Source organism: Belliella buryatensis (assembly GCF_900188245.1).
GTDB classification, from domain to species: domain Bacteria; phylum Bacteroidota; class Bacteroidia; order Cytophagales; family Cyclobacteriaceae; genus Belliella; species Belliella buryatensis.
Genome location: NZ_FZOK01000010.1, coordinates 1 through 57,671, shown reverse-complemented (window position 1 = coordinate 57,671; position 57,671 = coordinate 1). Strand labels below are relative to the sequence as shown.

52 protein-coding genes (1 of these 52 running past the window's edge) are annotated in these 57,671 nt (G+C 38.3%); 26 read left to right on the top strand and 26 right to left on the bottom strand.

The genetic code is table 11. The annotated features are described in order from the left end of the window. On the bottom strand, positions 1-461 hold the beginning of the coding sequence (locus CHB66_RS11260) for a protoporphyrinogen/coproporphyrinogen oxidase (protein ID WP_089240970.1). The gene continues 781 nt to the left of window position 1, outside the view; the window shows 461 of its 1,242 coding nt (coding positions 1-461); its start codon is at positions 459-461; the stop codon falls past the left edge of the window. A 187-nt stretch (positions 462-648) separates the two neighbouring features. Here CHB66_RS11260 and CHB66_RS11255 point away from each other — a divergent pair, with 187 nt between their 5' ends. Further along, a complete protein-coding gene (locus tag CHB66_RS11255) occupies positions 649-1,869 on the top strand; it encodes a serine hydrolase domain-containing protein (RefSeq protein ID WP_089240968.1) in 1,221 nt (406 codons plus the stop codon). 5 nt (positions 1,870-1,874) lie between these two features. On the opposite strand, the gene CHB66_RS11250 is transcribed toward CHB66_RS11255, so the two are convergent. Continuing rightward, the gene (locus CHB66_RS11250; RefSeq protein ID WP_089240965.1) at positions 1,875-3,017 is read right to left on the bottom strand and encodes a cysteine desulfurase family protein; all 1,143 of its coding nucleotides are present in this window, start codon (positions 3,015-3,017) and stop codon (positions 1,875-1,877) included. 87 nt (positions 3,018-3,104) lie between these two features. Here CHB66_RS11250 and CHB66_RS11245 point away from each other — a divergent pair, with 87 nt between their 5' ends. After that, on the top strand, positions 3,105-3,455 hold the full coding sequence (locus tag CHB66_RS11245; protein ID WP_089240963.1) for a hypothetical protein: 351 nt from the start codon (positions 3,105-3,107) through the stop codon (positions 3,453-3,455). A 65-nt stretch (positions 3,456-3,520) separates the two neighbouring features. Here CHB66_RS11245 and CHB66_RS11240 read toward each other — a convergent pair whose 3' ends face one another. Together CHB66_RS11240 and CHB66_RS11235 are read right to left on the bottom strand one after the other, a co-directional pair. Beyond that, positions 3,521-5,683 (bottom strand): xanthine dehydrogenase family protein molybdopterin-binding subunit, encoded by a 2,163-nt coding sequence (locus CHB66_RS11240; RefSeq protein WP_089240961.1) that lies wholly within the window; start codon positions 5,681-5,683, stop codon positions 3,521-3,523. 2 nt (positions 5,684-5,685) lie between these two features. Then, a complete protein-coding gene (locus tag CHB66_RS11235; protein ID WP_089240959.1) occupies positions 5,686-6,144 on the bottom strand; it encodes a (2Fe-2S)-binding protein in 459 nt (152 codons plus the stop codon). Positions 6,145-6,352: 208 nt separating this feature from the next. Between CHB66_RS11235 and CHB66_RS11230 the strand changes: the two genes are divergently transcribed. From CHB66_RS11230 to hrpB, 3 genes are all read left to right on the top strand, one after another. Then, positions 6,353-7,498: a Gfo/Idh/MocA family protein gene (locus CHB66_RS11230; RefSeq protein ID WP_089240957.1), complete on the top strand. Its 1,146-nt coding sequence runs from the start codon at positions 6,353-6,355 to the stop codon at positions 7,496-7,498. Positions 7,499-7,559: 61 nt separating this feature from the next. Beyond that, positions 7,560-8,060 carry a DUF2911 domain-containing protein gene (locus tag CHB66_RS11225; RefSeq protein WP_089240955.1) on the top strand — a complete coding sequence of 167 codons (501 nt, stop codon included), beginning with the start codon at positions 7,560-7,562 and terminating at the stop codon, positions 8,058-8,060. Positions 8,061-8,299: 239 nt separating this feature from the next. Next, positions 8,300-10,780 carry an ATP-dependent helicase HrpB gene (gene hrpB, locus CHB66_RS11220; RefSeq protein ID WP_089240953.1) on the top strand — a complete coding sequence of 827 codons (2,481 nt, stop codon included), beginning with the start codon at positions 8,300-8,302 and terminating at the stop codon, positions 10,778-10,780. 34 nt (positions 10,781-10,814) lie between these two features. Here the strand turns inward: hrpB and CHB66_RS11215 are convergent, their stop codons facing one another. Continuing rightward, positions 10,815-11,417, bottom strand: coding sequence for a hypothetical protein (locus tag CHB66_RS11215; protein ID WP_245812718.1), 603 nt, complete (start codon positions 11,415-11,417; stop codon positions 10,815-10,817). A 59-nt stretch (positions 11,418-11,476) separates the two neighbouring features. After that, positions 11,477-12,001: a HEAT repeat domain-containing protein gene (locus CHB66_RS11210; protein ID WP_089240949.1), complete on the bottom strand. Its 525-nt coding sequence runs from the start codon at positions 11,999-12,001 to the stop codon at positions 11,477-11,479. A 61-nt stretch (positions 12,002-12,062) separates the two neighbouring features. Here CHB66_RS11210 and CHB66_RS11205 point away from each other — a divergent pair, with 61 nt between their 5' ends. The 3 genes from CHB66_RS11205 (at position 12,063) to CHB66_RS11195 (ending at position 15,395) form a co-directional block, all read left to right on the top strand. Continuing rightward, a complete protein-coding gene (locus CHB66_RS11205; RefSeq protein ID WP_089240947.1) occupies positions 12,063-12,773 on the top strand; it encodes a hypothetical protein in 711 nt (236 codons plus the stop codon). Between the two features lie 59 nt (positions 12,774-12,832). Then, positions 12,833-13,441, top strand: coding sequence for a hypothetical protein (locus CHB66_RS11200; protein WP_245812717.1), 609 nt, complete (start codon positions 12,833-12,835; stop codon positions 13,439-13,441). A gap of 79 nt (positions 13,442-13,520) precedes the next feature. Then, positions 13,521-15,395, top strand: a complete 1,875-nt coding sequence (locus CHB66_RS11195; RefSeq protein ID WP_089240943.1) for a CocE/NonD family hydrolase — start codon at positions 13,521-13,523, stop codon at positions 15,393-15,395. Positions 15,396-15,560: 165 nt separating this feature from the next. Here the strand turns inward: CHB66_RS11195 and CHB66_RS11190 are convergent, their stop codons facing one another. The 4 genes from CHB66_RS11190 to CHB66_RS11175 are packed head-to-tail and all read right to left on the bottom strand — an operon-like array spanning position 15,561 to position 21,325. Beyond that, positions 15,561-16,286 carry a TrmH family RNA methyltransferase gene (locus CHB66_RS11190; protein WP_245812716.1) on the bottom strand — a complete coding sequence of 242 codons (726 nt, stop codon included), beginning with the start codon at positions 16,284-16,286 and terminating at the stop codon, positions 15,561-15,563. Further along, positions 16,255-18,867, bottom strand: a complete 2,613-nt coding sequence (locus CHB66_RS11185) for a DNA gyrase/topoisomerase IV subunit A (protein ID WP_089240939.1) — start codon at positions 18,865-18,867, stop codon at positions 16,255-16,257. The genes CHB66_RS11190 and CHB66_RS11185 overlap by 32 nt, the downstream gene beginning before the upstream one ends. Positions 18,868-18,895: 28 nt before the next feature. After that, a complete protein-coding gene (locus CHB66_RS11180; RefSeq protein WP_089240937.1) occupies positions 18,896-20,788 on the bottom strand; it encodes a DNA topoisomerase IV subunit B in 1,893 nt (630 codons plus the stop codon). 33 nt (positions 20,789-20,821) lie between these two features. Continuing rightward, entirely contained in the window at positions 20,822-21,325 is a 504-nt protein-coding gene (locus tag CHB66_RS11175; protein WP_317045594.1) for a DNA topoisomerase IV, read from the bottom strand. Between the two features lie 123 nt (positions 21,326-21,448). Between CHB66_RS11175 and CHB66_RS11170 the strand changes: the two genes are divergently transcribed. Continuing rightward, the gene (locus CHB66_RS11170) at positions 21,449-22,699 is read left to right on the top strand and encodes a sterol desaturase family protein (protein WP_089240933.1); all 1,251 of its coding nucleotides are present in this window, start codon (positions 21,449-21,451) and stop codon (positions 22,697-22,699) included. Beyond that, complete coding sequence (locus CHB66_RS11165; protein WP_089240931.1) at positions 22,692-23,084, top strand: hypothetical protein; 393 nt, start codon at positions 22,692-22,694, stop codon at positions 23,082-23,084. The genes CHB66_RS11170 and CHB66_RS11165 overlap by 8 nt, the downstream gene beginning before the upstream one ends. 104 nt (positions 23,085-23,188) lie before the next feature. Here CHB66_RS11165 and CHB66_RS11160 read toward each other — a convergent pair whose 3' ends face one another. Further along, positions 23,189-24,118, bottom strand: coding sequence for an ROK family protein (locus CHB66_RS11160; RefSeq protein ID WP_089240929.1), 930 nt, complete (start codon positions 24,116-24,118; stop codon positions 23,189-23,191). Positions 24,119-24,166: 48 nt separating this feature from the next. Further along, on the bottom strand, positions 24,167-24,655 hold the full coding sequence (locus CHB66_RS11155) for a YkgJ family cysteine cluster protein (protein ID WP_089240927.1): 489 nt from the start codon (positions 24,653-24,655) through the stop codon (positions 24,167-24,169). Positions 24,656-24,762: 107 nt separating this feature from the next. On the opposite strand from CHB66_RS11155, the gene CHB66_RS11150 reads away from it, so the two are divergent. Next, on the top strand, positions 24,763-25,122 hold the full coding sequence (locus CHB66_RS11150; RefSeq protein WP_089240925.1) for an arsenate reductase family protein: 360 nt from the start codon (positions 24,763-24,765) through the stop codon (positions 25,120-25,122). On the opposite strand, the gene CHB66_RS11145 is transcribed toward CHB66_RS11150, so the two are convergent. Further along, a complete protein-coding gene (locus CHB66_RS11145; protein WP_089240923.1) occupies positions 25,119-25,946 on the bottom strand; it encodes a CvfB family protein in 828 nt (275 codons plus the stop codon). The two genes, CHB66_RS11150 and CHB66_RS11145, sit on opposite strands and share 4 nt — an antisense overlap. 155 nt (positions 25,947-26,101) lie before the next feature. Between CHB66_RS11145 and CHB66_RS11140 the strand changes: the two genes are divergently transcribed. Beyond that, a complete protein-coding gene (locus CHB66_RS11140) occupies positions 26,102-26,992 on the top strand; it encodes a 3-hydroxybutyryl-CoA dehydrogenase (RefSeq protein ID WP_089241159.1) in 891 nt (296 codons plus the stop codon). A gap of 67 nt (positions 26,993-27,059) precedes the next feature. Beyond that, complete coding sequence (locus CHB66_RS11135) at positions 27,060-27,677, top strand: deoxynucleoside kinase (RefSeq protein WP_089241157.1); 618 nt, start codon at positions 27,060-27,062, stop codon at positions 27,675-27,677. A 45-nt stretch (positions 27,678-27,722) separates the two neighbouring features. On the opposite strand, the gene CHB66_RS11130 is transcribed toward CHB66_RS11135, so the two are convergent. From CHB66_RS11130 to CHB66_RS11120, 4 genes are all read right to left on the bottom strand, one after another. Next, the gene (locus CHB66_RS11130) at positions 27,723-28,373 is read right to left on the bottom strand and encodes a DUF7255 family protein (protein ID WP_089240921.1); all 651 of its coding nucleotides are present in this window, start codon (positions 28,371-28,373) and stop codon (positions 27,723-27,725) included. 12 nt (positions 28,374-28,385) lie between these two features. Further along, complete coding sequence (locus tag CHB66_RS11125) at positions 28,386-28,844, bottom strand: DUF2452 domain-containing protein (protein ID WP_089240919.1); 459 nt, start codon at positions 28,842-28,844, stop codon at positions 28,386-28,388. Continuing rightward, positions 28,828-28,998: a hypothetical protein gene (locus CHB66_RS17000; protein ID WP_170932478.1), complete on the bottom strand. Its 171-nt coding sequence runs from the start codon at positions 28,996-28,998 to the stop codon at positions 28,828-28,830. The genes CHB66_RS11125 and CHB66_RS17000 overlap by 17 nt, the downstream gene beginning before the upstream one ends. A 69-nt stretch (positions 28,999-29,067) precedes the next feature. Next, a complete protein-coding gene (locus CHB66_RS11120) occupies positions 29,068-29,652 on the bottom strand; it encodes a rhomboid family intramembrane serine protease (protein ID WP_089240917.1) in 585 nt (194 codons plus the stop codon). 107 nt (positions 29,653-29,759) lie between these two features. Between CHB66_RS11120 and CHB66_RS11115 the strand changes: the two genes are divergently transcribed. The 3 genes from CHB66_RS11115 to ggt all read left to right on the top strand — a co-directional run bounded on the left by CHB66_RS11115 (position 29,760) and on the right by ggt (position 34,245). After that, on the top strand, positions 29,760-30,092 hold the full coding sequence (locus CHB66_RS11115) for an Hpt domain-containing protein (RefSeq protein ID WP_089240915.1): 333 nt from the start codon (positions 29,760-29,762) through the stop codon (positions 30,090-30,092). Between the two features lie 87 nt (positions 30,093-30,179). Beyond that, a complete protein-coding gene (locus CHB66_RS11110; protein ID WP_089240913.1) occupies positions 30,180-32,543 on the top strand; it encodes a S9 family peptidase in 2,364 nt (787 codons plus the stop codon). 1 nt (position 32,544) lies between these two features. Further along, entirely contained in the window at positions 32,545-34,245 is a 1,701-nt protein-coding gene (gene ggt / locus CHB66_RS11105; RefSeq protein WP_089240911.1) for a gamma-glutamyltransferase, read from the top strand. A 124-nt stretch (positions 34,246-34,369) separates the two neighbouring features. Here the strand turns inward: ggt and CHB66_RS11100 are convergent, their stop codons facing one another. Together CHB66_RS11100 and CHB66_RS17220 are read right to left on the bottom strand one after the other, a co-directional pair. Continuing rightward, entirely contained in the window at positions 34,370-35,326 is a 957-nt protein-coding gene (locus CHB66_RS11100) for an alpha/beta hydrolase family protein (RefSeq protein WP_245812721.1), read from the bottom strand. Positions 35,327-35,438: 112 nt separating this feature from the next. Next, complete coding sequence (locus CHB66_RS17220; RefSeq protein WP_245812715.1) at positions 35,439-35,777, bottom strand: hypothetical protein; 339 nt, start codon at positions 35,775-35,777, stop codon at positions 35,439-35,441. Positions 35,778-35,845: 68 nt separating this feature from the next. On the opposite strand from CHB66_RS17220, the gene CHB66_RS11095 reads away from it, so the two are divergent. Beyond that, positions 35,846-36,064 (top strand): DUF3820 family protein, encoded by a 219-nt coding sequence (locus CHB66_RS11095; RefSeq protein WP_089240909.1) that lies wholly within the window; start codon positions 35,846-35,848, stop codon positions 36,062-36,064. A 55-nt stretch (positions 36,065-36,119) separates the two neighbouring features. Here CHB66_RS11095 and CHB66_RS11090 read toward each other — a convergent pair whose 3' ends face one another. Continuing rightward, positions 36,120-37,346, bottom strand: coding sequence for a S8 family peptidase (locus tag CHB66_RS11090; RefSeq protein WP_089240907.1), 1,227 nt, complete (start codon positions 37,344-37,346; stop codon positions 36,120-36,122). Positions 37,347-37,602: 256 nt separating this feature from the next. On the opposite strand from CHB66_RS11090, the gene CHB66_RS11085 reads away from it, so the two are divergent. The 3 genes from CHB66_RS11085 to CHB66_RS11075 all read left to right on the top strand — a co-directional run bounded on the left by CHB66_RS11085 (position 37,603) and on the right by CHB66_RS11075 (position 41,074). Beyond that, complete coding sequence (locus CHB66_RS11085; protein WP_089240905.1) at positions 37,603-39,909, top strand: TonB-dependent receptor; 2,307 nt, start codon at positions 37,603-37,605, stop codon at positions 39,907-39,909. A gap of 23 nt (positions 39,910-39,932) precedes the next feature. Continuing rightward, entirely contained in the window at positions 39,933-40,544 is a 612-nt protein-coding gene (locus CHB66_RS11080) for a hypothetical protein (protein ID WP_089240903.1), read from the top strand. A gap of 86 nt (positions 40,545-40,630) precedes the next feature. Next, positions 40,631-41,074: a hypothetical protein gene (locus CHB66_RS11075; protein ID WP_089240901.1), complete on the top strand. Its 444-nt coding sequence runs from the start codon at positions 40,631-40,633 to the stop codon at positions 41,072-41,074. A 39-nt stretch (positions 41,075-41,113) separates the two neighbouring features. On the opposite strand, the gene CHB66_RS11070 is transcribed toward CHB66_RS11075, so the two are convergent. Beyond that, positions 41,114-41,626, bottom strand: a complete 513-nt coding sequence (locus CHB66_RS11070) for a hypothetical protein (protein WP_089240899.1) — start codon at positions 41,624-41,626, stop codon at positions 41,114-41,116. A gap of 123 nt (positions 41,627-41,749) precedes the next feature. Between CHB66_RS11070 and CHB66_RS11065 the strand changes: the two genes are divergently transcribed. The 3 genes from CHB66_RS11065 (at position 41,750) to CHB66_RS11055 (ending at position 47,783) form a co-directional block, all read left to right on the top strand. Next, a complete protein-coding gene (locus CHB66_RS11065) occupies positions 41,750-43,342 on the top strand; it encodes an ATP-dependent DNA ligase (RefSeq protein WP_089240897.1) in 1,593 nt (530 codons plus the stop codon). Next, positions 43,332-45,782, top strand: a complete 2,451-nt coding sequence (locus CHB66_RS11060) for a ligase-associated DNA damage response DEXH box helicase (protein WP_089240895.1) — start codon at positions 43,332-43,334, stop codon at positions 45,780-45,782. The genes CHB66_RS11065 and CHB66_RS11060 overlap by 11 nt, the downstream gene beginning before the upstream one ends. Positions 45,783-45,851: 69 nt before the next feature. Further along, positions 45,852-47,783, top strand: a complete 1,932-nt coding sequence (locus CHB66_RS11055) for an ATP-binding protein (RefSeq protein WP_089240893.1) — start codon at positions 45,852-45,854, stop codon at positions 47,781-47,783. Here CHB66_RS11055 and CHB66_RS11050 read toward each other — a convergent pair. From CHB66_RS11050 to CHB66_RS11030, 5 genes are all read right to left on the bottom strand, one after another. After that, positions 47,780-49,231 (bottom strand): TrkH family potassium uptake protein, encoded by a 1,452-nt coding sequence (locus CHB66_RS11050; protein WP_089240891.1) that lies wholly within the window; start codon positions 49,229-49,231, stop codon positions 47,780-47,782. The two genes, CHB66_RS11055 and CHB66_RS11050, sit on opposite strands and share 4 nt — an antisense overlap. Before the next feature lie 3 nt (positions 49,232-49,234). Further along, positions 49,235-50,581: a Trk system potassium transporter TrkA gene (gene trkA, locus CHB66_RS11045; RefSeq protein ID WP_089240889.1), complete on the bottom strand. Its 1,347-nt coding sequence runs from the start codon at positions 50,579-50,581 to the stop codon at positions 49,235-49,237. Positions 50,582-50,656: 75 nt separating this feature from the next. Further along, the gene (locus CHB66_RS11040) at positions 50,657-51,319 is read right to left on the bottom strand and encodes a tetratricopeptide repeat protein (RefSeq protein WP_089240887.1); all 663 of its coding nucleotides are present in this window, start codon (positions 51,317-51,319) and stop codon (positions 50,657-50,659) included. A gap of 197 nt (positions 51,320-51,516) precedes the next feature. Then, positions 51,517-52,758, bottom strand: coding sequence for a DNA recombination protein RmuC (gene rmuC, locus CHB66_RS11035; RefSeq protein ID WP_089240885.1), 1,242 nt, complete (start codon positions 52,756-52,758; stop codon positions 51,517-51,519). Continuing rightward, on the bottom strand, positions 52,745-53,770 hold the full coding sequence (locus tag CHB66_RS11030) for an alpha/beta fold hydrolase (RefSeq protein ID WP_089240883.1): 1,026 nt from the start codon (positions 53,768-53,770) through the stop codon (positions 52,745-52,747). The genes rmuC and CHB66_RS11030 overlap by 14 nt, the downstream gene beginning before the upstream one ends. Before the next feature lie 90 nt (positions 53,771-53,860). On the opposite strand from CHB66_RS11030, the gene CHB66_RS11025 reads away from it, so the two are divergent. The 3 genes from CHB66_RS11025 (at position 53,861) to CHB66_RS11015 (ending at position 57,468) form a co-directional block, all read left to right on the top strand. Then, positions 53,861-54,988 carry a DUF2891 domain-containing protein gene (locus CHB66_RS11025; RefSeq protein WP_245812714.1) on the top strand — a complete coding sequence of 376 codons (1,128 nt, stop codon included), beginning with the start codon at positions 53,861-53,863 and terminating at the stop codon, positions 54,986-54,988. Next, positions 54,985-56,208, top strand: a complete 1,224-nt coding sequence (locus CHB66_RS11020; protein WP_089240879.1) for an Nramp family divalent metal transporter — start codon at positions 54,985-54,987, stop codon at positions 56,206-56,208. Before CHB66_RS11025 ends, CHB66_RS11020 begins: the two co-directional genes overlap by 4 nt. A 372-nt stretch (positions 56,209-56,580) precedes the next feature. Further along, positions 56,581-57,468 carry a dienelactone hydrolase family protein gene (locus tag CHB66_RS11015; RefSeq protein WP_089240877.1) on the top strand — a complete coding sequence of 296 codons (888 nt, stop codon included), beginning with the start codon at positions 56,581-56,583 and terminating at the stop codon, positions 57,466-57,468. The last annotated feature ends 203 nt before the right edge of the window (positions 57,469-57,671 follow it).

The window sequence follows — 57,671 nt, the reverse complement described above, 5'->3', positions numbered from 1 at the left end:
CTATCTGAAAAACCATAGTTTTTTAAAAAACTCGAAGTTGTGATAGCAGGTGATTCAAATATCTCCTCAATGGATTTTTTTGCAAGCTCCTTTTTGAGTTTATAGATTCGGAGTTTATCTGTCAAGTTTCCGACTTCAGAGAAAATCATTCCAAAAAGCTTTAAAGGGTCTCGCATTGGGTCATGAATTGCGAAAGAATTTCCTGGTTTCATGATAATTGCTCCTGGAGAAAATCGCTTGAGTTTTAATGCATCATAATCTAAGTATCTTCTTGCTTCAGGATATGATGTTAATAAGACTTGAAATCCTCTATCTAATAAAAATCCATATACTTCGTCTGTGATTACTCTTCCTCCTATTTTGTCTGTAGCCTCTAGTAAAATAGGCTTAACTCCAGATCTTTCTAATTCATACGCGGCAATAAGTCCTGATATTCCCGCACCAATTACAATTACTTTCATGTGTTACTTTGTGCTGTTGCTTAACAAATAGACCAATTTCAAACCAAATTGTTTAAGTCTAAATTAAGTATTTTGCTGGTGTAATCCTGCTAATTCCTTTTAAAAGAAGACTTCTTCATTCAAATAATATCTCTTTGATGAGAAAATTAAAGCGCTTAATTTTTAGATTGAATTAAATAATCACCTCATGAAATCTTGTACCTTATATTTCTTCGTTTTTTTCTTTAGCTTCAATTCTCTGATTGCTCAGTCTAGGTATTTTCCAAGTATGGGTACTTGGGATAAAAAAGATCCTTCAATATTAAAAGTAGATACCAAACTTCTCCAAGTTGCTGTAGATTTTGCTATCGAGACCGAAAGTTCTGCTGAACAAAACTTGAAAGCGTCTCATTACCTAAGTGCTTTTGGTAGAGAGCCTTTTGGTTTTCCTGTGGGTCCGATGAAAGATCGAGGCCCTGCGACGGGATTAGTAATTTATAAAGGCTATGTGATCGCCGAATGGGGTGATCCGGCAAGGGTTGATTTAACTTTTAGTGTGGCCAAGAGCGTGCTCTCTACCACTGTTGGCCTTGCTGTGGATCAAGGTTTGATTCGTTCAGAAAAAGATTTGGTTTATCCTTACATGGCACCCATTATACCTTATGATCCTTACAAGATGTTGATGAACAAATCTGATCATTTGAATGATGAAGATGTTTTTGACTTGTTTGGTACCGAGCACAATAAGAAAATCACATGGGAGCATTTACTGAGACAAACTTCTGATTGGGAAGGATCACTTTGGGGCAAACCAGACTGGGCTGATCGGCCACAGGGGAATTCTGCAACTTGGATCAATAGAGAAAGAAATGAGCCTGGGTCTGTTTATAAATACAATGATACTAGGGTGAATGTATTGGCATTAGCGGCTATGAATGTATGGAGAAAACCCCTACCGATAGTTTTCAAGGAAATGGTCATGGATAAGATCGGTGCTAGTCCTACATGGCGATGGACAGGATATGAAAATTCTTTTGTCATCATTGATGGTCAAATCATGCAATCTGTTTCGGGTGGCTCACATTGGGGTGGTGGTTTATTTATTTCGGCTTATGATCAAGCAAGATTTGGCTATCTGACATTGAATAAGGGTAAATGGAATGGTGAGCAAATCATCTCTGAATCTTGGATAGAAAAGTCACTCAGCCCAACTCCTGTTCAGACCAATTATGGCTTCATGAATTATTTTCTCAATACGGACAAAAAAGAAATTCCAGCTGCACCTTCCACAGCCTTCTTTCACCTAGGTGCAGGAACCAACATGATCTATGTAGACCCAGAAAATGATTTGGTTATAGTTACCCGCTGGATTGAGAATAGTAAAAAAGCGGAATTGGTAGAAAAGGTATTGAAAGCCATTGGTAAATAAGTCGGCTAACTTCTCAGTCTACTAAGGACTGCTTTGACGACTCTGATTGTTTGCTCTATCTCCTCTTGCGTGGTACTTATCCCAAGACTAAAACGGATTGAAGCTCTTGCTAAATCTGCCTCAATTCCCATTGCTTCAAGTACGTGGGATGGTTTTGGGGTTATACTACTACACGCTGACCCAGAGCTGACAGCCACTGATCGATTGATTTCTCGCAGTAAATCTTCTCCTTCTACGCCTTCAAATGATATATTGGTAACATGTGGAAGTCTCTTTTCTTGACCAGCATTCAAAACCGTTCCCTCTAGTGCAAGTATGCCTGATTCAAGCTCATCTCGGAGCGTTTTTATTTGATTTGAATATAAGTCAATATTTTCTTTAGCAATTTCTGCTGCCATGCCTAGCCCTATGATGCCAGGAACATTCAATGTACCACTTCTGAAGCCTTTTTCATGACCACCTCCCTCTATCAATGGTAGAGGTTTTGGAAGTGTGTGGTTATGTCTAATATACAAAGCCCCCACTCCCTTTGGTCCATATAGTTTATGCGAAGACATGGCCATTATGTGGATTCCTCTTGAGTTGACTGGGATTTTCCCAACGGCTTGAACAGCATCTGTAAAAAAAATTACATTATGTTTTTCAGCAATAGCAGCAATCTCTTTAATTGGATGCATCAAACCAGTTTCATTGTTTGCCCACATCAAGCAGATCATTTTTGTCGCAGGTGTGATGCTTGCTTCTAGCTGTTCGAGATCTATTTTACCAGTGTGATTTACAGGTAATAGCGAAACTTCTGCTCCTTTTTTAGCTATGCTCCTTAAGGTATCTAAGACTGCTTTGTGCTCAGTGACACAAGAAATATAATGTTGCTGCTCACCTTGATAATGATCAAATGTACCCTTGATAGCTAGGTTAATTGCCTCTGTAGCTCCTGAGGTAAAAATCAGCTCCTTGGGTTTTGCTTGGATTAGATGAGCAAGTTTTTCCCTAGCCTCTTCTACTGCGTTTTCCGCCATCCAGCCATAAGGGTGATTTTTGCTAGCAGCATTGCCAAAGTGAGTAGTAAAATAGGGCAGCATCCCTTCTAATACTTCTGGAGCTACTGGCGTAGTGGCATTATGATCTAAATAAATCGGGTAATTCATCCTGCTATATTTTACTTTAAAAAACTTGTTCTATTGAAGATATGTTCTCAGTTTGATTCAATTTTACTACAATTCAAACTTAAGCTTATGCAAGAAATATGGAAGTTTCCCATTCTAAGAAATGATCAATCTATTTCCAAGGAAGACAAGATTGAACACTTGGTTGAAAGTAACAGCAAAGACTTAGGGATCATGCTTTCCTACTATTTCAAGTCAGAAGGAGCGGTAGTGGAGAAAGTTGAAATTTCCAAAGGACCATTTTTCCTTTCCGAGCATGCGGGTCATGTGATATTGAAGTTTCATGTCGTTCATTTCAATGCTTGTCTCAATATTCATGAACAGGCACAGCAAGAAATGCAGGTAGATTTCGCAATAGATAATGATGAAGTGACTTTTAAAGGTCCCTACATTGCTGAGCGTGGGAGAGATGAAATTTAGTCTAAAACAATCAGCCATGGCTTTAGCTATAAAACCATGGCTGAGTTGTTTATAGAAACTATATATTAACCCCTTCTTATCTCAAGATTCAAATCAGAAAACTCTTTTTGTTCTAAAAATGGCTGACTTCTCAGTCTTCTTCCAGTTGCAGCAAAGATAGCATTGGCAATTGCGCCACCTGTAGGGGGTAAAGCTGGTTCGCCAAGTCCTGTCGGGTCAAAACCACTGTCAACATAATTAACATCTATCTCAGGCACTTCTTTCATCCTGATCAATCTATAGGAGTCGAAATTCTTCTGCTTCGGAAGACCATTCTCAAATACCAAGTTACCAAACATCGCATGCCCCATGCCATCTACTATACCTCCCCTTACCTGATGATTGGCTCCTGTAGGATTGACCACAATCCCACAATCTGTTGAGGCTACTATCTTTTTCAAAACGGGCTGATTATTGATCATTTCAATATTAGCCACTTGAGCAACATAGGATCTGTGTGAGAAATAGACAGAAAATCCTTGCTTCACATTGCTATTCTTACCCCAATTGGATCGTTCAGCAGCATCTTTGATAACACCGATCATACGATCCACATCATAATTAACTGATCCAGTTGGTGAACTCTTAGCTTGTTCTAATAAATCTAGTCTAAACTTCACAGGGTCTTTCTGTGCTTCTAAAGCTACTTCGTCCAGAAAAGATTGCTCTGCATAAGCTAGGAAGTTGGTAATGGGTGCTCTCCATGCATTGGTAGTCACAGAGGAATTGTAATTGATATTCTCGATCAGAAGGTTTGGTACGGCACCAGAAGGAAAATTATCTTGTCTGACGGAGTTACCAGCATTGAGTCCTACTCCTCTTAACTTAAATCCAATCATATTTCCTGCTGCATCTAGCGCGGCAGAGAACCTGTACCTTACAGCTGGTCTATAGGCTCCTCCAGTCATATCATCCTCTCTAGACCAAGTCACTTTTACAGGTGCATTGACTCTTCTGGAGACTTCTACTGCATCCAAAACATAGTCAGCTCTCAATCTTCTACCAAAACCACCACCAAGTCTAGTGATATCCACGGTGATGTTTTCTTTAGGAATTCCCAATAGTTGAGCTGTCTGCATTCTTGCAGCATCTGGAGTCTGTGTAGGGCCAATAAGCTCCACTTCTTCTCCCTTGACATGCGCAAAGAAATTCATCGGTTCCATGGGTGCATGCGGTAAGAATGGACACTGATATTCGCTAGTGATTACTTTTGCTGCATTTTTAAATGCCTCATCCACATTACCATCCTGTCGCATGACTCTTGCATCTTTGGAATCTAGTAATTCCTTCATGATTTTATCATGATCAAAAGTACTTTCTACATTTCCATCTGATTCGTATTCTACTTTTAATCTACGCTTTGCCTTCATCAATGGCCAAGTAGAAGTACCTACGATTGCCACAAAATTATCATATTGGATGACGTCTGTCACTCCGGAGACACTCCTAGCTGATGCATCATCTACAGATTTGATTTTCATTCCAAAAGGAGGCCTTTGAATCATGGCGTGAAGCATCCCTTCTCTGTAAAAATCCAAACCAAAAAGAGGCTTTCCTGTAAACATATCATCATTGTCTACATTTTTGATGGGAGTACCTATGATGGTAAAATCCTTTGGATCTTTAAGCAATACTTCTTCTGGTGCCTCTAATTCCGAGGCCGCCATGACCACTTCTCCATATGTCAGCTTTTTTCCACTAGCTTTATGGTAAATCATTCCTTTTTCGGTGGATAATGAAGCCATATCCACTTCTAGCTGATTAGCAGCTGCTGTCAACAAAAGGTGTCTCGCTGTGGCACCTGCTTTTCTCAATCTTTCCCAAGAATGAGGCATAGCACCCGAACCTCCAGTAAGCTGTCGATCAAATTTATCATTATCCAATGGAGCTTGTAATACGCGTACTTTTGACCAATCAGCATCAAGTTCCTCAGCTACGACCATAGGAAAAGATGTTTTGATATTTTGACCCAATTCTGGATTAGGAGAATAGATCACCACATCTCCATCTGGAGAGATGGATAGAAAACTATTGAAATTATGTGCTTTACTCAAAACTTCCTCAGTTGAGAGTACTTTCATTTTTGGGGAGTCACAACTAGACCAATAAAAGCCAATAAAAAGACCTCCTGTAGCAGTCGCCGCGATTTTTAAGAAATCCCGTCTATTTGTTTTAGTGATATCAGCCATAATTATTTGGTTTTAGCTGCCAAAGCGACAGCTTCTCTGATTTTATGATAAGTTCCACAGCGACAGATATTTCTATTCATCGCATTATCTATTTCTTCCAAACTAGGCTTAGGGTTCTTTTTCAAAAATGCAGCTGCATTCATGATCTGACCTGCTTGACAATATCCACACTGCGCTACATCTACTTCTTTCCACGCTTTCTGAACAGGATGGTCGGCATTTTCAGACAACCCTTCTATGGTAGTAACTTTATCTGAACCAACACTAGATATAGGTATGGTGCAAGAAAACGTAGCTTCGCCATTTATATGAACCGTGCAAGCTCCACATTGAGCGATCCCACAAGAATATTTGGTACCCACTAAGCCAAGATGATCTCTCAAAACCCACAAAAGTGGCGTGTCGTCTTCTACATCTACTTCGTAATTTTTCCCGTTGATGCGTAGATTATAATTTGCCATGATTAGAAATTATTTATTTGGAACAATAATTTAAACATAAAATCAGAAATGCATAAATGCTTGGGTACTTTTTCAATAGATAATTTGACAAACTGCCGTTAATGAATATAAATGGACATGGATTTAACCTAGGCTTAGAGAAATGGTTTTTAAAAAGCTTTTAAAGCACTATATTTAATTTTTAGAATCAAAAACTACCAAACCTATTATGAAAAAAATCAAAGCAGCAATTGTTGGAACAGGTTTTATTGGTCCTGCGCATTTAGAAGCGCTAAGAAGAATTCCCAACATTGAAATTGTAGCTCTTTGTGAGGTCAATATCGAGTTGGCTAAAGAAAAAGCAGTTTTATTGGGTATTCCTGAAGCTTACACTTTCGATGATATGCTTCAAAATCCAGAAATTGATGTGGTCCATATCTGTACGCCAAATTTCCTTCATTTTTCTCAATCCAAAGCAGCGCTTTTGGCAGGTAAGCATGTGGTCTGCGAAAAACCACTCGCTACCAAAATCGAAGAAGCTGAAGAACTAGTTGCACTAGCTAAAGAAAAAGGTCTTGTCAATGCCGTGCATTTCAACCTGCGCTATTATCCTATGGTCAGACAGATGAAAAGTATGCGTGAAAATGGAGATTTGGGAGATATTTACAGTATCATGGGGTCTTATCTCCAAGATTGGTTATTCCTTCAGACTGATTACAACTGGAGGCTTGAGCCTGACAAGTCTGGTGACTCAAGAGCGATCGCAGATATTGGATCTCATCTTTTGGACATCACAGAGTACATTACAGGTTTGAGAATAACAGAAGTAATGGCTGACTTTTCAACAGTGCATAAAACTAGGTTGAAACCGTTGAAAGCCATAGAAACTTATTCTGGGAAAATGCTCAATGCCTCCGATTACGAGGAAGTGCCTATCACCACCGAAGATCATGCAACAGTGATGCTCAGATTTGACAATGGCAATAAGGGCTCTGTGACTGTTTCCCAAGTAAATGCAGGAAGAAAAAATAGGTTGAATATTGAGATAGCGGGTTCAAAAGCAAATTTTGAATGGTGCTCAGAGCGCCCCAATGAAATGTGGATTGGAAAGAGAGAAACTGCTAATCTACATTTGTTGAAAGATCCAGCTTTATTTTCTGCAGAGGCAGCTGGATTGATCAGTTTTCCAGGCGGACACAATGAAGGCTTTCCTGATACTTCCAAGCAGATGTTCAAAGAAGTCTATGCTGCTGTGAGAGAAGGTAAGCAACCTGATCACCCGAGTTTCCCTACTTTTGAAGACGGACTTCGTGAATTGATTATTTGTGAAAGAATCATAGAAAGTCATAAGGCACAAAAGTGGGTTAAAGTATGACTTGTTAACGCTAATTGTAAACCCCTCAAGCGAGTAAACATCTAACCAAAATAATATACAAATGAAAAAGAGCAGTTTAATTTTGATTTTCTTAATGGCTTTTGGGCTTGTAGCTCAAACACAGGATGAAAAGCCGAGTCCAGCAAAAACAGCTGAGGGAGAAATTAATGGTGCCAAAATCACTATCAATTATTCTAGCCCAGCCGTGAAAGGTAGAACGATTTGGGGTGATTTAGTTCCACTAGGTCAGGTATGGAGAGCTGGAGCTAATGATGCTACCACAATCGAGTTCAGCAAGGACGTCAAAGTTCAAGGAAAAGATCTTCCTGCTGGTAAATATAGCTTCTTTGTTATTCCGGGTGAGATGGAATCAACTTTTATTTTCAATAAAGTTGCCAAGCAATGGGGTGCTTATTCCTATGATCAATCACAAGACGCATTGAGAGTTACAGTTCCTTCTGTACAAGGGTCAGCTATGGAAGAGCGACTGGTTTATGAAGTCACTTCCTCGGGTTTTGAGATCAGATGGGAATACGGAAGAGCTGCTGCAAAAGTAGAGTAAGATATCTATCTTATTACGCTGAATTGGGATCTCTGCAAATTCAGTTGCAAGCTTTATAAAGTAAGGTAATTCTATGATTCAGATATTAATAGATAATTGATCTATCTCGGTGGGCAAGTTAATCGTAGATATTGAACTAGAAATTATAGATAATCATATTCAACCATATAATTTTGAAAGTACCACTGCTAGCGCGGTGGTATTTTTTTTACCTTTGGATTTCAAAAATGAAGTAGATTTTGACTTTTGATCCATTCCGTATAGACTTACCTGTTCGTGAGATTATCTTAGAAGTACAGGAAACATTAGCCCATAAAAACACATTGATTGTACAAGCTCCTCCTGGAGCTGGGAAAAGCACATTATTACCTTTGGCTTTACTTGAGTCAAGTTTTTTGAAAGGTAAGAAGATATTAATGCTTGAACCACGGCGCCTGGCGACCAAGTCAATCGCACAGCGGATGGCAGAACTCCTTGACGAGAATCTAGGAGAAACCATAGGATATAGAATAAGATTTGAGGCTAAAGTGTCCTCAAAGACCAAACTTGAAGTCTTAACTGAGGGGATTTTGACTAGGATGTTACATTCAGATAATGCCCTTGAAGATATTGGGATGGTTATTTTTGATGAATTTCATGAGAGAAATATTCATGCTGATGTAGCGATGGCACTTTGTAGAGAAGCCCAGCAAGTATTGAGACCAGATTTGAGGATCATGGTGATGTCAGCAACTTTAGACATGCCACAGCTATCCCACCTGCTTAGAGCACCAGTGATATCCAGTCAAGGGAAGATGTTTCCTGTTGATATTCAATACGCTGGAGATATTGATCCGTGGTTGATGGCTGAGATGGTTGCAAAATCTACAATTGATGCCAGTCAAAAACATGAAGGAGATATACTCGTATTCTTGCCTGGACAAGGTGAAATAAAAAAAACTGAAGCTATTTTAAGAAAGCAATTGCCTGATTTTTCAATCCACCCACTCTATGGCCAGCTTTCTCCTACTGCTCAACACCAAGCCATCATGCCCAATAAGCATGGCAAAAGAAAAGTGGTTTTATCCACTTCCATTGCTGAAACCAGCTTAACAATTGAGGGGGTTACCATAGTAATTGATTCTGGATTTGGCAAAACCTCAAAATTTGACCCCAATTCAGGTTTGAGTAGGTTGGAGACTATCAGGATAGCTAAAGACTCAGCAGACCAAAGAGCTGGTAGAGCTGGGAGGCTACAAGCTGGTGTATGTTATAGATTATGGTCGAAAGCCACCCATGCAAATCTTCAGGAGTTTAGAACACCTGAGATATTAGAAGCAGACCTAGCTTTTTTAGTTCTTGACATGTTAGAGTGGGGTATCAAAGACATCAGAGAAATGACTTGGCTCACTCCTCCTCCATTGGGAACCATATCACAAGCCTTTGAAATCTTAACCCAACTTAATGCCATAGAAGATGGCAGAATCACACCACATGGCAGACAAATTCATGCCATCCCAGCACATCCCAGAATTGCGCACATGTTGGTCATCGCAAAGGAAGAATCAAAAGTGGCATTGGCCACTGATATTGCGGGCTTATTGGAAGAAAGAGATCCTTTATCGCCTGATTTAGGAGTAGATATCAATTTGAGAATCGAAGCTTTGCGCCGAGCTCGGAAAGAAAAATTATCAGTTAAAGGGTTGAATAAGGTTGAGAAGATTGCAGCGAATTACAGAAGGATTTTTGGAGTAACTGTTGAAAATGACTTTGTAGATCCATTTGAAACTGGCGCACTGATAGCTTTGGCCTATCCTGAGCGTATAGCTTGTGCCCGACCGGGGAATAATGCTCAATTTCAGCTAGCTAATGGTAAAATGGCCATGATTTCTCACAAGGATGATTTAGCACATGACTCTTGGCTTGCAGTATCACATATCGATGCGAGAGATGGTTTAGGCAAGATATTTCTAGCATCCCCATTGAACCCAAAGGATCTTCTCCCCTTTTTGAAAACTAGGAAAATAGTGGTCTGGGATGGTAGAAAGGGTGGCTTGATTGCCACCAATGACTTAAGTATTGGTAGCATAGTTTTGAAATCCACACCAATTCATGACCTCACAGCAGAAGATTTGTATCAGGCGCTTAGCCATGCTCTAATTAAGGAAGGAGAAAAACTACTAGATATCAATGACCAGGTGAAAGCTTTACAAGCTAGAATGTCTTCTATAAAGCGCTGGAGACCACATGAAAAATGGCCTGATTGGTCTACGGCTGCAATTATTGAACGAAATAGAGATCTCTTGGAGCCCTATTTTTCAGCAATCAAAAAACCTGATGATTTTAAAAAGCTAGATTTAGTAGAAATTCTAAAGAGCAGTCTTAGCTACGAGCAATTGACAAAGTTTGAAATGCTGGCACCAATTAGAATCACTGTTCCGAGTGGAAGTAGCTTGATGCTAAATTATTCACCTCACGGAGATGCGCCGGTATTGGCCGTGAGGCTACAAGAAGTCTTTGGCTGGGTGTATACTCCCAAAATCAATGATGGCCAGACAAGCATCATTCTTCACTTACTTTCCCCTGGATTCAAACCAGTGCAAGTGACGGCTGACTTAAATAGCTTTTGGCATCATGCTTACTTTGAAGTAAAGAAAGAATTGAAAAGGAGATATCCAAAGCACGCTTGGCCTGACAATCCTTTGGAAGCTGAGGCTGTAAGAGGTGTGAAAAAGAAGTGAATTAAAAAAGGATCGATGTGACTCGATCCTTTTTTTAGTTGTTCTCTAGATAGTTTAGCAGGTTAAGAAAACTTGCCAGCGTAAATGGAGTAACCATCATTTCTTCCAATTTATCTAAATAAGCTTTTTTCTTATCCTTGTAATTATCTGGATTATATAATTTACACAATGTGATCGCTCGAGCAGATCGATAAGTGAAGTTCTGAGTGATAAACTCTTGATCTGGATTATTATTAAAATAATCCTCAAGGACGATAGGATCTGAGTACCTATCCAACCATCTAAAACCATCTTTTACCAAATGGCTTTCAATTTTTTTAAGGACTTCAGGTACCTCTTTTTCATCTTTAATAAAGTATCTCCTTTGCATGTTGGCATTGATCTGATCGATAGGCATGATCAACGTTGTACTTCTTTCACTAAAGTCTCCCAGTGATGGCAAAAACTGATTGATGATGTCCTCTACTGCGTCAATTCTAATACCAAGTTGAACCTCAATGCAGTTCGAATCTGAATTTGAAATATGATGAAAAAATACTACTTGCTTGCCTCCATCAAATAATTTGACATAATGAAGAATCGTTGGATCCAGATTGAATCCAAAATCTTCTAAAAAATCTTGATATGCCGTTTTCATTTCTTTTGATACTATCATCCCTATTATAACCTGTGTTTCCCTTACTTTGTTGTTTATATTTAAAGAAATAATTGTTTTATTTCATTCAATATAGTTTCAACCTCTACTTTTTTGATGGTATAATCATCACTTTCTTGATCAGTGTTGTTCTGATAATGGCTCCAATGTTTTTCTGCTTTCTTGATCGTCCTCGGGCTCAAATCAAACTCTACATGGTCCAGATAGGATTTAGCCAAATTCGATGATTTGAAGTTTCCGAAAAGATATATCCTGAGAACATCAACAAATTTGTCACTCAAATCAAACCCTTCAAGCGCTTGTACAAAGAGTCCATTTCTATTTTTATTTGTATGATCATGAATTTTCTCTAGCAGTGGTTCAAGAGCCTTATTGTTATTTTCGATTTTACTCAAAGCTCTTGCCGACAGATAAGCATTGTCAATATTTTCACCGTTCAATACCTCGATCAAACAATCTACCACTTCTTCCGTTCCTATTTCTGCAAGCTGATCAGCATAAGCGTAAGCCTCTTCTTCAGACTTATCACACATTTTGTCAAGCAAGTATTGTATTTTATTTTCCATGGTTTTTTACTTTAGCATCAAATATAAGACCATCTAAAAGGAGGAAACATAAAAAAAATAAATGAAGACTTATTTATTTGAAAAAGAAGCATTTAAAAAATTGTATGATTTTCTCCTAAGCAGTGGACTAAGTTTCGAATATAGTCAAAAGAAACATCAGATTAGCTATACAGATTCAGGTGAAAATTGTTTCAAAATCAGGCTTCCTTTGAGTATAAAATTTGATGCTCAGAAAAATGTGATTCAAGAACAGGAATTTCTCAATTATGTCTTAATCATGATAAGATCGGGTATTGGTTCGGTGGGATTTTTTGAAAATTTTGTAAATGAAAGGCATAAAGTATTTCGTGCATACATGGTTAGAAAGAAGCAAGGAAAAAGTCAAATTAAACATTTGAAGACAAAAGGTAAGTCTCGTGCAGGTTCTAGAGTTAGGTTACAAGAGACTTTAGATTTCTTTGATGACATAAATGATCGATTGAGAGCGCATTTTGAAGAATTCAGAATAGATAGGATCGGTATTAGTTGCTCAGAGACGCTAATTCCGTACTTTTATGGAGGCAAAGTAGACACTCCTTTTGAAAAACAAGATCCAAGGATATTCAAAATTCCAAAGCATATCCAAAATCCAACTTATGAAGCATTGATGGAAACTAATGAGTTTTTATTGAAGGCTGAAGTTAAGGTGACTGAACAAGGAAGAGAAATATTAGCTGGGTATTTTTCTTCAAATGATAGTGAGCAGATAGACGAAGAAGAAGCGGATTGGTAATATTGGAATGTTTTTTGATCCTTTTAAATTATTAAATATCATTAATTTAAATTAAGCCTTTGAAAAATCACCTTATACTCCTGATTCCATTTTTCTTGATACTATTCACATTGACTGATGTTCAAGCGCAACGCTATGGAACAGCAGCTGGTTTGAGATTAGGATCTAATGATTACAGTCGAACCTTAGGGCTTACAGCGCAGCAGCGTATTTTGAAATATACGACCCTAGAGGGAATCATTCAATCAGATTTCAGTCGAAATACAACGATGCATTTGCTCCTCGAGCAACACAAACCAATTATCTCAAAGCGTTTCAATTACTATTATGGTTTGGGCTATTCATTTGGTTGGGAAGAAAGTCAGGTGAAAAACCCTGCAACAATGGAAATCATAACGACCTACGGTAATGCGACCAATGGAATAGATTTGATTGCAGGAATAGAAATGACTGTGCTCAACACTACGATTTCTCTGGATTACAAGCCTAATTTTAACATGTCTGGGAGGGAAGAGTTTTTTAGAGGGCAAGTTGGAATTTCAGCAAGAACTGTTTTAGTCAAAAGTAAAACACAAGACAGAAAGCGGAGACAAAAAGCAAGAGCTAAAAGAAAAAAGAACAGAACGCCATTTTTTGAGGGACTCAAGGAGAAATTTAAAAGGAATTAAAGTCCATTTATAAAATTGAATTCTACTTTTCAGGAATAAAGCTCTATTTTAGGTATTGAAAATAATCCAAATCATACCTATGAGAAAATTCCACTTACTATTGTTGTTCCTGTTTGTTTGGGGAGTCAGCACAGCTCAAGAGAAATCCATCTTAGAGCAGTTAGACGAAATTGCTGTCATCGATCAAAAAGTCATGATGCCTATGCGAGATGGCGTAAGATTAGCTACAGATATTTACAGACCCAAGGGCGATCAGCCTGTTCCTATTATTTTTTCTCGTACACCATACAACTTCAATTCCTATAGAGATGGTGAATTAGTAACTAGAACCATGCAAACAGCCTTAGAAGCTGTGAAAAGAGGTTATGCTTATGTAGTCCAAAATGAAAGAGGGCGTTTTTTCTCTGAGGGTGAATGGGATATCCTAGGTACACCATTGACTGATGGTTATGATGCCATGGAGTGGATGTCCTCACAAACTTGGAGCAATGGAAAGATCGGTACTATTGGCTGCTCTTCTACTGCTGAGTGGCAAATGGCTGTTGCGGCATTGGATCATCCAGCTCATACAGCCTTGATTCCTCAGGGTTTTGGTGCAGGTGTGGGAAGGATTGGTGATTATTACGAGCAAGGCAATTGGTACCGAGGAGGTGCAGGTCAGATGCTTTTCACGACTTGGTTATACAGTACGCAGCATGATCCGATGGCACCAAGACTACCTGAAGGGATTCAGCAGGAGGATTTGCAGCGATTACAAAGATTTTATGATATGGCTCCTAGGTACCCTAGAGTTGATTGGAAAGAAGGCTTGAGCCACTTGCCAGTTCAAGATATTATCCAAAATGTCAACGGACCTAAAGGTATCTATGAAGAGATGATCACCAGAAAGCCAAATGATCCAAAATGGTATGAAGGTGGACTATTTCATGATGATATGCCTTTTGAAAAGCCGGGTTTTTGGTTTGTATCTTGGTATGATGTGGCTGCTAGTCCTAATCTTGCCATGTACAATCATATCCGTAATAATGCAAAGGATCCAAAAATCAGAGATAATCAATATTTAGTCATTGCCCCTACCCTTCATTGTGCCTATACCAGAGCTACAGAAAATACTATTGTAGGTGAAAGATCCGTAGGAGATGCTAGGTTGAATTATAATGAATTGACTTATGCATGGTTTGATTTCTGGCTAAAAGAAGAAGCCAATAAAATCAAAGAAGAAATGCCAAAAGTAAGGTATTTTACGATGGGCTCAAACAAATGGCAATCATCAGATACTTGGCCTCCAAAAGAAGCTCAAATGGTCACCTATTTTCTAGATAGCAAAGGTAAGGCAAATAGCAGACTAGGAGATGGCATCTTGACTACCAAAAAGCCTGGAAGAGATAATCCTGATACTTTTCAATATGACCCTATGAATCCTGTAACTTCCTACGGAGGAAATGTTTGTTGTACAGGAAATGCCGTACAGGGTGGCTCTTTTGATCAGCAGGAAATGGAGTTGAGAGATGATATCTTAGTCTACACAACCGAGCCGTTAGCAGAAGGTGTAGAGATTAGTGGCTTTATAGAGGCTAAATTGTTCTTATCTACTGATGTGAAGGATACAGATCTGACGATCAAGTTGATCGATGTATATCCAGATGGTAAAGCTTATAACCTAGACGAAACTATCCAAAGAGTAAGATACAGAGAGGGTTATGAAAAGGAAGTTTTTATGGAAAAAGGTAAAGTTTATCAAGTCAATATGACCCCTATGTCTACGTCAAATTATTTTGAAAAAGGTCATAGAATCAGAATTGAAGTATCATCCTCTAATTTCCCAAGGTTTGATCGGAATCTGAATACTGGTGGCAATACTTATGACGAGACAGAAGGAATTATAGCTACAAACAATATTCATCATTCTAGTAGATACCCTAGTAGCATCAGTTTACCGATTGTGAAGCGTTAACACTATCTAGTGTTATAAATAAAGAGCTATTCATTTACTGAATGGCTCTTTATTTATACTATTTTTGAAAAAATAGATATCTAATTTTTTCTGGGATATTGACTGGTTTAGAGCCCATTTTACATATTAGTATTGTCATAAGAGGAGCTGAATGGCATCGTTTTTTTATTTTGAATCAAAAAATTTCTTTTCGTGAATTTCCGAGTTTTTTACGATTTCGCGATACCACTTAGATCTCAGGATTTCTTTTTCTGCTTCAGTGATATAAAAATCAGGGATGTTTAATGCCATTGCTTTTCGCTGTAAATCAAATAGAAAAATGGATGCTGATACTGAGATATTGAAACTTTCAGTGAATCCAAACATCGGGATATGAACTAAGCCATCCGCTTTAGCTATGACCTCTTCACTCACACCTTCATGTTCGTTGCCAAATACAAGTGCTGTTTTTTGATTTGCATTCAATTGATCGATTGAGATGCTATCAGCTCGAGGACTAGTCGCGAAAATTTGATAACCTTCTTTTCTTAGGTTTTCAAAACAATCGTCAACTGCTGAACCGTTAGGATTATAATACTTATGTATATCTACCCATTGTGCCGCTCCACGCGTAACATAAGGATTGATTTTGTATTGATTTATTTTCTCAATGATATGGACATCTTGTATGCCAAAACAATCAGCCGTCCTTAGAACGGCTGATGCATTATGGGGCTTGTAGATATCTTCAAGGATCACTGTAAAATACCTAGTTCTGCTGGCCATCACTTGCTCCATCATTTCCAACTTATGTGCCGTGATGTACCCCGATAGGTATTTCAAAAACTCTTTTTCTTGTTGATCCATTTTTTTCAAATCATTAGAAGAGGCCGAGTTGCTCCTCGTCATCATAGTTTACCTTTAGATCAATGGTGGAACCTACTTCAAGTGAATCATCATTTGGTTCATTATTTTCAGTTGTTTTGCTAGAAGTTGACTTTATTGGCTCGATTAATTCCAAATCTATCACTTGATGAGAAGAAAGCTTATTTCCAACAGCCTTCCAACCTTTGACATCAATCAACATATCTAAATCGTACTCCACAGCTTCTTTATCCTTACCTTTTTGTAAGGTTGCTTTCACTTGTGGTTGCTTGTGTGTAGAGATAATCTTGAGGTAGGACTGTCTATGGTCTGATATGAAATTGAATTTTTTGTTGATTGTAGAAGTCTCTATCATGAATCTCTTGACAAAGTAAGTCTTGCTACCACCGTCAAAATAGATGGCAGAAACTATTCTCTGTGCATCAAACTTTTCGATCAAGAGCACATTTTGAGCTTCATATCTATTGGTCAACTCGAAAGTGGTCAATTCATATTCACCATTTTTATAACATACCAAGATTCTATCATCACCCAAGAAATTACCTACTAAGTTTCCTCTTTGGTCTGTATTCAGTCTGCCAATTGCAGGATCATAGTAAACATCAAGACCTCCTAGTGTTGAGACACCTTCCATTTTTAATTGGACTTTTCTTATCGGGTACCTGGTCAGGATATTCCCACCTGCTCCCCTGCCTTTGATCTCAATTGTGCTAAAGTCGAAGTCAAATACCTTTACTCTAGCCTTTGCCCCTTGTGTTAGGTAGATTGTGACTATTTCAGCTTCACCATTGGGATTAGCCGTCATATAAAGCACTTTAGACCCCTTCGTTCCTTTGGTTAATTCATATTCCCTATCTCGCGTCACTGCGAGCACTTGGAATCGCTTCACCATTGCCCTGCCGGAGCCTCCATCGAGATAGATCAAGTTATAGACCATGCGCTCGTCGCCTTTGCGGAATATACCAACATAGAGGATGTCTTTGCCAACAAAGCCTTTTTCCTGGATTCTAGTAACGACACATTTACCATCTCTCCTGATTACAATGACATCATCCAAATCAGAACAGTCACAAACAAACTCGTCTTTTTTCAATCCATAACCCACAAAACCATCTGCTCTATTGACATAAAGTTTGGCATTATTTGCAGCCACTACGGTAGCTTCGATTTGGTCAAATGTTCTGATTTCAGTTTTACGCTCTCTGCCTTTTCCGTACTTGGTAAGTAAGTTTTCGTAATATTTGATGGCGTAATCCGTCAGATGCTTGAGGTTGTAATTCACCTCCTTGAGCTCTTCCTGAAGCTTACGCATCAATTCATCTGCTTTGAATGCATCGAATTTGGAAATTCTCTTAATCTTGATTTCCGTTAATCTAACAATATCTTCTGTGACAATCTCACGGTAAAAATCTGGCTTAAAGGGATCCAAACCACGATCAATGGTCTCAATTACTGCATCCCAAGTTTCACATTCTTCTATATTTCTATAGATTCGGTTCTCTATAAATATTTTTTCTAATGACGAGAAAAGAAGCTTCTCCATCAACTCAGCCTTACGGATTTCAAGCTCCTTCTTTAACAGCGCCCTTGTCTGCTTGGTATTGTATTCCAAAATATCATTCACAGAAAGGAATACCGGCTTATCAGCAATAATTACACACGCATTAGGTGAAATGCTGACCTCACAATCTGTAAATGCATACAGTGCGTCAATAGTCATATCAGGTGACTGACCTGGTGCTAACTGAATAGCAATCTCCACCTCTGCCGCTGTATTATCTACGACTTTCTTTATTTTGATTTTCCCTTTATCATTTGCTTTGATGATGGAATCTATCAGAGAATTGGTAGTTGTACCAAAAGGTATGTCTTTGATTAAAAGAGTTTTATTATCTCCTTCTTCAATTCTTGCTCTAACCTTGATTTTACCACCACGGAGCCCCTCGTTGTATTCGGAGAAATCAGCCATACCTCCTGTAGGAAAATCAGGTAAGATATTAGTTCGTTCTCCTTGAAGAATAGCTATGGAGCCATGAATTAGCTCAATAAAGTTATGTGGGAGAATTTTTGTAGATAAACCTACTGCAATTCCTTCAACACCTTGGGCAAGCAATAATGGAAATTTAACTGGAAGGGTTACAGGTTCTTTTTTTCTTCCATCATAAGAAAGTTGCCACTCGGTAGTTTGGGGATTGAAGACTACTTCAAGAGCAAATTTAGAAAGTCTAGCCTCTATATATCTAGAAGCCGCAGCACCATCTCCTGTACGAATATCTCCCCAATTACCTTGGGTTTCGATCAGAAGCTCTTTTTGACCCAAATTCACAATTGCATCTCCAATAGACTGATCCCCATGTGGATGATATTGCATGGACTGCCCAATGATGTTGGCTACTTTATTGAATCGTCCATCATCCATTTCCTTCATGGCATGAAGGATTCTTCGCTGTACAGGTTTAAGACCATCCTCTATAGCAGGGACAGCTCTTTCTAAAATCACATAAGAAGCATAATCTAAAAACCACTCTTTATACATTCCTGTAACAGGAATGGATTCATGAAGGGAATCTCCGTTTTCTTCTGGTTTATCGTTGATATGATCACTCATCCGTTGTTACTCTTTATGGTATTTATTATTAAGCCGCTTCGTTTTCATCTTCCTCGTTAGTAGGGTCATCATGAACGATATCCTTTTCAATCTTGAGATTATCGATTATAAAGTTTTGCCTATCAGGAGTATTCTTACCCATGTAGAAGCCTAATAAATCAGCAATTTTAGTTTCTTTATTCAGAATAATCGGTTCCAAACGAATATCTTCTCCGATAAATGTTCCAAATTCTCCTGGGGAAATTTCACCCAAACCTTTGAATCGGGTTATTTCAGCAGTCTTGCCTAGTTTATGAATTGCTCGCTGACGTTCTTCATCGGTATAACAATAAATGGTTTCTTTCTTATTTCTTACTCGGAATAGTGGAGTATCTAAAATATATAAATGCCCATTTTTGACCAAATCAGGGAAAAACTGTAGAAAGTATGTCATGATCAGCAAGCGAATATGCATTCCGTCAACATCAGCATCAGTAGCGATCACAATCTTCCTATATCTAAGATTCTCTATTCCATCCTCGATATTCAAAGCATGCTGTAGTAAATTGAATTCTTCATTTTCATAAACCACCTTCTTAGTCATTCCAAAACAGTTAAGAGGCTTGCCTCTAAGAGAGAATACAGCTTGAGTCTGTACGTCGCGGGATTTGGTGATGGAACCTGAAGCCGAATCTCCTTCCGTGATGAAAAGCATGGTGTTATTTTTCTTTTCTTCATCGCTTTTTGCATCATCATAATGCACCCTACAGTCTCTGAGTTTTTTATTGTGAAGGTTAGCTTTTTTAGCACGCTCATTTGCGAGTTTTTTGATACCAGAGATTTCTTTTCGCTCTCTTTCTGATTGTAAAATCCGCTTCAATAATGCATCCGCAACTGTTGGATTCTTATGGAGGTAATTATCTAGTTCGACTTTAAGAAAGTCATTGACAAACGTTCTTAAAGTAGGACCATCGGGTCCTATAGTCTGAGATCCGAGTTTGGTTTTAGTTTGAGATTCAAAAACCGGCTCCTGTACCCTCACAGCTATTGCGGCAACTACACTTTGCCTTATATCAGAGGCATCGTAGTCTTTTTTATAAAACTCTCGTACAGTTTTGACTATTGCCTCACGAAAAGCCGCTAGATGTGTACCACCTTGGGTAGTAAACTGTCCATTAACGAAAGAATAATATTCTTCACCATATTGATTACTATGGGTGATTGCTACTTCGATATCATTTCCTTTGAGGTGAATGATAGGATAGCGGGCACTATCTTCATCAACCTTTCTTTGAAGTAAATCGTAAAGTCCCTTTTCAGAATAGAACTTTTTTCCATTGTAATTAATAGTAAGTCCTGCATTCAAAAAGGCATAATTCCAGATTTGATTTTCTAGATATTCAGGAATAAAGTGGTAGTTTTTGAATACAGTGCTATCAGGTGAGAAAATGATTTTAGTTCCATTTCTATCCGAAGATTTGGTGACAGCTTGATCATTGACCAACACTCCTTTTTCAAACTCAGCTACTTTGGTTTCACCATCTCTGTAAGACTGTACTTTGAAGTATTCAGAAAGGGCATTGACTGCTTTGGTACCAACGCCATTCAAGCCTACCGATTTTTGGAAGGCGCCTGAATCATATTTACCCCCTGTATTGATTTTGGAGACACAATCTATCACTTTACCAAGTGGAATGCCACGACCATAGTCTCTGACTTCCACCCGGTGCTCGGATATTTTGATGTCTATGGTTCTCCCGTAGCCCATCATGTGCTCATCTATACTGTTATCGAGGATTTCTTTTACCAATACATAAATACCATCATCCTGAGCACTACCATCACCCAACTTGCCGATATACATCCCTGGCCTTAGCCTGATATGCTCTCTCCAATCTAAGGATTTGATACTGTCTTCGGTATATTGAACGTTTTCTGCCATTTGATCTTGATGACTTTATGATGGGTTAGTTAATTAGATTTTGTTGGATGCTTGTACTTCTTTGAATTTTTGAATGAGAATCCAGAATAGTCCTCCTATCCATATTACAAATAAAACAGGGATAAGATAAAAGAAGAAATTGAATTCTCCTGCACTGATTTCGTTTTGATTGTTGATGCTATGGACAAAAAAGGTCATAATAATCAGGGAAATATTGATAATCCCTACAAAACTATACATCCAGGCTATCATATAATCGCTTAAAGGTTCTCCTTTGGGGAATATCCTCTTCAGACTTGAGATACTCTGATTTTCAATCATCTTAGCTGGTACGACTAGCAGCACATTGAGGAAAACAAATACCACAATTCCAGTGTAGAAGAATGTCTCTTTCCCTATACTCTTATCAAAGCCACCCAAATCGTCCAATTGATAAGCTACAATATCAGTGAGCGCAGCATAAATATAAAGGAATACAAAAACGAAAATCAATACAGAGAGAAAATGGAATACTTTTCCGAATCTATAATACATCATGTGAATCAATTTAAGGCGCTAATATAAAGATTTATGCTTAGCAAAATCGAAACAGATTCTTCGTTTATTCAGTTTTTATAAGTAGTTTTCTATCCTAATAAACCCCAAAATACTGAGAGTAAGATGAATCTGAGTCCTGTAGTCATAGCCATTCCAATGTATTTTCTTTTGATGGCAGTTGAATTGATCGTTTTGAGATTTCAAAAGAATCCAAGTTACCGCATGAATGATGCGATCACCAATATCAATTTGGGAGTTGTGTCTCAAGTAACAGGCGTATTTCTGAAAATTCTTTCTATTGGTGTGTATACTTTACTTTTCGAAAAGTTTGCTATACTTGATATTCCTAGTAATCTCTGGACTTTTCTATTATTATTCTTCCTTTATGATTTCTGTTATTATTGGGCACATAGGATGTCACATGAAATCAACCTTTTTTGGGGAGGACATGTAGTGCATCATTCCTCTGAAGAGTACAATCTGTCGGTTGCGTTGAGACAAAGTTCTACACAGACGATTTGGACTTTTATGTTTTATCTCCCGCTTGCATTCATTGGTTTCAATCCAGTTGCTCTTGTGCTGGTGTCAGGGTTGAATTTGTTATATCAATTTTGGATTCACACAGAAGCTATTGATAAAATGGGTTTTCTAGAAAAATTTATGAATACGCCTTCACATCATAGGGTGCATCATGGTCGTAACCCTAAGTATATTGACAAAAATCATGGAGGCACATTTATCATCTTTGATAAGTGGTTTGGAACATTCAAAGAAGAGGAAGAAAGACCAACTTATGGTATCACTACACCTGTCAATAGCTGGAATCCTGTTTGGGTTAACCTGTCTCATTATGCCAATATGAAAAATGAATTGGCACAAATTCCTAATTGGTCCGACAAAATCAGGTACCTATTCAATAAGCCTGGATGGTTACCAGATTATCTTGGAGGCTATCGGGCTGTGAAGGATGTTCCAAAGGAACATAAGAAATTTGATACTATAGTCCCTCAAGCACTAAATTTTTATGTGTTTTATCAATATGTAATTCTAATGGGGATTACTGCTTTTTTCCTTTTCAATCTCGGGGATTTCGATTGGGTGCTCAAGGTAGGTTTATCGGCAATGATTATTTGGAGTACGGTGAGTTTCTCCGCGATTTTCGAACAAAGTCGCTGGTATCATGTTCAGGAAATCATCCGAATTGCCTTGATGAGCTTGACTATATGGTATATCGCTAGAGAGCTGGTTACCGAAAATATAATTCTATTCTCGCTTTCTATGTACCTTTTGAGCTCGTACTTTTGGCTTTGGAAAAATGGATGGGCATTAAAGTCCTTTCAGCAAACAGTCAAAAATCAATCCCAACATGCATAAACCCTCTGTTTTCTTGGTGTATAGTTTTTTCTTAGCAATTCTATTCTCAGCTTGTTCTGGAAAATTGGAAGTGGAAACACTGAACCTTGATAATTGGAAAAATGACAGATATGGCTGTAAAGGTTTACGAATACAGCAAATTGATGAAATTCAACGTATCAAAAATGACTTTTTGGGTGTAAACAATCAAAATCTAATCAAAACTTTCGGAAGACCTGATCGAGTGATGTTGGTAGATAAAAGTCAGAGTTATTTTTTTTACTTTCTTGAACCCAGTGAAAACTGTGATAATTATGACTCCGAAATATCACCACTTAAGGTCATGTTTAGACTTAATGCGATCAATAAAGTGAGTGAGATTACCATTAGTAGATTGAATCCTTGATGGTTTTATTTCGTATTATATTGAGAAATAAAAAAGATCAAGTAAATGAAAATCCCCACGAAAACAATTTTCATGGGGATTAATTTTTTTTCTAAATAGGGTTATTAATCTTCTAGAAAACAAAGCGCGGCAGCTCCTAGCGTACCAGCATTATTTTCAAGTGTGGCCTTCATTAATTTAAGGTCTTCTACATAGTACTTTGTCAAGAATTGCCTTACTGTCTTGTCTAAAGCAGGCATCATAAATTCCAATCCTGCAGAAATTCCTCCTCCAAAATACACTTCTGTGACATCCAAAATTCTGATCGCTGAGACAATGGCCTCTCCTAGAACTCTAGCCACTTCCTCAAAGACCATAATAGAAACTTGATTTCCTTTTTTGGCAGTATCCACAAGCAGATGTGTCCCCAATTCCTGACCGATCAACTCCTCCCCTGCTAAATCTGGATATGCTCGAATCATTCTATCCATAATTCTTAGAATTCCATCTCTACCGATGATGCGTTCAAGTGCTTCATTTCCTCTAGAAAGCATGTGCCCCATTTCCATTGCATTGCCCCTAGAACCTTTGAAAACTTTTCCATCTGTAATCATAGCACTGCCAATACCTGTCCCCATTGTAATGAAGAGGAAGTTTGGTGAAGGGTTGCCTTTACCATAGCGAAACTCACCAAGTGCCGCTGCTGCTGCATCATTTTCTAAGTAGAATTTCTTATCAGGGTATGCGTCCAAAAGTCCTTGCTTCAGATTGAAACCATTTAAAGCTGGTATTGCTGGGATTTCTAGTGTGGTCGTTCGGTCTTTTGAGATCAAACCCGGAAGACCAATTCCAACTTTCTTTACTTGAGGATATTTTTGCAGATATTTGCCAACGCCCTCAATAAAACAAGCGTTGAAACCTCTTGGGTCATCTCTGTAAGGCGTGGTATCTTCTTTGTCAAAGGAGACTATTTCTCCATTTCGATTTACCAAGCCAATCTTGAGATGAGTGCCTCCAACATCCACTCCCAAAAAATGTTCTTCATTGTTATTCATAGTTTTTCTTCAATAGGTTTAAGGCACTAAAATAGTAAAGTCTATCGCTTACTTCCTAAAATCTTTCCCAAAGTCTTGAAAAATTTGATAAACCGCAGGGCAGACTATTGTATTTTTTAAAGTCAAATTGAGTATGCCATGCATATTTTTCCGATTGGTATGGGGATATTCTCTACATGCTTTAGGCCTTTGTTCATATACAAAACAGGTATTGTCATCATTTAAAAATGGACATGGCGAACTAAGAAGGACATAGTCTCCTTCTTCATCCCTAAAAAGATATTGATCAATAAATTCTGATGACTTCATCCTGAACACTTTGGCGAGGCGATCAATATCTGTTTGTAAAAATATTGGGCTGGTGGTTTTGCAACAATTGGCACAACTCAGACAATCGAGCTTAGAGAATTGATCCTCGTGTGCTTCTTCAAACATTTGATCCAATACTTTCGGCTTAATCTTCTTAAGCCTTTCCTTGGTCTTTTTATGAAGGACAAAATCAGCTTTGCTTTTAATTTTAAAATTTTCTAAATCCATATTTAGATATTTATTATGAATAGTTTTGATTTAAAATATTAAACAGGTTATTATTTTGATTTTTAATCTTATAACACTATATTAATACTCACTAAACCCAAAAAACTATGAAAATGCATCCAAACGAGTTATTCTTCTACTACAATCCAAGTCATTCTGTTGACAAGCAAGTGAGGGCTTTTGCACATTCTATATCTAACCATGTGAATGAAATCAATATCGACAAGGAAAGAATTACAACCACTGGATGGAGATCCATTTTGGATTTGCTCAACCTAAGACCCAAAGACTTATTGAATAGAGCACATCCTGATTATCAAAACCACATCGCTGGCAAGAATTGGGATGATGAAAGTTGGTTACAAATCTTGGTGAAGTATCCCCATCTCATCAAAGCCCCAATTGCTATAAAGAGAAACAAAGCAGTGCTATGCACTACTCCCAATGCGATCTTAAGATTGAACTAATTGAGCTCAATACCCTTATCGGTAATCCTGATTGTTTTGGCTTTGTAAAGTTGACCAATTGATTGTTTAAAGTGCTTTTTACTCATTCCCAACAACTCTTTGATAGACTCAGGGGATGATTTATCATGAAGGGGCAAAAATTTCTTCGCTTTTAAAACGGTAAGAATTTTTTCAGCCCCTTCTTCATATTTTTGCCTACCCAAGGAACCTAGTATCAAGTCTAACTTACCATCATCTCTTTTCTTTTTGATACTAGCCTTTACTTTGCCTCCTACCTGAATAGTTTCGAAAACTTCATTCTTATAAATTAGTGCTTCAAAGCTATTTTCGATTAGTGCTTTATATCCTAAATCTGTTTCTTCAAATATCAAGGCTTCTACTTCTTGGCCTTCTTCGAATCCACGCGTATCTTCAATCAAAAAGTCTTGATACTTGGATACGCCAATCAATCTATCTGTCTTGAAGTCGACACATACACGTACCAAATACTTCTCTCCAACCTGCATCTCTTTTTGCATTTCAGATTTAGGTACAAAAAGATCCTTGGGCAATCCCCAATCCATAAAAGCACCAAATCTTGTGATCTCCTTAGCTTCCATTACTGCAAATTCATCCAACAATGCTACTGGTGGTGTAGTCACAGCCACAGGTCTATCTTCACTATCTGTATATACAAAAACTTCAATTTCTTGCCCTTCTTTTATTTCTTCAGGCAGGTAACTTTTGGGTAGAAGTACCTCTCCACCTTCTTGCAAAGCTAAATATGCTCCATTAGCAGTAAACCTATTGATCAGCAGACTATTGATTTTTCCCAATTCTTTCATGTTTCAAAGGTAAGTAAATTACTTGAAGTAGAAATTGGAAAAAGTACCTAATCGGATTAGATTTGAAAGTTGAAAACGAATTATTTCCTTCAATTAGGAGACAATTTTTGATTTACATTGTTAAGCTTATCAAATCATATAAACCCAAAGAATTTATGAAAAATATAGCAGTTATCGGTTCTGGAACCATGGGGAATGGTATTGCGCATGTATTTGCCCAATTTGGTTACCAAGTAGCTTTGATAGATATCAACCAAGATGCATTGGAAAAGGCTTTGGCCACTATTGGAAAAAACCTAGATCGTCAGGTAGGCAAAGGTTTACTTACTGAGGAAGATAAAGCTAAGGCTCTAGGAAATATCAGTACACATACGATAGTAGCAGATGGCGTTAAAGCAGCTGATTTGGTAGTAGAAGCTGCAACAGAAAATGTGGATACTAAATTGAATATTTTCAAAGAGTTGGATCAAATCTGTCCCGAACATACCATTTTAGCATCTAATACCAGCTCCATTTCTATTACTAAAATAGGTTCGGTGACTGGAAGACCAGATAAAGTGATTGGTATGCACTTTATGAATCCTGTTCCTGTGATGAAATTGATCGAAGTGATCAGAGGGTATGCTACCTCTGATGAAGTTACCATTCAGATCATGGATTTATCAAAAAAGCTTCAGAAAGTACCAGTTGAGGTCAACGATTACCCAGGTTTTGTTGCTAACAGAATCTTAATGCCAATGATCAATGAAGCTATTTATACCCTTTTCGAAGGAGTAGCAGGTGTAGAAGAGATCGATACGGTGATGAAGCTTGGCATGGCACATCCTATGGGTCCACTGCAATTGGCTGATTTTATCGGGCTAGATGTATGTCTTTCTATCTTGAGAGTACTACATGATGGATTTGGTAATCCTAAATATGCCCCATGCCCTTTGCTTGTCAATATGGTTCAGGCTGGATACAAAGGTGCTAAAACAGGAGAAGGCTTTTATAAATACACTGCTGGTAGTAAGGATATTCTTGTATCCGCTCAATTTAAAAAATAACTTTATTTAAAAAATATACATCAGGAGGATTGGCTCTATGCTCTTTCCTCCTTTTATTGAATCGATAATGCATATAGCAGTTTCAGGAAATATAGGAAGTGGTAAGACCACTTTGACAGAAAAATTAGCCAAACATTATGGTTGGAAGGCGGAGTTTGAGGCTGTGGAAAACAATCCCTACTTGGCTGATTTTTATGAGGATATGAAAAGATGGTCTTTTCATCTTCAAGTTTATTTCCTGAATAGTCGATTCAATCAAATCAATAAGATTAGACAAAGTAATGAATCTGTGATTCAAGACAGGACAATCTATGAAGATGCTTATATTTTTGCGGCTAATTTACATAAGTCTAGTCTGATTAGTCAAAGAGATTATGACAACTATTTGAATCTGTTCAATTCCATGATTGAATTTGTGCAGGCCCCTGATTTGTTAATTTATCTCAAGGCAGATATTCCCAAACTCGTCGGTCAAATCGAGAAGCGTGGCCGTGATTATGAAAATGCCATAAGAATTGATTACCTCAAGAATCTTAACTCCCATTATGAAGATTGGATATCTGGTTATGACAAAGGGAAGTTATTGATTGTTGATGTCAATGATATGGACTTTGTGGCTTACCCTGAGCATTTTTCTGAGATCGTAGAAAAAGTAGATAGAGAAATACATGGACTTTTCTCTTGATGTTTGTTTGAGGGTAATTGATTGTTATGTGACAATCAGTACCCATCATTGTTCTAATTTTCTGAAGAACCAATTTTTGATGGCTTGATAGGTTTCTTCCTTAGGGTTGAGTAGCAAGTCGTCAATTTTTTTCAAACTCCCTCCTGTCATGATATTTTCATACATGGGAATTCTTATTAGTTTGTAGCCATGAAGCCTACTGATCAAATCATATTGCGCATCGTTGTAACCGTTCAGTCTCCAGCCAGCAGAACCATTTCCAGACAAATCTCCAGGTTCTTCTGAGGAGCCAAAAAGTTGCTTAGCAATTGGTGGTCCTATCCAAATTCTTTCTTGAAGTCCAGCTTTTAGACAATCTTTCTCAAAAGTCCTACAAAGCCTTTTATAACCATCCACCCAAGGAAAATTAAATAATTGATAAAGATCTGTTTTCAAGGTACTTAATCTATATCGATTAAAGTGAACTTGATCATCATAAATGAATACGTGTCGATTGATTTTGAAATCAAACTTAAGATGCTCAAGTAATGGAAGCTTTTTTGCATTACCATCCAAGACATACAAGACTTCCTGTAAAAGATGCTCTCCTTTACCTGCTACATAAGCAGGATTGACATCAAGTAGGAACTCAGGTTCTAAGAAATGTTCTGAATCTCTGAGTATATCATAAAGATTTTGGACTTTAAGCTTGTGCACTGAAATTTGATTTTAGCCCTCGTTGATCACATCCCAAGTATGGTCTGCGAGGAGTTTGATTTCGGCTACAAAGCTAGCAAAACCTTTCTTTCTCCCCCATTCATCAGGTGCGATCATACTTAAAAAATCCGTACCATCCTCTTTCTGATAGAGATAGTAAATATGATTGATTAAGGGCTCGAAGCTGATACTTGCATTATAAATTCTCTCGGAGACCTCTACCCTTTTCTGAATTTTCTTGGCTTGATCTGCCAGTAGCTGCATCTGCTGATATATTTGAGACATTTGCATATCCGTTTGAGAATGCATGGCTGCGACAGCCCTTCCGGTGATTTTGCCCTTATCTTCAGGTTTGATGATGGCTCCACCAGAAGTATGCGCATAAGGTAATAAACCTGGATTTTCAGTAGTCATTTCTTTCATTCTTTCCAGGTCAATTTGATCTACATCGATCTTATTTTTCTTTGTCATCTATTTTAAGGCTATCGCTCGGGGCAATTCTTTCTTTGAGATTTCCCTTTGATCCAGGAAATGTAGTACGGGTAGAAATATCATATCCTATCCAAAACATGGCTAGTAGAAATAATACCGCCAAAATAAGAAAGGTGAGCTTGTTCTTATTCATTTGTTAAAATTAACAGGTTTATCAATGCAAGGTTTAAATGAATTGCAAAAATAAGTGATCGTTGATAGATTAAAAACTACTCAATCGTACTTTCCTGCTATTATAAAATGCACTTACAACACCGACACAGGCACCAGCTAAATGGGACTCCCAAGAAATACGACCATTGGATGGGAGGATACCATATATGATACTTCCATAAATGATAAAAATCGCAACAGCTAAGAGAACAGACTGGAAAGTAGCACGAAATAAACCCATGCTAATCAGAAAAAACAGTAATCCGTAAACAAGGCCACTAGAACCTATATGGAAATAAGGTCTTCCTGCCATCCAAACAACTAAATTGGTAACTAGATAAACATTCAGCAAAACATGATCCGCCACGCGATCATAGAAATAGTAGAGCAGGAAGCTAAGAATAAAGAAAGGAACTAGATTAGAAATTAAATGTAAAAATCCACCATGAAGTAAAGGAGCAAAGAGCACCCCAAAAATATGAGGGATACTCAATGGAAAAATTCCTAGGAAGTTGAGTCGAAAATTGAAGCTTATTTCTATCAAAAAGACCAAAAACATCAAGAAACCTAATCTTGAAGGAACTATGAGGCTTTTATTGATCCTCTGACTATTTATAAACTTGTAGGAGGCCATTAGATTTAATTTTGGAAAAATTATTATAAATTTCGACTTACTCTTATTGAATTATTAGCATATTTAACTCGGATTTAATTTTCAATGTTTTAACTGCCCATAGCTGTATGTACCAAATTGTAAACCCACAAACCATTTTTCAGTATTTTGGAGATGATGATAAAGAGATGATAAAAGAGATGATTCAAATCATCTTAGAAACTAATCTCCATGATTTAAAGGAATTAGATCAATATTATGATCAAAATGACTATGCTACAGTTAAAAAACGATGTCACAAGGCCAAGCCTAGTATGAGTTATGTTGGTGCGCTTGATACTAGAAAATTACTTGAATCAATAGAAGCTGATTTGGAGAATTCAAGAGCAAATTATGATTTATTGAAATCTCAGATTAGTATAATAGAAAATGAACTGAGGGACTTTTTGGAAAAACTTTAAATTCTTGTAAACTATAGACCATCCATACTTTTTTGAAAGATTATTCCTCCTGATTGCTTATTATTGAAAAAAAAGCATTTAAAAATCATGAGGAAAACAACTTTATTGATTTTAGCAATCTTTATTGGTTGCCTAAAAGTATTTGCTCAGAATCACCTGAGCGTAGATAAAATCATGCAGGACCCCAAGTGGATTGGTAATTTCCCTTCAAGTATCAGATGGGACGATCAGGGCAAGACTATATTTTTTAATTATAACCCTGAAGGTAATCCGGCAGATTCCCTTTATAAAATAAATATTAACAATCCTGAAAAAATTGAAAAAGTCAGTTTAGCTGAACAAAGAAATTTTATACCAAGATTTGCAAACAGTAATCTCGCACAGACAAAAAAAGTATTTGTTGAGAATGGATCAATCATGATCTATGACATTGCATCTGATTCTAAAAAAAGTGTCTTAGATATAGGTGACAGAGTAGGTACACCTAATTTTCTAGCAAATCAAGACCGAATCAGTTTTGAAATGGCAGGGAACCTTTATGTTTTAGACCTTAAAACAAATACAATAGAGCGTAATACCAATATCAGGACAGGTTCTAAGCCCCAATCGCGTGATGGTGGAAAATTGAATGATAGAGATGATTGGTTGAAAAAAGACAATCTTGAACTGCTACAAGTTGTCAGAGAAAGAGATGAAAGGAGAGAGGCTTCAAGGGCATATAGAGAAGCTACTGCTCAAGAAGATGAGTTTGTTCACTATCTTGGTGGTGGCCAGATGACTGGTTTACAATTGAGTCCAGATGAAAAATTTGCAACTTTTTCACTAATTACTAGATCCGAAAATAAAAGAACAGCTGTACCAGACTATACTCATATCTCAGGATATACCACTGACATTAATACGCGATCAAAAGTAGGTGATGACCCTACAAAGGTCCAATTGGCAATCTATGATATAGAAAACAAAAAGGTATATACTGTCAGCACCTCTAATTTGCCAGGCATCAAAGATTTACCTGATTATGTAAAAGATTACCCTGAGAAAGAGTGGCAAGCTACTGAAAGAGTGGTCACTGTAGGAGCTCCGGTTTTCTCTAATGATGGGAAAAGAGCTGTAGTGAATATCCGATCCGTAGATAATAAAGATCGTTGGATTGCACTTTTGGATCTTGCGACAGGCGAACTGAAGAACTTAGACAGACAGCGTGATGAAGCATGGGTTGCAGGTCCAGGTATCGGGTCTGCTTTTGGAGGTGGAACATTGGGATGGTTGCCAGACAATAAACATATTTACTTTCAGTCAGAAGAGACTGGTTACTCACATCTCTATCTATTAGATGTTACTACTGGAACCAAAAAAGCTTTAACCAGTGGTCAATATGAAGTATTTAGTCCTTTTATATCTAAGGATATGAAATCATGGTATCTGACTACTTCAGAGGTGCATCCAGGAGAAAGACATTTCTATAAGATGCCATTGATGGGAGGTAAAATGGAAAAATTGACCAGCATGACAGGAAATAATGACGTTTCTCTTTCTCCTGATGAAAAAAACATAGCCATCCTCTACTCTTATAGCAACAAACCATGGGAACTATACCTCAAATCAAATAATGCTAAAGCAGAACCAAAGCAATTGACCTCAGGTTTGACCGAGGAGTTCAAGGCTTATGATTGGAGAGATCCACAATTGGTGAATTTTAAAGCTCAGGATGGTGCATCTGTTCCGGCAAGATTATACAAGCCAGATCCTGCCAAAAGTAATGGTGCTGCTGTAATTTTTGTTCATGGTGCAGGTTATCTTCAGAATGTTCACAAATGGTGGTCTAGTTATTTTAGAGAATACATGTTCCATAATCTCTTGACAGACTTGGGCTATACAGTCCTGGATATAGATTACAGAGGATCTGCTGGTTATGGTAGAGATTGGAGAACAGGTATTTACAGGCATATGGGAGGCAAAGACCTTTCTGATCAGGTAGATGGAGCTAATTATTTGATCGCTGAGCACGGGGTACAAGCTGGAAAAATTGGTATTTACGGAGGTAGCTATGGTGGATTCATCACTTTAATGGCTTTGTTTAATGCCTCTGATACATTTACATCTGGAGCGGCACTTCGTTCTGTAACAGACTGGGCACACTACAATCATGGTTATACATCCAATATTCTCAATGAACCATTCAATGATCCTATTGCTTACAAAAGGTCCTCTCCTATTTACTTTGCTGAAGGTCTAAAAGGTAACTTGCTGATTGCTCACGGGATGATTGATACCAATGTTCATTTCCAAGATGTGGTGAGATTGGCTCAACGTCTGATTGAATTAGGCAAAGACAATTGGGAAATGGCAGTTTATCCGGTCGAAGATCACGGTTTTGTAGAGCCTAGTAGCTGGACAGATGAATACAAGAGAATTCTAAAGTTATTCAATGATACTTTGGTAAAGTAATATGAAAACAACTCCATTGATCCGCTATTTTCTAGTTTGCTGTGTACTCTTTGTTTCGTGCAAAACAGAGCAAAAAGAATACTCAAAAAGAGGATTGATTGCCGAGCATGCTATGGTCGTATCGGCTAGAAGGGAAGCTTCTGAAATTGGGCTATCAATCATGCAACAAGGAGGCAATGCTTTTGATGCTATGATGGCGACAGAATTGGCTTTGGCTATTGCCTTTCCTTTTGCAGGTAACTTAGGAGGGGGTGGATTTATGGTTTACAGAACTGCTGATGGTGCCATAGGATCTATTGATTACAGAGAAAAGGCTCCATTGGCTGCAACTCGTGATATGTATTTAGACGAGCATGAAGAAGTGATTCCCCGTTTAAGTACAACAGGAGCACTTGCAGTAGGTGTTCCGGGTACTATAGCAGGGATTTTTGAAGTTCATCGCAAATTTGGCTCACTTCCGATTTCAGATATTCTTGCTCCAGTAATCGTATTGGCTGAAAAAGGGGTAGTAGTCACCTCCAACCAAGCTAGAAGTTTGAAAGGTAATAGAAGTATCATCGAGGAGGTAAATGGGCCAGGATCCATGTTTGCTCAAGAGTATCAGGAAGGTGATACAATTAAATATCTAGCGCTTGCCAATACTCTGAGAAAAATTTCAGCCAATGGCAGAGACGAATTTTATAAAGGGGAGACAGCGCAAAAGATCGTGGACTATATCCAAGATCATGGAGGAATCATTACTCTAGAAGATCTAGCAAACTATGAAGCTCAATGGAGGGAGCCCATTGTTTTCGATTACCGAGGTCATCAAATCATCTCCATGGCACCACCTAGCAGTGGTGGGGTTACCATTGCCCAGATCATGGGCATGATAGAAGATCATGATTTGAAAAGCTTAGGGCACAACTCTCCTGAATACATACAAGTATTGGTAGAAGCTGAAAGAAGGGCTTATGCCGATAGGAATTATTACCTAGGTGATCCTGATTTTGTGACAGTTCCTATAGCTCTATTGATGGATAAAGCCTACTTACGAAAGAGGATGGAAAGCTTCAATTGGGATAAGGCAACTTTGTCTTCGGAAGTGTCTCAAGGACAAGTACAATTCCAAGAAAGCGATGAGACTACCCACTACTCTATCATGGATCAATATGGAAATGCCTTGGCAATTACGACTACTTTGAATGGTGCTTTTGGATCCAAACTTTATAGTGAAGAGCTAGGTTTCTTTTTCAACAATGAAATGGATGACTTCTCTGCTAAAGCGGGGGTACCCAATATGTTTGGCTTGATCGGTGCAGAAGCCAACCAAATTGAACCTGGTAAGCGTATGCTGAGTTCGATGACGCCTACCTTAGTGGTAAAAGATGGAGAGATATTGATGATAGTGGGTACACCTGGAGGCTCTACCATCATCACCTCGGTGGTACAGACCATTCTCAATGTAGTTGAATTTGATATGACCATGCAGGAAGCCGTCAATGCTCCCCGTTTTCATCATCAATGGCTTCCTGACGAAATCCGGTTTGAAAAGGATGTATTCACTTCTGGGACTCTTGAACAATTGAAAGCAAAAGGATATCTTGTCAATGAATCCCCCTCACCTATCATTGGCAAAGTAGATGCTATTTTAAAATTGAAAAATGGGAAATTAGAAGGTGGTGCAGACCCTAGAGGTGATGATACTGCGGTAGGGTTTTAATACTGCTGCAAATCCCTAAAATTCAAAAGAGCCTCGATAGTTTCGATCTATCGAGGCTCTTTCTTTTTGACTTGCGTTTAAACATGGTGGCTTGATATCCTCTCTTTGAAGTTCATAATGACTATTATTTTGAACCTATTGATTCAATAAACTTGACTATATCTTCTAGTAGTAGGTAGCTGATTGATTCTTCAATCTTTGCATATTCATCCACGGCACCTGTTTGCGCAGTTTGGAAAAGGTGATTCTGATTTTCATAAACCTTGACCTCAAGGAGTTCTGGTTTTTCGCTAAACAATGCTACCAATTTATTACCATTTTGAGCAGCATCAACTTGCAAGTCTTTTGATCCAAATGCCGCAAAAACAGGTATATCGATTTTTTGAATATACACCTCAGGCTTCATTTTAAGAAAATTAATCATCCAAGTATCCAATTGAGATTCATAAGCTTGTTGCAATTGTTGTAGTTGAGATTCCATCATCGATTCAGGTAAACCCATGCTTTTTAGCTGTGCTTCGAATAAGGTTTTCAATTTTGGTTTGATCTCGTCAATGCTATTGCTTTCGACAACTACTTTATAAACCTCTCTATTTCTTTCTACGGCAGCATTGACGATCATTTCATTGGCGCCGGATACTCTTGTGATAGCTTCAGTTTGCTTATCCATCAATTCTGTAATTGGCACTACTGGTGGTGCCAAGGTAATTAAGAAATCAAGCTCTTTATATTCAGATCCTAGCATCCAAGAAATCAATCCTCCCTCACTATGGCCAATGACGCCCAATTTTCTTGAATCTACAAAGTCTTGCTTTCTCAAAAAGTCTAATGCTGCTGATGCATCAGTCTTCAATTCAATAGTGGTCGCTTCAGCAAAGACTCCAGTGGACTCACCAACTCCTCTTTCATCATACCTAAGTACTGCTACCCCCCTACTGCTAAGGTAATCGGCCATGATCCAAAAAGGTCTGTGCCCCATGATTTCTTGGTCTCTATTCTGAGGGCCAGAACCACTTATCAAAACTACTGTTGGAAATGTTCCTTTTCCTGTTGGCTTTGTTAAAGTACCTTTTAGAAGTATACCAGCTTCGCTATTTTCAAAACTTACTTCTTGGATTTCATAGTCATATGGCTCTTTGGGATTTTGAGGCCTATTTGGCTGGTCACTTTTTAGTTCGCCTGCCTTTGCCTTATTAAAAATCCAATGGTATAGACATACCAGATTGAGAGAAATTGCCTTTGATTTGTTCTCCTAAAAGGAGCCCTTCATAGGATGCATTTCCCATACTCATTTCAAAACTTATCATAGTGCCATCAAAAAGTACTTTTCGCATCGCTATACCCATAGCACCTTGGTTAGGGCTATCCATTTTTCCTGACCATTCACCCTCTTTTTCAGAAAAATGAACAATCAATGGAATCTTCTGTCCCATCACAGCTAGCTCTCCTTTCCAAGAACCTTCTATTGACTGTGCTTGATTAAATTGTATACTAAGAGTAATGATCAGGGTTAAAAAGAATAACTTCTTCATAATTTTTTATTTTTGGACAAGATAAAGCAGAAAATTGATAATCCAGATTGGATTCCTATTTTTGAACGATGGATAAGGAAATTTTGATGGATTTGGTGACCAAAAGAATGCCATTTGGCAAGTACAAAGGGAAATTGCTCTGTGATATTCCCGAACATTACCTTGTATGGATGCATGGGCAAGGATTTCCTGAGGGCAAGCTTGGTATGTGGCTGCATACGCTCTATGAAATCAGGCTCAATGGATTAGAGGATATTTTGCAACAACTCAAAAAACTGAAACAATAAAAGCCTGACCGATCGGTCAGGCTTTTGATTTATAAATAGATCATTTGAAAATTTTTTATCTGGTAATAATTGGATCTGGGTTGCCATCAGGGTCCCCGATGACAAAACCATCAGTTTTTGGACTACCCCACATCAGTACACCAGCTGCATGTGGCGCTGCCATAGATGTTCCACTGATAGATCTATATCCACTACTAATCCAAGTGGAGTTAACACCTACCCCAGGGGCACAGTAGTCGATCGGCGGATTTCCAAAATTGGAAAATGAAGCCCAAACATCAGAGCTATTCATGGCAGAAATAGTATAAATGTTGTTGCCATTCACTCTAGCTGGAGAGAAGTTATTTGCATTAGCACCTGAATTTCCAGCAGCTATTACAAAAACAATTCCTTTGCTAGCAGCGGATAGTACCGCATTATCTAAAGCTGTAGAAGCTCCACCACCCAGACTCATATTAGCCACGTCTCCAGAATTAGCATTAGCACCAACAAAGTCAACACCTGCTATTACACCTGAATTGGAACCTGATCCTCGCGAATCCAATACTTTTATAGAAACTACAGTGGCTCCAGCAGCTACACCTATTACTCCAAAATCGTTGTCAATCGCCGCAATAGTACCTGCTACGTGAGTTCCGTGTCCATTTCCGTCATCAAAACTAGCATCTTTCCCTCTTGTAAATGCAGAAAAACCAATACTTTGATCAACATTCAAATCTGGGTGATTTAATTGTATTCCCGTATCGATTACCCAAGCTTTTTTATTTCCAGTGTAAGTTTGACCTCCTTTGACTCTGGTGATACCGTAAGGAGTAACCTGAGAAGGTGTGGATCCTCCTCCGCCTCCGCCGCCACCTGGACGACCTTGTGCGATAGAGACAATCTGATCAGGCTCAATGTACGCCACTGCTGGATCTTTTGACAACAAGTCAAATTCAGCATCTGATAATTCTACTGAGAATCCATCTAACACAGTTCCAAATGCTAAATCCAATTTTTCTTCAGCAATTCTATATTTTGATAAAATTGATGTAGCATTTTTTCTTGCTAATGCAGCATTATCCTCGTACGAACCACTTTTTCTGAAATTAACACTGTTGGAATTTAAAACTACAATGTATTTACCAGGAATGATCTGACCACGCTGAAAATCCAATATTTCAAGTTGGTTATCCAAATTAGGATTCTCTAAATCAGTTTGACAAGAGAATGTCAGCATGCTCAAGCCTATTGCTGCTATACCAGCCGGTTTGCAAATGGATTTGTAGATTTTTGTAAACATAAATAATAATGATTAATGGTTAATAAACGTGTTGAACGACTTATTCAACATTCTAACATAAATATTTAATTTTTAAAATTTTCACATTCAGTAAAATATTTTAAATAATTTTTATCGTTTATGCCAATTTTATCCTGATTTAGGGCTTTTTGACCTTATACAATTTTTTTTCATGCCTAACACCAAATGATACAAAGTTGCATTTTTGATAGTTGATTTAAATTATTCTTTTTATTTTTGCAACTCTGTTACATTTATGAAAAAGTACCTTTTCCCCTTCTTCTTTTTATCTCTATCACTAACTGCTTCCTTGGCCTTAGGACAAGTCTGCAGTTACTCTTTGAGAGGAAAAATATTGCATGAGGAAAATAATGAAGCCATAGAGGCTGCATATATTTGGATTCAAGAGCTAGAAAGAGGGAGCATCAGTGATCTCAATGGAAATTTTAGAATTGATAATTTATGTTCGGGTACGCTTACATTAAAAGTTAGCTATTTGGGACACGAGGATTATTATGAAGTAGTAAAAATCAATTCAAATACAAATCTTACAGTTAGGTTACATGCAGAAGATATTCAATTGGAAGGTGTAGAGATCCATGGACACCATGATGCATTGATTACTACAAGTTCTGTGAATACTCTCAGAGGAGATGAATTGAAAGCTTCAAAAGGTGAAAATCTTGGAAATGCCTTAAAAAGAATTCCTGGGGTAAATACCTTCTCTTCTGGTTCTAATATTGCTAAACCTGTGATACACGGCCTTCATTCAAATAGAATTATTATCCTCAATAATGGTGTAAAACTAGAAGGTCAACAATGGGGTACAGAACATGCGCCCGAGTTAGATCCATTTATTGCCAAAGAAATAGCTGTAGTCAAAGGTGCTGAGACAGTTCGGTTCGGACCAGAAGCTATGGGCGGTATTATCATTGTCAACCCAGCTCCCCTACCAACCAAAGGGGAAAAATCAGGGGAAGTAGATTTAATAGGTTCCTCTAATGGAAGAGGAATAAATGGTTCTGCTTCATTTACAGGAGGATCAGAGAAGATCAAAGGCTTAGGATACAGAGTTCAAGGTTCCTCCAAAAGGATAGGCAATATTCAATCTCCTAATTACTACCAGAATAATACAGGAGTAAGTGAATTGAATTTCTCTGGTGCTATTGGATACAGCACACCTAAACTAGGCACAGAGCTATATGTAAGTCATTTTCAAACGAATATAGGAATTTTAAGAGATGCACATACTGGGAATTTGAGTGATCTAGAGGCCATTATTAATAATGGAAGACCTTTTTCAGAATCTGGCTTTACGTATGAAATTCAAAACCCAAGACAGGCCGTCGACCATCAATTGGTCAAACTTAAAGCCCATTATCACTTGGCAAATGGCTCTAAATTAAATCTTCAATATGGGTTTCAAAGGAACCACCGTCAAGAGTACGATCGCAGAAGAGGTGAAGCCAATGATAGACCTTCTTTAGACTTAGAGCTTTTTTCTAATGCACTCGACCTTAGTCTGAATCATAAAACCAGAAGAAACTGGAATGGATCTGTTGGCTTGAGTTTATTGCAACAAGCAAATTCTAATATTCCAGGAACTGGTGTGGTTCCATTGATCCCCAATTTTGACTTAATCAATGCAGGAATTTTCGTTATAGAAAAGTTTACAAGTGGGCCTTTGGAAATTGAAGCTGGCTTGAGATATGATTATAGATATGTAGAATCAGCGAGGTTTATCAACCGAGAACTTGAAGAGCGAGATTTTACGTTTCAGAACTTCTCCGCTTTTATCGGTGGGGTTTACGCTTTAGGAAGGTCTTGGGTATTCAACTCTAATCTGGGAACTGCTTGGAGACCTCCTAATATCAACGAGCAATTTAGCCAAGGGCTTCACCATGGTGTGGCAGCCATAGAAATTGGAAATCCTGATTTTGTCAGCGAGCAATCTTATAAATGGGTAAACACCCTGGCCTTTACCAATAATCAAGTCAATTTTGAAATTACGGGATATGCCAATCAAATCAACAACTACATATATCTTAACCCTACTGATCAGCAACTGGTCTCATTGAGAGGGTCATTTAATGTATTTGAATATCAGCAAACGAATGCATTCTTATGGGGATTTGACGCCAGCGCAAGGTATAAGTCTTATTTGGGAATAGAGCTTTTTACCAAGGCCTCTATTGTAAGAGCTAGGGATGTTTCCAGTGATTCTTATTTGCCATTTATTCCTGCAGATAGACTTGAGAATGGTATTTCCTACGACCTAATCAATTCCAAATCAGGAAGCAATATCAAGGTGTTTTTGTCCAATATTTTGGTTGCTAGACAAAACAGAGAACCAGATTTTGATTTTGCTCCAGCTCCTGATGCTTATAACCTTTGGAATATAGGTATTCAAAACAACATCAAGGTTGGAGAAAACAATCTCAATATTGGACTACATGTCAATAACTTATTTGACACTGAGTTCAAAGACTATATGAATCGATTTAGATATTTCGCCCATGAAATGGGTAGAAACGTGATATTAAAACTAAACTATGAATTTTAAACAATCCATTTAAACTATCTATTATGAAAACAATTGACATGTTAAGAAACCTCCTATTGATCGCTATCATTGCATTTTTAGTTGCTTGTTCAAGTGACGATCCTGAAATTGAAAGTGAAGAAGAAGTAATCACTGATGTAACATTAACATTCACAGAAGTAGATGAATCAGGTGCAGCATTAAGTACATCCTTTGATGTTCTAGCCTCAGATCCTGAAGGCCTTGAATTGGGATCAAGTCCTACAATTGGATCAATAACATTGGAAGCTGGAAAAAGATACCTTCTGGAAATTGAGCTGTACAATAGCATCGAGGACGAAGATATCACAGAGGAGATTCTAGAAGAAGATGACGAGCATCAGTTCTATTTCTTAGGGTCGGCTTTTGTTGGTACTCCTGTATTGACATATGTATACGACGACGAAGATGGAGATGGAAATCCAATTGGACTGAGAGGATTCTTAACCGTGGCAGAATCACCAGCAGTGAACAATGCTCAATTTAGACTTGTCTTGAGACATGATTTGAACAAGGGTTTCCCCGGGGCTAACAACCCAAATTTTGAAAATTTTGTGAATGCGGGTGGAGAAACTGATTTGGATATCATCTTCCCACTTATCATCACTGGAAATTAATTCAAATAAGAGTTTTATAAAAAAGACTGTTCTATTTATCAGAGCAGTCTTTTTTTATATCTTTAAATCATAAATCAACCAAAATCATGAAGACACTTATCAAATCAATCTCGCTACTATTTTCCCTTGCCGTATTGGTAGTAGCTTGTAATTCAAAATCAGGTCATAACCATGAAGAAGTGACAGACGAAAACCTGATTCAAGCCAACGTGATTCACCAACAATCCTTAGATATTCGAGAGGAATTGATGGAATTAGAAAAACAGTTAAAAGAAGCAAATATTGATTATGCTGCACTGAAAGAAGAGTTGAAGATTTGGGATAAGGATATCATTGAAGTGCCAGGTTTTGAACACTCTCACGATGATGAGCATCAGAGAAAATATCATGTGCACAACCCGATGAAGGAATTCACTCCTGAAGAGCACAAAAACTATCAGCAAGTAATGTATGATGAAATTGTTGAAATCTCTTCTAGAATGGGTAGATTACTTACTCCAGAAGTGATGGATGAATCTGAAGAAGGATAAAAAGTAAAAGAGGTCATTTAAAAAATGACCTCTTTTTAGTTAATATGTTGGAAGACAAATTGAAATAGCTTCTCTTTCAAAGGACTCACGGCTATTATCGTTAAGACCTATATTACCTGCTGCAAGGATGACATTATAATCCGGACCGCTTTCTGCTAAGTGGATTTTGATATGCCCATCAAAGTTCTTGAAAGCTTCAAAATTCAAGTTTTGTCCATTGGACATCGTGCCAAGAATAGTTGTGCTTTTTAGATCTTTGTTGTTAATAGGGTTTAGTTGAAATGCAATAGGAGAATCTGGACCATCATAAGTACTGAAGTGAAGATGTGCAGGAAAGAAATAATCTTCTGTTGACTTGGACCCAATCAACTCTATATTGATTTCTAATTGTCCAGATACCAATTCTCTTAAAGTCACTTTTCCTTCATAATTAAAGTCAGATCCTTGGTAAAGGTTATACTCCAGGGAGTTACGTGTATACCTATTGTCTTTGTCTTTGTTACAAGCAAATAACAAAGGCAAAATGAAGAGTAGGGTTATTAACTTTTTCATGTCTTATGGGTTTCTAACTCAATAACGCATTTATTTTGTATTAAGTTAAATTCAAATTTAAATTTATTGAAATAATTGTATTCTACATGTGAACTAAGTCACAAAACTCCTATTCCTTTTTGAATGAAGCTTTTTGCTGAACTTTATTACCGATTGGATCAATCCAATAAAACCTCTGACAAGTTACAAGCTTTAGAGGCGTATTTCAGGTTGGCTCCTGATCAAGATAAGATCTGGACTCTGGCACTTTTTACCCATAGAAGACCCAAAAGACAGGTCAATACCAAGCAACTCAGAACTTGGTGCATAGAGCAAGCGGCAATTCCTGAATGGCTTTTTGAAGAATCTTATCAAACTGTGGGTGACCTTGCTGAAACGATTGCTTTGCTGCTCCCCTCTCCTAGTTCAGAATCAGATATGAGCCTTTCTGATTGGATCAACTATATGCTTGAGCTCAGGGATTTAGTAGAGGAAAATAAGAAAAAGAAAATTCTAACCGCTTGGGAAAACTTAAATCAACAGCAACGCTTCATATTCAATAAAATCATCACAGGAGGATTCAGAGTTGGAGTGAGCCAAAATTTAATCACACAGGCCGTTGCGAGTACATTTGGCATGGAAAAATCAGAGGTGGCGCACAGAATCATGGGGAATTGGGATCCTAACTTGATTACTTTTCAAGAATTGATTATACAGTCAGACCTTGCAGATGATTTGTCTAGGCCCTATCCCTTTTATTTAGCACATCCTTTAGAGAGTGAGTTGAAGGATTTGGGCCATGTAAAAGATTGGCAAATCGAATGGAAATGGGATGGTATAAGAGGTCAAATCATCCAAAGGAAAGATGAGGTATATATTTGGTCAAGAGGAGAAGAACTTGTTACTGATAAATTCCCAGAACTATTGACTATCAGTCAAAGACTCCCAAGTGGGACTGTTTTAGATGGAGAGATCATTGCCATGAAATCAGGAGAGCCCCTACCATTCAACCTTCTTCAAACCAGGATAGGACGGAAATCAGTGGGCAAGAAATTACTTCAGGATGCTCCAGTGGGGTTTATCGCTTATGATGTATTGGAATTTCAAGGAAAAGATATCCGGCACTTTCCTATCAAAGACAGGAGAAGGATTTTGGAAGGAGTCCTTAGTGAAATTGACCACTCTAACTTCAAAGCTTCCATCATTTTGGAAGATAATTCATGGGAGGGTTTGAAAAGGCTCCAAAAAGAAGCTAGAAAATTCATGGCAGAAGGATTTATGCTAAAGCACCAAGAATCAGCTTATGAAGTAGGTCGAAAACGGGGTAATTGGTGGAAATGGAAAATCGAACCGCTGACCATCGATGGAGTGATGCTATACGCTCAGAAAGGTCACGGAAGAAGAGCGGATTTGTATTCAGATTATACGCTTGCTGTTTGGCAAGGTGATCAACTTGTCCCTTTTGCAAAAGCTTATTCTGGCTTGACAGATGCAGAAATGAAGGAAGTGGATCAATATGTGAAGAAAAATACCCTAGAGAGGTTTGGGCCTGTTCGGACAGTAAAACCAGGGTTAGTTTTTGAAATTGCATTTGAAGGTATTCAAGTAAGCCCGAGGCATAAGTCTGGTATTGCCCTGAGATTTCCACGGATTCAGCGATGGAGAAAGGACAAACCGATTGCAGAGGCCAATACTTTGGAAGATTTAAAATCCCTACTTTCGCTCTATGGAGGATAAGAGACTCAAAGAAGCGCAGGCTTATTTTAAATCAAAGCAATGGCAGCCCTTTCCGTTCCAAGAAGCATGCTGGCAAGATTACCTAGATGGTAAATCTGGTTTGCTCAATGCACCAACAGGTAGTGGAAAGACTTTTGCCTTGTGGTTTGCTCCCATTTTAGAATATATACAAAACAACCCTGATACTTGGCAAAAGCCTCAAAAAAATGGACTTCAAATCATCTGGCTATCGCCACTTCGAGCTTTGGCGCAGGATATTGCTTTGGCCATGCAAGAAGTATGTCAAGTAATTGGTCTGCCATGGCAGATAGCTGTTCGCAATGGAGACACTGATTCAAAGACCAAGCAAGCGCAAAAAAGGAACCCTCCAGAATGTCTAGTCACCACGCCTGAGACATTACATATCCTTTTGGCTCAAAAAGATAATAGCAAGCTGTTCAAGTCACTCAAATTGATCGTAGTGGATGAATGGCATGAGCTGATGGGGAATAAGAGAGGTGTGCAAGTTCAACTCGCTATTAGCCATATCCGAAACATGCGTTCAGATGCACTCAAAATATGGGGGATATCAGCCACTATCGGAAATATGGAGGAGGCGTGTAAAATATTGCTCGGGCCTCAACAGCCCATTCATCTCGTCAAGGCAGAGATCGATAAAAAGATTGCCATGTTGACGGTTTATCCTGATGAATTGGAAAAATACCCTTGGTCGGGCCACTTAGGAATACAATTGATTGATAAGGTGCTTCCTATCATTGAATCTAAAACTTCTGTCCTACTTTTTACCAATACCAGGGCACAAACAGAAATTTGGTATCAAAAAATCATGGAGAAGCGTCCTGATTTGGCAGGTCTTGTAGCCATTCATCATGGTTCATTGGACATGTCTGTCAGAACTTGGGTGGAAGACGCCCTGCATCACGGAAAACTCAAATTGGTTGTTTGTACTTCTAGCTTGGACCTAGGGGTAGATTTTAGACCTGTAGATGCAGTCATTCAAATTGGTAGTCCAAAAGGAGTAGCTAGGTTTGTACAGCGAGCAGGGAGGTCAGGGCATCAACCTGGGTTGCCATCTGAAATATATTTTGTTCCAACCAATTCATTGGAGTTAGTCGAGGCTGCAGCACTCAGAGAAGCTATGGCCACTGGAGAAATGGAAAGCATCCACTGCCCTACTTTGACCTATGATGTGTTGATTCAGTTTATGGTAACTTTGGCCGTGGGAGAAGGTTTTTACTCAGATCAGTTGCTCCATAATCTGAGAGCTTCTTATTCTTTTGCCAACTTGAGTGAAGAGGATTATAATTGGTTACTGACTTTCATCACACAAGGTGGTGAGAGTCTCCAGAGTTACGAGGAATTCTCCAAAGTAGAGATCATGGAAGATGGGCTTTTTAAAGTGACCAATAAGAGAACAGCGATGCGGCATCGCTTGTCTATGGGAACCATCGTATCGGATCCGATGCTCAAAGTCAAGTTTAAGAATGGCGCATTTCTGGGAATGATCGAAGAGTATTTTATGTCTAAGCTTAAGCCTGGTGATCGATTTTTCTTCTCAGGCAGAAATCTGGAATTCCTTAAAATCAAAGATACAGTTGCCTTGGTGCAGCTTTCATCCAAGAAAAGCAACAATATTCCCTCTTATATGGGTGGGCGTATTTCCTTGACTTCTAAGCTCTCTGGTAAAATAAGAGAAATACTCGAGGCCACCAATCAGGGTAAATTCGAAACTGAGGAGGTGAAATTTCTAGCTCCCCTCCTTGAACTTCAACAAAGACTCTCTTTAATCCCAGATAGAGATACTTTTTTGATCGAGAAGAATATTTCTAAAGAAGGACATCATGTGTTTTTCTATCCATTCGAAGGGAGGATGGTACACGAGATTTTAGGAGCGCTTATAGCTTACAGGATCAGTGTCAGTTATCCAATCAGTTTTAGTATTGCTATGAATGACTATGGATTTGAATTGCTTTCTGATAGTCCCATCCCGATTGAAGAAATGTTGGAAGAAGATCTTTTTAGAAGGGATGGACTTAAGGAAGATATTTATCATTGTGTGAATGAAAGCGAAATGGCCAAACGTAGATTCAGGGATGTGGCTACCATAGCTGGCTTAGTCTTTCAAGGATTTCCTGGAAAGCCTATGAAGTTCAAGCATCTTCAAGCTACATCTGGGATTTTGTATGGCGTATTTGATGAATACGACCCGGAGAATCTTCTTTTGAGGCAAGCCCATAGAGAGGTATTAGATATGCAAATGGAACAAGATAAAGTGCTACAGGCCATTACAAAAATCAATCGTCAAAGAATAGTTTTAAAATCACCTGGACAGTTTACACCTTTTTCTTTTCCAATCATGGTTGATAGGCTTAGAGCGAGCTTAACTTCTGAATCATTGGAAGATAGAATTGCCAAGATGAAAGCAAAATTAATTGAGTAAATATTAATCATTGTTTTTTTTTATAGGAATCATTCCATTAATTTTCGAGTGTCAATCCAGCAGCATTCAATGAAAGTTACTTTTAACATTAGCCCGAAACATTTGAAATACACTTGTTTTTTTGTTTTTATTTTCTCCTTTGTTACAGTAATCCATGGCTATCCTTTACAAATCGAAGAACATCGGATTAAAGCGGCTCATTTGTTTAAGGCCTATCAGGAAGCAGAAAATGAAGAATCAAAGCTTGAATTGCTATCGGCCTTAGTAATGGAAATCCACTATTCTGATTCTGCACAGACTTACTATCAGGAAGCCATAGCCTTGGCCAAGAAAATTGGCCATAAAGAGCTTTTGGCTCAAAATATCAATAGGCTTGGCGTATACTATCGAAATATGAACCTACAGGAAGAAGCTTTGAAAATGTATGAAGAAGCGCTTGAGGTCAGTTTAGAATCTGGAGAAAGTATTCAGATAGGTCATTCTTTGAACAATATTGGTCAAATGTATTTTTATAGGGATTATTTTGACGAAGCATTGGATTACTACTCACAAGCCGAACAAAAATTCCTAGAAGTCAATGACTTGAATGGATTAGGATATAACTACACTGGAGTAAGCTTAGTGCTGAGCGAATTGGGAAGATACAGAGAAGCCCTCGAAAAAATCGATAAAGCGATAGAAATCAGAGAAAGCCTAAATCAAAATCGACAAGTCATTGTATCTCGATTCAACAAAGCTGATATTTTGATGTCTTTGGGGAACTATGCCGAAGCAGAGCAAGATATCCAGAAGCTTTATGATTATGGACTAGAATATGACAAAGTGAGAGCTATCAATGCGCTAGAAAAGCTAGTTGAATTAAACATCAAAAAGGGAGATATCAATCAGGCTATCAGATATGCGCAACTTGCTGAAAATCTCAATCAAGAGAAGCCTAATTCAGAATCTATGATAGAAATCTATCAAATGATGAATCAAGTTTACTATAATAGAGGAGACACCTTGATGTCTACTAAATATCAAAATTTGCTCCAAGCAGAAAGGAACAACCTTAAAGCTGAGAAAACTAAGATCTATTTGGCCGGACTTACTATCAAAAATCAAAAGAATGAAATTGAGTTTTTGAATAGACAGCAAACTTTGATTCAACAAAATGAAAGGTTTAAGGCCTATTTATTGGTTGGTTTATTCATTGGGATTTTAATGATCAGTATTGCCTATTTTGTTGTGTACCGATCACTGAAAAAAGAAAAAAACAGCTTGAAGTTATTATCAGATCAAAAAGCTAAGATAGAACAGCAAGCAGAAGAATTAGCTAGGCTTAATCAGGTAAAGGATAAAATTTTCTCCATCCTTGCACATGACCTGAAAGGCCCACTTAATTCCTTAAGTGGATTAGTTAAATTGATCCAAGAAGATGACCTGACCAAGGAGGAATTTACTTCTTATATCCCAATCATTGCTCAGAATTTAGGAAATAACAATATCCTACTTGAAAATCTACTAGCCTGGTCAAGGAGCCAAATGCAAGGTTTAGAGGTGCATAGTACTCTACTTCGTTTAAATGACCTTATCCAAAAGAATATAGAGTTTCTTTATCATTCGGGATATTACAAAGGTCAAATAATGATCAATGAAGTAGATGAAAGCATGATTGCGATTGGGGACAAAAATATGATAGAGATTGTAGTGAGGAATCTACTCACCAATGCTTTGAAATTCACCAAACAAAATGACCAGATCATTGTAAGTGCTTTTGTGAAGCATGGAAAAATCACAATCAAAGTAAGTGATGAAGGTGTTGGAATCATGCGGAAGAATCTTGCAAGACTTTTTGGTACTGAGTTTTTTACCACTCCTGGTACTCATCAGGAAAAAGGAACAGGTATTGGCTTAATTCTCACCAAAGAATTGATCCAGATTAATAAAGGAAAAATTTGGGTGGAAAGTGAATATGGAGCTGGTTCCACTTTTTATTTTACTATTCCAAAGGCAGACTAATTTGCTCTCCAAAAGAATGGAGTAAATAAAATCAGAATTGTAAACAATTCTAACCTTCCTAGCAACATTAAGAAGCTTAAAAATATCTTAGCTCCTGGGTCAAAGAAAGCAAAATTGTCCATCGGGCCAACTTGACCAATTGCAGGTCCGACATTTCCTAAACTGGTCGCGACCGCTCCAAATGATGTTATGATATCATATCCCATCAGAGCCATTACGATGCTACCAAGTACAAAAATCATGAGGTAAATCAATAAGAAGTTCATGATGTGCGTGATAATTTTTCCAGTCACTCGATCACCATTGATTTTGAGAGGGACTACTGCTCGGGGATGGACAATTCTTTTGAACTCTAGCCAAGTGTTTTTAACAAAAGTTAAGTGTCTAACAAACTTGATTCCCCCACTCGTAGAACCAGCAGACCCTCCTAAAAACAACATCATGAAAAATAAGAGCGTCAATCCTTGGTGATATGCAGTATAGTCAGCTGTCACATAGCCTGTAGTAGTGATCAATGAAACTATTTGAAATAAGCCATCTCTAAATGATTTTTCAAATTCTTGACCACTGTAATAAAATATAGGTATAGCAAAAATCAAGGCTAGAAATAAAATTGCAGAAGCATATGCTTTGAATTCATCGGACTTCCACACACGCTTGAACTTACCCATCAATCCAAAATAAATGATAGTGAAATTGGTGCCAGCTAAAAACATAAATAGAATTGCCGTGTATTGAATAAATGCAGAATCAAAATAAGCCATGCTCGCATTTTTCGTTGAAAATCCTCCTGTAGCCATCGTGGTCAAGGCGTGGTTGACCGCATCAAAAAAGTTCATACCACCAATATAATAGAGTACACCGACTGTGAATGTCAATCCAATATATACTAACCAAAGCCTTTTGGCAGTCTCTCTAATCCTGGGATGAAGCTTATCTGAAGTAGGCCCCGGAGACTCAGCTACAAACAATTCGATCCCACCAATGCCCAAAAGAGGCAAAATAGCAACGGTCAAAACAATAATACCTAATCCGCCAATCCACTGGGTCATACTTCTCCAAAAAATTATTCCTTCAGGCATTGCCTCTATATCATTCAAGATAGTAGCTCCAGTTGTTGTCAAGCCAGAAATCGTCTCAAATATGGCGTCATGAAAATGAGGTATTGTACCGCTAAAAAGATAAGGCAACATCCCGAAAACAGACATAAAGATCCAACTCAGAGTTACAATCATGTATCCTTCTCGTTTCCGGATATTTTGATCCTGCTTAGAAAAAGAAAAATACAAGGTGCCTCCTATCGCAAAAGATACAAAAGCCGCAGAAAGCAAAGGAATCTCGTCATGACTTCCAAAATAAAGTGCAAAAGCTACACCGGGCAGCATCAATGCCCCTAAAAGCATCAACAACGCACCCATGATTTTTCCTATGGCCTTATAATGAATCATGAATCAATGAAATAGCTTTTCTAAGGCAGTTTTGGCAGTTGGCAAGGCTAAAACAATCGTCTTGTCGTCTATCTGTAGCATAAAATCCCCATCAGGAATAAAAACTTCATCTCCTCGGATTACTCCTGCTACAATAGCAGTATCAGGAAAATGCAAATCCTTCAATGATTTTCTAGTCACTCTATTATTTTTGGTTATCACATATTGGATAAACTCAGCATCCACTCCATGAATTCCTGATACTGCTTCTACATTTCCTTTTCTCAGGAATCGGGTGATTTGATTGGCTGCAACTAATTTCTTGTTGATCAAAGAATCGACGCCTATACTGTGTGATATATGTATGTATTCTCTGGTATCTACGTGAGCGATTGCTTTATAAACACCATGATTTTTGGCTGTCAAGCTGGTGATGATATTTGTTTCAGATGACTCTGTTACAGAAATAAATGCCTGCATCTCCTCCAAACCTTCTTCAATCAAAAGTTCAATATTTTTGTAGTCACCATTGATTACCAGGGTATTATCTAGTCTTTCTGAGAGCCATTTGCAGCGTTCTTTATCTTTGTGAATCAGTGTGACACGATACTCTTTTTCTAGCTTTAGTGCAGTGGCATAAGCCATATCATCGCCTCCGATAATCATGACATTTGTAACTGTCACCTTTTTTTGACCTAAAAGGTCAAGGATAGATTCAACGGCTTTCTTGTTTGATATAAAAAATACATGATCATTATTCCTAATGATCGTATTTCCTCTTGGTATGATCGTCATTTGACCCCTTACTATGGCAATAATCCTGATATCCTCAAAAATAGGATTTGTACTCATATCAGATATTTTCTTATTGACCAGTGTACTGTATTGATCCAATGTAATGCCTACCACATTCAACTTCCCTTCCTCAAACTCAAAAACATCCGTAAAGGAAGAGTTTTTAAGCATTCTTTTGATCTCTGAAGAGCAAAGCATAGTTGGAGAAATAATATTATCTATGCCTATCTGATTGAAATAAACTTCGTGGTCAGGAAGTAGGTAATCATGTGTTCTCACGCGAGCAATCACGCGCTTGGCTCCTAGTTGCTTTGCCAAGGCGGCTGTTACAATATTTGTTTTCTCAGAAGTAGTCACAGCCATCAGCATGGCTGCATCTTGTACATTAGCGTTTTTCAGCACTTCCAACGAGGTGGAATCACCAACTATGGTAAGTACATCTAGATGTGAGGCAACATTATCCAATACATCCTTATCGGTATCTATTAATACAATGTCTTTGTTATCAAAACTCAATTGCTCTGCAAGGTGGTACCCCATATCTCCTGCACCAGCAATGACTATTTTCATTCCCATAATTTGAGAAAAACGCTTGATGAAGTGACAAATGTAAAAACTTTCGATGAATTGGAATGAAGATCAGGTTAAAATCTAACGGCAGTAACGTTCAACGTATTTTACAGCAGCTTCCGATCCAAAACCTAAAGCATCATTCCAATCTTGACAGGCCTTGCTTTTCTGATCCAATTGATATAAAGTGGTCCCTCTATTGGTAAGAATATCTCCATTATCAGGACTTAGGTCCAAAGCATAATTGTAATCCACCAGTGCTTTTTCATATTGAGCTGTTTTGAGATGACAATTACCCCTATTGAAATGATAAGCCCAGACGATTGGATAATCTTCTCCATTGATTTTGCTGTATGCTATTGCTTCTGAATAGGCCTTGATTGCCTCTTCAAATCGTCGTTCTGCCTGCATCATATTTCCAAGGTAATACGCTAATTCATCATCTTCTTCAAATATCTCCAGTCCTTGTTTCAAAGCCTCAATCAACTCCTCTGTTTTGAAATTGTTTCCTCTAATAGCATTGTAGTAAGCTACATAAGCAGGGTGAAAAGTGGGATCTTTTCTCAAAACAGACTCCAAAATCTTAGCTGCATTCTCGTAGCTTCCCTTAGCTATCATATCACTCGCGGTACCCGTGATGACAATGGAGTTGTTTCTCTCGTCGACATCAATTTCATATATTTCTTGAGACCATGCAAATGAAGAGCTAAGTATGAAAAAAAGGCAGGTAAAAAGACGTGTCATGTTTTTAGTGTGTTTTATTGAAAATTGTACAAAGAACCACGTAAGATGTACAATGAGTAATCTTTCTTTTGTGTAGTTTACTTTATAATGATGTCCACTGACCACAGTCAACAGTCAACCGAAGCAGCAGTTAATTCGACAATGGCATTTCAAATTTTTCAATCCTTAATTTTATAATCTTTCAATTTTGTAATCTTTCAATCCTCTAGCAGCTTCCCTCCTTCTGGAAGTTCTTCTATGTCTTTTAACTTCCTTTGGATGACTCTTGTTCGGGTTCCGACCAAAGTATCTAAATCTGTACTGGCTTCAGATATTTTCTTTTGTGCCTTACTGATGAGGTCTCCAAACTTACTAAATTCTGTTTTTACAGCCCCAAGCACTTTCCATACCTCACTGCTACGCTGCTGAATGGCTAAGGTTTTGAAACCCATCTGAAGGCTGTTCAGCATGGCAGCTAAGGTAGTCGGACCGACGAGGATGATTTTGAAGTCACGCTGTAGCTGCTGCGATAAGTCTCCTTCTCGAATCACCTCTGCATAGAGACTTTCCATCGGAAGAAAAAGTATGGCAAAATCAGTGGTATATGGGGGTATGATATATTTGTTGCTGATATCTTGAGCAGATTTTCTCACGGCTTTCCTTAAATCTGCTTTGGCTCCATCGATTAAGACCTTATCACCAATCTCGTAAGCATCAAGCAGTCGGTAATACGTTTCTTGTGGAAATTTGGCATCTATTGGCAGGTAAACAGGTCCGTCCACGCCATTTCCCGGCATCTTGATGGCGTATTCTACTCGCTCCGCATTACCCTTTTTGACTTGCACATTATATTCGTATTGCTCTGGTGCAAGGACATTTTCAAGAATACTTTGCAATTGATATTCTCCTAGTACTCCCCTGCTCTTTACATTATTCAACACCCGCTTGAGGTCACCTACTCCTATGGCCAGACTTTGCATTTCACCCAATCCTTTTTGCACCGCAAGCAATTGCTTACTGACCAACTCAAAAGATTGTCCAAGCCGAGTTTCCAAGGTCTTTTGGAGTTTTTCATCCACAGTCTCCCGCATCTTTTCCAGTCGCTCTTCGGTAGACTGTAGCATTCTTTCCTGTTTTTGAATCAAATCCTGAAACTTCTCCCGTTGTAGTGCATTAAATTCTTGTACATTTTCGCGAAACAGCTTTCCAAAATCCTTTAAGACATCAGATTGTTCTTTGGAGTTGGCTCTTAGGGATTCAAAGACCAAGGAAAACTGCTGTACCAAACTTTGATTGATCTCTGACCTATTGGCCTGCATTTGTCTATCAAGCTCAGCACGGAGGTGCTCGACAAGTTTTTCATCACCTTGAGTTTGAGTAGTCAAAAGTTTGTAAAGTACCAGCAAAAGGAGCACTGACTGAATGATCAGTATCCAGACTAAGGGATTATCTAAAGACATGACTGTAATAATTTGGCGCTGTAAAGTAGTCTCTGTCAGCTTGAATCCCTAAAAATGACAAATATTCTGCGACAGTCTCTGTCGGCCTTTCCTCCATCGGGACATGACCTGTTCTGTCAAAAATTTTGATATAAGCATCGGGAATGATTTCCTTGAATCTTTCGGCATTGCTCACACCTATCCAAGAATCTTCTTTACCCCACATGATCATTACAGGCATATTAATCTTATCAAAATCAACTTGATACGGTTTTCTAGTAGTTAATCTATCTATGGTAGCTTGTCTATTTCCTTCTCTGCGCATCAGTTTGTAGTACCTTGTGACAGTTTCCTTTTTGATTTTGGAATTGTCATAATAGACTTGTTTCATATTTTGGTTGAAAAGAAATTTTGGCGTACATCTCAGAAGAATTTTTGAAAACAATGGCTTTTGAGCAAAACGGATCACAGAGACTGAGGAACTCCCTCCTCTTGCTGCTACTCTACTGGTATCGGATCCAGCTTTTCTAGACGGGGCACCAGATGCATCGATCAAGTTCAAAGTCAGGATTTTTTCCGGATGCTGAGAGGCCATCAACAAGGCTACCCCCCCTCCCATGGAATTGCCTGCTACATGGAATTCATCAATACCCAGATTACCTGCTAGCCCAAAGAGTAATTCGGCATAATCGGGCGTTCCATATCGTTTTTCTATATCTGGCCCAGTAAGCCCATGCCCCGGCAGATCCATGGAAATGGTCATGAAATATTGAGAAAGCTCCTTTTCCCAATCTTCCCAAGTATGCAAGGAAGAGAAACTACCATGAATCAAAAAAATAGGTTCTCCTTCACCCTTGATCCGAACATGCATATCTACACCATCCACTTTGATAAAGTGTGAATATTCATCTGTATATGTTGCTGCAAGCTCTTCTAAGCTTAACTCAGACCGATAACTCAAGCCCAAAACCAAGAATATAAGCAGAATAAGAGATAAGATGATTTTAAAAATCAAGGAAAGTACTTTTTTCATAAACTGTGGAAGAATCAAATTAGAACTTTTAAATTACGGTTTAATTTTCTGAATTTAAAAAGAAGATTATCGCCCTTAAATCAAAGCTTCGTGAAAAGAACCTATCATAATAGATCTAAATATATGCGCAATAGCCTTTTATTAGCTTGTTTCTTGGTCATAATAACCTCTGCTTGTCAGCAGGCTCTGAAAGATCAACAAGAAGCAGAAACATTAAAATTGACCTTGGAAGAAGCTAATAGATTAGCTCAAATGCCCCTTCACTGCATGCAAGTAGAATACCCCAATAAGCTGAATCAAACGCTTGCTTCAGAACAATACCTCAAAAGTCCAAAAGAATTACATCCTGCATTTTACGGATGTTTTGACTGGCATTCAAGTGTGCATGGGCATTGGATGCTAGTGGCACTATTGAGGCAGTTTCCAGAACTTGACAATAGAAATGAAATCATCGAAAAGCTTCAAGAAAACATCAGCTACAGCAATATCTTAGCTGAGGTCAATTATTTCTTTCAACCTCAAAATACAAGTTTTGAAAGGACTTATGGCTGGGCTTGGGTATTGAAACTGGCTGAAGAACTTCATCTTTGGGAGGATCCTGTGGCTCGGGAATTGGAAAGCAATCTTCAGCCATTGACTGACTTGATGGTCAAGAAATACTTAGACTTTTTACCCAAACTGATCTACCCAATTCGTGTTGGTGAGCATAGCAATATCGCATTTGGCTTATCGTTCGCTTATGATTATGCCTTGACGCTGAACGAAAAAGAACTGGCTGAAATGATCCGTCAGCGTGCCAAAGACTGGTTTATAGAAGATGCAGGTTGCCCGCTGTCGTGGGAACCTAGTGGATTTGATTTCCTTTCGCCTTGCTTCCAAGAAATAGACCTTATGCGCAAGGTTTTGGAAAAGGAGGAGTTTGAAGCATGGATCAAGAAATTCATGCCAGAGTTATTGCGGAAAGATTTTTCCTTAGAACCTGGGCAAGTCAGTGATCGAACCGATGGAAAATTAGTGCATTTGGATGGATTGAATTTCAGTAGGGCTTGGTGTATCTATGGACTGGCCAATGCTTATCCTTATCAGTTTTCACATTTGATCCCAATAGCTAACGAACATGTAAACTACTCCCTTCCAGCGATTGTAGATGATAATTATGAAGGGACACACTGGCTGGGAAGTTTTGCAATCTATGCCTTACAGCAAGCACAACCATGAGTTGGAGGAAGTACATCGGTCCAGGCCCCTTGGTAGCCGCTGCATTTATTGGTCCCGGTACTGTGACAGTCTGCACTTTAGCTGGGGTGAATTTTGGCATGGAGCTGCTCTGGGCTTTGGGTTTATCTGTAGTGGCTACTATTGTGTTGCAGGAAATGGCAGCAAGGATTGGATTGGTGACCCAAAAAGGACTTGCTAGTGTCATCTCTCAATCCCTTCACAAAGGAATCGTCCGATACTTTTCTATAGCCCTAGTCTTGATGGCAATAGTACTTGGAAATGCGGCTTATGAAGCTGGCAATATTTCAGGAGGTGCCTTGGGGGTATCGCTTTTCTTTCCGCTACCCACTTTGAGCATCGGCCAATTAGAAATTAGCTTGACGAATTTATTGATTGGCTCTATTGCTATGCTGCTTTTGCTCTCAGGTAACTTCAAAACCATCACAGGCTACCTTACTGTACTTGTCGTTTTGATGAGTTTGGCATTTTTGCTCACAGCGATTCTTTTGAAGCCAAATTTTCATGAATTGGCGGACGGTTTTATCCCAAGAATTAATTCAGAAAATATTCTCAATATCGTGGCCTTGATTGGGACTACAGTGGTGCCCTATAATCTATTCCTTCATTCTACTTTGGTGAGTAAGAAATGGAAAGAAATAACTGATATCAAGTACATTCGATTTGATACCATTCTGGCTGTTGTAATAGGTGGGTTGGTCTCCATGTCGATTGTGGTGACAGCTGCTTCCGGAAAAATCCTGGCTGTAGAATCTGCTGCTGATTTGGCCATGGGTTTGGAAACACTCTTAGGAAGTTATGCCAAGTATTTCATGGCTTTTGGGCTTTTTTCTGCTGGGATTACATCTGCTATTACCGCACCACTAGCGGGTGCTATGGTTGTTTGTGGGTGTTTTGGTTGGTCTACAGAAATTCAACGTAGGCCGATGCGTATTAGCATTATTGTGATTTTGGGACTTGGACTCATTTTTTCATCCTTTGGCATCAAACCCATCCAATTGATTTCCTGGGCACAAGTCTCCAATGGTATCCTACTCCCTCTTCTGAGTGCCTATATTCTTTGGCTGGTCAATAAAAAATCTGTAATGAAAGGTCAACAAAATAAGTTGTTTCTCAATTTGATTGGTATACCAATTTGGTTGATTACTTTGATTTTGGGAGGATGGACGGTGTTTAGGATATTTTTTGATACTGGTGGATAATTTTGGATATTATCTTTTGGGATGTTTTTTTTGAAATATGGTGGATATAAAGTGGAAATATGGTTGAAATAATTTAAAAGGGAGACTTAGGGATATTATTTGATATTGGTGGATATTTATCGATATTTTCGGGATAGTTCATTAAACTGTGTCTTGGTGTTATCAGTTGCTTTATGCCAATATCAATAAATAAATTGTCCGCTGAGGCGGATCCAGTACCTATGAATATCCAATGTATCTTAAATAAGCTCATTCTATGATGCAAATGTAAATTTCAAAACATCCATATATACCACTCATGTATTTGTTGGGTTGAATGAAAACAGTTTTTCTAAATTGTGCTTAATAGATTGTAAAATAAATATTTGTCACATGAAACCACTCAAGAAAGAAGACATCAATCAGGACGTATTTGATATTTATGACGAATATGTGCATAGTAAAATCGACAGGCGACAATTTGTAGAAAGGCTTTCCTTATATACCGCAGGAGGAATTACAGTTTCTTCCTTGATGAGTTTTTTGATGCCAAACTATGTACAAGCCAAGCGATTTGAATTCACTGATAAGCGATTTGCAGCGGAGTACATCACTTACAACTCTCCCAAAGGAGCTGTTGAAATGAAAGCCTTGCTTACCAAGCCAGCTGGCATGTCAGGTAAACTACCTGGTATTGTGGTGGTACATGAAAACAGAGGCCTCAATCCCTATATTGAAGATGTCGCACATCAGTGTGCATTGGATGGCTTTGTGGCTATTGCACCAGATGCCTTGACGCCATTTGGTGGCTATCCTGGTACGGATGATGAAGGCCGCACTATGCAAGCCAAGAGAAACAGAGATGAAATGCTTGAAGATTTTATTGCCGCCTACGAGCACTTGAGTAATCATCCTGACTGTAATGGCAACATCGGTGTGGTTGGTTTCTGTTTTGGTGGATGGATATCCAATATGATGGCAGTTCGCATTCCAGGACTCAAAGCTGCCGTGCCTTACTATGGCGGTCAGGCTACTGCTGAAGATGTCCCTGCTATCAATGCGCCTTTACAATTGCATTTTGCTGAACTGGATACCAGAGTCAATGCAGGTTGGGAAGATTACAAGAAAGCCTTGGATGCCAATGGCAAACCCTATGAAGTGTATTTCTATGAAGGTTTAAATCATGGTTTCCACAACCATTCCACACCTAGGTATGATGAAGCAGGCGCCAAATTGGCATGGGAAAGGACGGTGAAGTTTTTTAGAGAAAAACTGGTGTAGAGATTGGAAGATTAGAAGATTTTAAGATCATTAATAGATAAAAGGCTTTAGCTAATTTTTTGGCTAAAGCCTTTTTTTATCTCTCTTCATTTGGGATTGATTTTGGGACACAAAGGTATTATGTTTGAAAAATAGGCATAAGCTAGATTTCATATATTAAAGGAAGAATTTCAACCTTAACCTTTAAATAAGAACGCTTATGC

Excerpts from the sequence above, each read along its gene's own strand:
- CHB66_RS11255 (WP_089240968.1), top strand. The coding sequence starts at position 649 with ATGAAATCTTGTACCTTATATTTCTTCGTTTTTTTCTTTAGCTTCAAT.
- CHB66_RS11250 (WP_089240965.1), bottom strand. The coding sequence starts at position 3,017 with ATGAATTACCCGATTTATTTAGATCATAATGCCACTACGCCAGTAGCT.
- CHB66_RS11245 (WP_089240963.1), top strand. The coding sequence starts at position 3,105 with ATGCAAGAAATATGGAAGTTTCCCATTCTAAGAAATGATCAATCTATT.
- CHB66_RS11240 (WP_089240961.1), bottom strand. The coding sequence starts at position 5,683 with ATGGCTGATATCACTAAAACAAATAGACGGGATTTCTTAAAAATCGCG.
- CHB66_RS11235 (WP_089240959.1), bottom strand. The coding sequence starts at position 6,144 with ATGGCAAATTATAATCTACGCATCAACGGGAAAAATTACGAAGTAGAT.
- CHB66_RS11230 (WP_089240957.1), top strand. The coding sequence starts at position 6,353 with ATGAAAAAAATCAAAGCAGCAATTGTTGGAACAGGTTTTATTGGTCCT.
- CHB66_RS11225 (WP_089240955.1), top strand. The coding sequence starts at position 7,560 with ATGAAAAAGAGCAGTTTAATTTTGATTTTCTTAATGGCTTTTGGGCTT.
- CHB66_RS11215 (WP_245812718.1), bottom strand. The coding sequence starts at position 11,417 with ATGAAAACGGCATATCAAGATTTTTTAGAAGATTTTGGATTCAATCTG.
- CHB66_RS11210 (WP_089240949.1), bottom strand. The coding sequence starts at position 12,001 with ATGGAAAATAAAATACAATACTTGCTTGACAAAATGTGTGATAAGTCT.
- CHB66_RS11205 (WP_089240947.1), top strand. The coding sequence starts at position 12,063 with ATGAAGACTTATTTATTTGAAAAAGAAGCATTTAAAAAATTGTATGAT.
- CHB66_RS11195 (WP_089240943.1), top strand. The coding sequence starts at position 13,521 with ATGAGAAAATTCCACTTACTATTGTTGTTCCTGTTTGTTTGGGGAGTC.
- CHB66_RS11190 (WP_245812716.1), bottom strand. The coding sequence starts at position 16,286 with ATGATGACGAGGAGCAACTCGGCCTCTTCTAATGATTTGAAAAAAATG.
- CHB66_RS11185 (WP_089240939.1), bottom strand. The coding sequence starts at position 18,867 with ATGAGTGATCATATCAACGATAAACCAGAAGAAAACGGAGATTCCCTT.
- CHB66_RS11180 (WP_089240937.1), bottom strand. The coding sequence starts at position 20,788 with ATGGCAGAAAACGTTCAATATACCGAAGACAGTATCAAATCCTTAGAT.
- CHB66_RS11175 (WP_317045594.1), bottom strand. The coding sequence starts at position 21,325 with ATGATGTATTATAGATTCGGAAAAGTATTCCATTTTCTCTCTGTATTG.
- CHB66_RS11170 (WP_089240933.1), top strand. The coding sequence starts at position 21,449 with ATGAATCTGAGTCCTGTAGTCATAGCCATTCCAATGTATTTTCTTTTG.
- CHB66_RS11165 (WP_089240931.1), top strand. The coding sequence starts at position 22,692 with ATGCATAAACCCTCTGTTTTCTTGGTGTATAGTTTTTTCTTAGCAATT.
- CHB66_RS11160 (WP_089240929.1), bottom strand. The coding sequence starts at position 24,118 with ATGAATAACAATGAAGAACATTTTTTGGGAGTGGATGTTGGAGGCACT.
- CHB66_RS11155 (WP_089240927.1), bottom strand. The coding sequence starts at position 24,655 with ATGGATTTAGAAAATTTTAAAATTAAAAGCAAAGCTGATTTTGTCCTT.
- CHB66_RS11150 (WP_089240925.1), top strand. The coding sequence starts at position 24,763 with ATGAAAATGCATCCAAACGAGTTATTCTTCTACTACAATCCAAGTCAT.
- CHB66_RS11145 (WP_089240923.1), bottom strand. The coding sequence starts at position 25,946 with ATGAAAGAATTGGGAAAAATCAATAGTCTGCTGATCAATAGGTTTACT.
- CHB66_RS11140 (WP_089241159.1), top strand. The coding sequence starts at position 26,102 with ATGAAAAATATAGCAGTTATCGGTTCTGGAACCATGGGGAATGGTATT.
- CHB66_RS11135 (WP_089241157.1), top strand. The coding sequence starts at position 27,060 with ATGCATATAGCAGTTTCAGGAAATATAGGAAGTGGTAAGACCACTTTG.
- CHB66_RS11125 (WP_089240919.1), bottom strand. The coding sequence starts at position 28,844 with ATGACAAAGAAAAATAAGATCGATGTAGATCAAATTGACCTGGAAAGA.
- CHB66_RS17000 (WP_170932478.1), bottom strand. The coding sequence starts at position 28,998 with ATGAATAAGAACAAGCTCACCTTTCTTATTTTGGCGGTATTATTTCTA.
- CHB66_RS11120 (WP_089240917.1), bottom strand. The coding sequence starts at position 29,652 with ATGGCCTCCTACAAGTTTATAAATAGTCAGAGGATCAATAAAAGCCTC.
- CHB66_RS11115 (WP_089240915.1), top strand. The coding sequence starts at position 29,760 with ATGTACCAAATTGTAAACCCACAAACCATTTTTCAGTATTTTGGAGAT.
- CHB66_RS11110 (WP_089240913.1), top strand. The coding sequence starts at position 30,180 with ATGAGGAAAACAACTTTATTGATTTTAGCAATCTTTATTGGTTGCCTA.
- ggt (WP_089240911.1), top strand. The coding sequence starts at position 32,545 with ATGAAAACAACTCCATTGATCCGCTATTTTCTAGTTTGCTGTGTACTC.
- CHB66_RS17220 (WP_245812715.1), bottom strand. The coding sequence starts at position 35,777 with ATGAAGAAGTTATTCTTTTTAACCCTGATCATTACTCTTAGTATACAA.
- CHB66_RS11095 (WP_089240909.1), top strand. The coding sequence starts at position 35,846 with ATGGATAAGGAAATTTTGATGGATTTGGTGACCAAAAGAATGCCATTT.
- CHB66_RS11090 (WP_089240907.1), bottom strand. The coding sequence starts at position 37,346 with ATGTTTACAAAAATCTACAAATCCATTTGCAAACCGGCTGGTATAGCA.
- CHB66_RS11085 (WP_089240905.1), top strand. The coding sequence starts at position 37,603 with ATGAAAAAGTACCTTTTCCCCTTCTTCTTTTTATCTCTATCACTAACT.
- CHB66_RS11080 (WP_089240903.1), top strand. The coding sequence starts at position 39,933 with ATGAAAACAATTGACATGTTAAGAAACCTCCTATTGATCGCTATCATT.
- CHB66_RS11075 (WP_089240901.1), top strand. The coding sequence starts at position 40,631 with ATGAAGACACTTATCAAATCAATCTCGCTACTATTTTCCCTTGCCGTA.
- CHB66_RS11070 (WP_089240899.1), bottom strand. The coding sequence starts at position 41,626 with ATGAAAAAGTTAATAACCCTACTCTTCATTTTGCCTTTGTTATTTGCT.
- CHB66_RS11065 (WP_089240897.1), top strand. The coding sequence starts at position 41,750 with ATGAAGCTTTTTGCTGAACTTTATTACCGATTGGATCAATCCAATAAA.
- CHB66_RS11060 (WP_089240895.1), top strand. The coding sequence starts at position 43,332 with ATGGAGGATAAGAGACTCAAAGAAGCGCAGGCTTATTTTAAATCAAAG.
- CHB66_RS11055 (WP_089240893.1), top strand. The coding sequence starts at position 45,852 with ATGAAAGTTACTTTTAACATTAGCCCGAAACATTTGAAATACACTTGT.
- CHB66_RS11050 (WP_089240891.1), bottom strand. The coding sequence starts at position 49,231 with ATGATTCATTATAAGGCCATAGGAAAAATCATGGGTGCGTTGTTGATG.
- trkA (WP_089240889.1), bottom strand. The coding sequence starts at position 50,581 with ATGGGAATGAAAATAGTCATTGCTGGTGCAGGAGATATGGGGTACCAC.
- CHB66_RS11040 (WP_089240887.1), bottom strand. The coding sequence starts at position 51,319 with ATGACACGTCTTTTTACCTGCCTTTTTTTCATACTTAGCTCTTCATTT.
- rmuC (WP_089240885.1), bottom strand. The coding sequence starts at position 52,758 with ATGTCTTTAGATAATCCCTTAGTCTGGATACTGATCATTCAGTCAGTG.
- CHB66_RS11030 (WP_089240883.1), bottom strand. The coding sequence starts at position 53,770 with ATGAAAAAAGTACTTTCCTTGATTTTTAAAATCATCTTATCTCTTATT.
- CHB66_RS11020 (WP_089240879.1), top strand. The coding sequence starts at position 54,985 with ATGAGTTGGAGGAAGTACATCGGTCCAGGCCCCTTGGTAGCCGCTGCA.
- CHB66_RS11015 (WP_089240877.1), top strand. The coding sequence starts at position 56,581 with ATGAAACCACTCAAGAAAGAAGACATCAATCAGGACGTATTTGATATT.